The 57,671-nt window shown below is 40.4% G+C and carries 55 protein-coding genes (1 of these 55 only partly in view); 33 read left to right on the forward strand and 22 right to left on the reverse strand.

What is annotated here, in order from left to right:
* The 3 genes from AC27I2_RS16040 to AC27I2_RS16050 form a co-directional block, all read right to left on the reverse strand.
* Window positions 1-635, reverse strand: the 5' end (the start) of a protein-coding gene (locus AC27I2_RS16040) for an AMP-binding protein (RefSeq protein ID WP_487204852.1). 835 nt of this gene lie to the left of the window's left edge; only the first 635 of its 1,470 coding nucleotides appear in the window; it begins with the start codon at window positions 633-635; its stop codon lies beyond the left edge, outside the window.
* Window positions 632-1,285, reverse strand: a complete 654-nt coding sequence (locus tag AC27I2_RS16045; protein WP_058405422.1) for a thermostable hemolysin — start codon at window positions 1,283-1,285, stop codon at window positions 632-634. The genes AC27I2_RS16040 and AC27I2_RS16045 overlap by 4 nt, the downstream gene beginning before the upstream one ends.
* Window positions 1,286-1,435: 150 nt before the next feature.
* Entirely contained in the window at window positions 1,436-3,004 is a 1,569-nt protein-coding gene (locus AC27I2_RS16050; protein ID WP_249310683.1) for a sensor domain-containing diguanylate cyclase, read from the reverse strand.
* Window positions 3,005-3,309: 305 nt separating this feature from the next.
* On the opposite strand from AC27I2_RS16050, the gene AC27I2_RS16055 reads away from it, so the two are divergent.
* The 3 genes from AC27I2_RS16055 (at window position 3,310) to AC27I2_RS16065 (ending at window position 8,033) form a co-directional block, all read left to right on the forward strand.
* A complete protein-coding gene (locus AC27I2_RS16055) occupies window positions 3,310-5,121 on the forward strand; it encodes a glycoside hydrolase family 3 protein (protein ID WP_487204853.1) in 1,812 nt (603 codons plus the stop codon).
* Window position 5,122: 1 nt separating this feature from the next.
* The gene (locus AC27I2_RS16060; protein WP_058405420.1) at window positions 5,123-5,848 is read left to right on the forward strand and encodes a 5-oxoprolinase subunit PxpA; all 726 of its coding nucleotides are present in this window, start codon (window positions 5,123-5,125) and stop codon (window positions 5,846-5,848) included.
* Between the two features lie 160 nt (window positions 5,849-6,008).
* Window positions 6,009-8,033, forward strand: a complete 2,025-nt coding sequence (locus tag AC27I2_RS16065) for a S9 family peptidase (protein ID WP_487204854.1) — start codon at window positions 6,009-6,011, stop codon at window positions 8,031-8,033.
* A 591-nt stretch (window positions 8,034-8,624) separates the two neighbouring features.
* On the opposite strand, the gene AC27I2_RS16070 is transcribed toward AC27I2_RS16065, so the two are convergent.
* A complete protein-coding gene (locus tag AC27I2_RS16070; RefSeq protein WP_138528394.1) occupies window positions 8,625-10,226 on the reverse strand; it encodes an isocitrate lyase in 1,602 nt (533 codons plus the stop codon).
* A 233-nt stretch (window positions 10,227-10,459) separates the two neighbouring features.
* On the opposite strand from AC27I2_RS16070, the gene AC27I2_RS16075 reads away from it, so the two are divergent.
* A complete protein-coding gene (locus AC27I2_RS16075) occupies window positions 10,460-12,640 on the forward strand; it encodes a malate synthase G (RefSeq protein WP_138528392.1) in 2,181 nt (726 codons plus the stop codon).
* A 273-nt stretch (window positions 12,641-12,913) separates the two neighbouring features.
* Here AC27I2_RS16075 and AC27I2_RS16080 read toward each other — a convergent pair whose 3' ends face one another.
* The 4 genes from AC27I2_RS16080 to AC27I2_RS16095 all read right to left on the reverse strand — a co-directional run bounded on the left by AC27I2_RS16080 (window position 12,914) and on the right by AC27I2_RS16095 (window position 17,632).
* Window positions 12,914-13,639: a YebC/PmpR family DNA-binding transcriptional regulator gene (locus AC27I2_RS16080; RefSeq protein ID WP_058405417.1), complete on the reverse strand. Its 726-nt coding sequence runs from the start codon at window positions 13,637-13,639 to the stop codon at window positions 12,914-12,916.
* Between the two features lie 121 nt (window positions 13,640-13,760).
* Window positions 13,761-14,378 carry an HAD family hydrolase gene (locus AC27I2_RS16085; protein ID WP_487204855.1) on the reverse strand — a complete coding sequence of 206 codons (618 nt, stop codon included), beginning with the start codon at window positions 14,376-14,378 and terminating at the stop codon, window positions 13,761-13,763.
* 312 nt (window positions 14,379-14,690) lie between these two features.
* On the reverse strand, window positions 14,691-15,185 hold the full coding sequence (locus AC27I2_RS16090; protein ID WP_487204856.1) for a DUF6702 family protein: 495 nt from the start codon (window positions 15,183-15,185) through the stop codon (window positions 14,691-14,693).
* A complete protein-coding gene (locus AC27I2_RS16095; protein WP_487204857.1) occupies window positions 15,185-17,632 on the reverse strand; it encodes a M1 family metallopeptidase in 2,448 nt (815 codons plus the stop codon). The genes AC27I2_RS16090 and AC27I2_RS16095 overlap by 1 nt, the downstream gene beginning before the upstream one ends.
* Before the next feature lie 558 nt (window positions 17,633-18,190).
* Between AC27I2_RS16095 and AC27I2_RS16100 the strand changes: the two genes are divergently transcribed.
* The 7 genes from AC27I2_RS16100 to AC27I2_RS16130 all read left to right on the forward strand — a co-directional run bounded on the left by AC27I2_RS16100 (window position 18,191) and on the right by AC27I2_RS16130 (window position 25,566).
* A complete protein-coding gene (locus AC27I2_RS16100; protein ID WP_487204858.1) occupies window positions 18,191-18,427 on the forward strand; it encodes a hypothetical protein in 237 nt (78 codons plus the stop codon).
* A 135-nt stretch (window positions 18,428-18,562) separates the two neighbouring features.
* Window positions 18,563-18,799, forward strand: coding sequence for a hypothetical protein (locus AC27I2_RS16105; RefSeq protein WP_058405412.1), 237 nt, complete (start codon window positions 18,563-18,565; stop codon window positions 18,797-18,799).
* A 78-nt stretch (window positions 18,800-18,877) separates the two neighbouring features.
* The gene (locus AC27I2_RS16110) at window positions 18,878-20,125 is read left to right on the forward strand and encodes an exonuclease SbcCD subunit D C-terminal domain-containing protein (RefSeq protein WP_487204859.1); all 1,248 of its coding nucleotides are present in this window, start codon (window positions 18,878-18,880) and stop codon (window positions 20,123-20,125) included.
* Complete coding sequence (locus AC27I2_RS16115; protein WP_219422590.1) at window positions 20,122-23,772, forward strand: AAA family ATPase; 3,651 nt, start codon at window positions 20,122-20,124, stop codon at window positions 23,770-23,772. The genes AC27I2_RS16110 and AC27I2_RS16115 overlap by 4 nt, the downstream gene beginning before the upstream one ends.
* Before the next feature lie 20 nt (window positions 23,773-23,792).
* Window positions 23,793-24,449, forward strand: coding sequence for a class I SAM-dependent methyltransferase (locus tag AC27I2_RS16120; RefSeq protein ID WP_487204860.1), 657 nt, complete (start codon window positions 23,793-23,795; stop codon window positions 24,447-24,449).
* 149 nt (window positions 24,450-24,598) lie between these two features.
* Window positions 24,599-25,045, forward strand: a complete 447-nt coding sequence (locus AC27I2_RS16125; protein ID WP_219422588.1) for a hypothetical protein — start codon at window positions 24,599-24,601, stop codon at window positions 25,043-25,045.
* A gap of 128 nt (window positions 25,046-25,173) precedes the next feature.
* Entirely contained in the window at window positions 25,174-25,566 is a 393-nt protein-coding gene (locus AC27I2_RS16130; protein ID WP_058553291.1) for a tellurite resistance TerB family protein, read from the forward strand.
* A 71-nt stretch (window positions 25,567-25,637) separates the two neighbouring features.
* On the opposite strand, the gene AC27I2_RS16135 is transcribed toward AC27I2_RS16130, so the two are convergent.
* Genes AC27I2_RS16135 through AC27I2_RS16145 form a run of 3 tightly spaced genes read right to left on the reverse strand, consistent with a single transcriptional unit; the run spans window position 25,638 to window position 27,046 of the window.
* The gene (locus tag AC27I2_RS16135) at window positions 25,638-26,030 is read right to left on the reverse strand and encodes an ACT domain-containing protein (protein WP_487204861.1); all 393 of its coding nucleotides are present in this window, start codon (window positions 26,028-26,030) and stop codon (window positions 25,638-25,640) included.
* 17 nt (window positions 26,031-26,047) lie between these two features.
* Window positions 26,048-26,590: a DUF6942 family protein gene (locus AC27I2_RS16140; RefSeq protein WP_219422586.1), complete on the reverse strand. Its 543-nt coding sequence runs from the start codon at window positions 26,588-26,590 to the stop codon at window positions 26,048-26,050.
* Entirely contained in the window at window positions 26,591-27,046 is a 456-nt protein-coding gene (locus AC27I2_RS16145; RefSeq protein WP_058405404.1) for a YaiI/YqxD family protein, read from the reverse strand.
* A gap of 120 nt (window positions 27,047-27,166) precedes the next feature.
* Here AC27I2_RS16145 and AC27I2_RS16150 point away from each other — a divergent pair, with 120 nt between their 5' ends.
* On the forward strand, window positions 27,167-27,697 hold the full coding sequence (locus tag AC27I2_RS16150; RefSeq protein ID WP_487204862.1) for a lipocalin family protein: 531 nt from the start codon (window positions 27,167-27,169) through the stop codon (window positions 27,695-27,697).
* Window positions 27,698-27,906: 209 nt separating this feature from the next.
* Here AC27I2_RS16150 and AC27I2_RS16155 read toward each other — a convergent pair whose 3' ends face one another.
* From AC27I2_RS16155 to AC27I2_RS16165, 3 genes are read right to left on the reverse strand one after another with little or no spacing between them, the layout of a single operon-like run.
* A complete protein-coding gene (locus AC27I2_RS16155) occupies window positions 27,907-28,230 on the reverse strand; it encodes a DUF3325 domain-containing protein (RefSeq protein ID WP_487204863.1) in 324 nt (107 codons plus the stop codon).
* The gene (locus AC27I2_RS16160) at window positions 28,227-29,822 is read right to left on the reverse strand and encodes a PepSY-associated TM helix domain-containing protein (RefSeq protein ID WP_487204864.1); all 1,596 of its coding nucleotides are present in this window, start codon (window positions 29,820-29,822) and stop codon (window positions 28,227-28,229) included. The genes AC27I2_RS16155 and AC27I2_RS16160 overlap by 4 nt, the downstream gene beginning before the upstream one ends.
* The gene (locus tag AC27I2_RS16165) at window positions 29,819-30,160 is read right to left on the reverse strand and encodes a hypothetical protein (protein ID WP_487204865.1); all 342 of its coding nucleotides are present in this window, start codon (window positions 30,158-30,160) and stop codon (window positions 29,819-29,821) included. Before AC27I2_RS16165 ends, AC27I2_RS16160 begins: the two co-directional genes overlap by 4 nt.
* A 257-nt stretch (window positions 30,161-30,417) precedes the next feature.
* Here AC27I2_RS16165 and AC27I2_RS16170 point away from each other — a divergent pair, with 257 nt between their 5' ends.
* From AC27I2_RS16170 to AC27I2_RS16195, 6 genes are all read left to right on the forward strand, one after another.
* The gene (locus AC27I2_RS16170; protein ID WP_058405400.1) at window positions 30,418-30,774 is read left to right on the forward strand and encodes a VOC family protein; all 357 of its coding nucleotides are present in this window, start codon (window positions 30,418-30,420) and stop codon (window positions 30,772-30,774) included.
* Between the two features lie 150 nt (window positions 30,775-30,924).
* Window positions 30,925-31,515 (forward strand): uracil-DNA glycosylase family protein, encoded by a 591-nt coding sequence (locus AC27I2_RS16175; protein WP_487204866.1) that lies wholly within the window; start codon window positions 30,925-30,927, stop codon window positions 31,513-31,515.
* 265 nt (window positions 31,516-31,780) lie between these two features.
* A complete protein-coding gene (locus AC27I2_RS16180) occupies window positions 31,781-32,284 on the forward strand; it encodes a TonB-dependent receptor plug domain-containing protein (protein ID WP_487204867.1) in 504 nt (167 codons plus the stop codon).
* Window position 32,285: 1 nt separating this feature from the next.
* Entirely contained in the window at window positions 32,286-32,948 is a 663-nt protein-coding gene (locus AC27I2_RS16185) for a hypothetical protein (RefSeq protein ID WP_487204868.1), read from the forward strand.
* Between the two features lie 196 nt (window positions 32,949-33,144).
* Window positions 33,145-33,312, forward strand: a complete 168-nt coding sequence (locus AC27I2_RS16190) for a hypothetical protein (protein WP_487204869.1) — start codon at window positions 33,145-33,147, stop codon at window positions 33,310-33,312.
* 1 nt (window position 33,313) lies between these two features.
* Window positions 33,314-34,189, forward strand: coding sequence for a bile acid:sodium symporter family protein (locus AC27I2_RS16195; RefSeq protein WP_487204870.1), 876 nt, complete (start codon window positions 33,314-33,316; stop codon window positions 34,187-34,189).
* A 65-nt stretch (window positions 34,190-34,254) separates the two neighbouring features.
* Here AC27I2_RS16195 and AC27I2_RS16200 read toward each other — a convergent pair whose 3' ends face one another.
* Window positions 34,255-35,163, reverse strand: coding sequence for a LysR family transcriptional regulator (locus AC27I2_RS16200; protein WP_219422579.1), 909 nt, complete (start codon window positions 35,161-35,163; stop codon window positions 34,255-34,257).
* A 115-nt stretch (window positions 35,164-35,278) separates the two neighbouring features.
* Between AC27I2_RS16200 and AC27I2_RS16205 the strand changes: the two genes are divergently transcribed.
* From AC27I2_RS16205 to AC27I2_RS16240, 8 genes are all read left to right on the forward strand, one after another.
* Complete coding sequence (locus AC27I2_RS16205) at window positions 35,279-36,499, forward strand: acyl-CoA dehydrogenase family protein (protein ID WP_487204871.1); 1,221 nt, start codon at window positions 35,279-35,281, stop codon at window positions 36,497-36,499.
* Between the two features lie 9 nt (window positions 36,500-36,508).
* Window positions 36,509-37,330 carry an SDR family oxidoreductase gene (locus AC27I2_RS16210; protein ID WP_487204872.1) on the forward strand — a complete coding sequence of 274 codons (822 nt, stop codon included), beginning with the start codon at window positions 36,509-36,511 and terminating at the stop codon, window positions 37,328-37,330.
* Between the two features lie 12 nt (window positions 37,331-37,342).
* Window positions 37,343-38,416, forward strand: coding sequence for a phosphotransferase family protein (locus AC27I2_RS16215; protein WP_487204873.1), 1,074 nt, complete (start codon window positions 37,343-37,345; stop codon window positions 38,414-38,416).
* Window positions 38,416-39,120, forward strand: a complete 705-nt coding sequence (locus AC27I2_RS16220) for a histidine phosphatase family protein (RefSeq protein WP_487204874.1) — start codon at window positions 38,416-38,418, stop codon at window positions 39,118-39,120. Before AC27I2_RS16215 ends, AC27I2_RS16220 begins: the two co-directional genes overlap by 1 nt.
* A 10-nt stretch (window positions 39,121-39,130) precedes the next feature.
* The gene (locus tag AC27I2_RS16225) at window positions 39,131-39,877 is read left to right on the forward strand and encodes an SDR family oxidoreductase (RefSeq protein ID WP_487204875.1); all 747 of its coding nucleotides are present in this window, start codon (window positions 39,131-39,133) and stop codon (window positions 39,875-39,877) included.
* 344 nt (window positions 39,878-40,221) lie between these two features.
* Complete coding sequence (locus AC27I2_RS16230; RefSeq protein ID WP_058405391.1) at window positions 40,222-40,731, forward strand: hypothetical protein; 510 nt, start codon at window positions 40,222-40,224, stop codon at window positions 40,729-40,731.
* A gap of 95 nt (window positions 40,732-40,826) precedes the next feature.
* Window positions 40,827-41,594: a fimbrial biogenesis chaperone gene (locus tag AC27I2_RS16235; protein WP_058553275.1), complete on the forward strand. Its 768-nt coding sequence runs from the start codon at window positions 40,827-40,829 to the stop codon at window positions 41,592-41,594.
* Window positions 41,595-41,597: 3 nt separating this feature from the next.
* Window positions 41,598-44,810, forward strand: a complete 3,213-nt coding sequence (locus AC27I2_RS16240; RefSeq protein WP_487204876.1) for a hypothetical protein — start codon at window positions 41,598-41,600, stop codon at window positions 44,808-44,810.
* On the opposite strand, the gene AC27I2_RS16245 is transcribed toward AC27I2_RS16240, so the two are convergent.
* Both AC27I2_RS16245 and AC27I2_RS16250 read right to left on the reverse strand, forming a co-directional pair.
* Window positions 44,797-45,132 (reverse strand): hypothetical protein, encoded by a 336-nt coding sequence (locus AC27I2_RS16245; protein WP_058405440.1) that lies wholly within the window; start codon window positions 45,130-45,132, stop codon window positions 44,797-44,799. The genes AC27I2_RS16240 and AC27I2_RS16245 overlap by 14 nt on opposite strands.
* Window positions 45,133-45,263: 131 nt before the next feature.
* Window positions 45,264-45,833, reverse strand: a complete 570-nt coding sequence (locus AC27I2_RS16250; RefSeq protein ID WP_058405389.1) for a hypothetical protein — start codon at window positions 45,831-45,833, stop codon at window positions 45,264-45,266.
* Between the two features lie 210 nt (window positions 45,834-46,043).
* On the opposite strand from AC27I2_RS16250, the gene arfB reads away from it, so the two are divergent.
* Window positions 46,044-46,457 carry an alternative ribosome rescue aminoacyl-tRNA hydrolase ArfB gene (arfB, locus tag AC27I2_RS16255; protein WP_006793276.1) on the forward strand — a complete coding sequence of 138 codons (414 nt, stop codon included), beginning with the start codon at window positions 46,044-46,046 and terminating at the stop codon, window positions 46,455-46,457.
* A gap of 53 nt (window positions 46,458-46,510) precedes the next feature.
* Here the strand turns inward: arfB and AC27I2_RS16260 are convergent, their stop codons facing one another.
* From AC27I2_RS16260 to AC27I2_RS16270, 3 genes are all read right to left on the reverse strand, one after another.
* Window positions 46,511-47,395, reverse strand: coding sequence for a spermidine synthase (locus AC27I2_RS16260; RefSeq protein WP_487204877.1), 885 nt, complete (start codon window positions 47,393-47,395; stop codon window positions 46,511-46,513).
* A complete protein-coding gene (locus AC27I2_RS16265; RefSeq protein ID WP_058405387.1) occupies window positions 47,388-48,011 on the reverse strand; it encodes a fused MFS/spermidine synthase in 624 nt (207 codons plus the stop codon). The genes AC27I2_RS16260 and AC27I2_RS16265 overlap by 8 nt, the downstream gene beginning before the upstream one ends.
* Window positions 48,012-48,489: 478 nt before the next feature.
* Window positions 48,490-49,365 (reverse strand): LysR substrate-binding domain-containing protein, encoded by an 876-nt coding sequence (locus tag AC27I2_RS16270; RefSeq protein ID WP_487204878.1) that lies wholly within the window; start codon window positions 49,363-49,365, stop codon window positions 48,490-48,492.
* Window positions 49,366-49,473: 108 nt separating this feature from the next.
* On the opposite strand from AC27I2_RS16270, the gene AC27I2_RS16275 reads away from it, so the two are divergent.
* Window positions 49,474-50,145: a hypothetical protein gene (locus tag AC27I2_RS16275; RefSeq protein WP_138528327.1), complete on the forward strand. Its 672-nt coding sequence runs from the start codon at window positions 49,474-49,476 to the stop codon at window positions 50,143-50,145.
* Between the two features lie 262 nt (window positions 50,146-50,407).
* Here the strand turns inward: AC27I2_RS16275 and AC27I2_RS16280 are convergent, their stop codons facing one another.
* Window positions 50,408-52,489 (reverse strand): TonB-dependent hemoglobin/transferrin/lactoferrin family receptor, encoded by a 2,082-nt coding sequence (locus AC27I2_RS16280; RefSeq protein ID WP_487204879.1) that lies wholly within the window; start codon window positions 52,487-52,489, stop codon window positions 50,408-50,410.
* Window positions 52,490-52,628: 139 nt separating this feature from the next.
* On the opposite strand from AC27I2_RS16280, the gene AC27I2_RS16285 reads away from it, so the two are divergent.
* The 4 genes from AC27I2_RS16285 to AC27I2_RS16300 are packed head-to-tail and all read left to right on the forward strand — an operon-like array spanning window position 52,629 to window position 55,988.
* Entirely contained in the window at window positions 52,629-53,438 is an 810-nt protein-coding gene (locus AC27I2_RS16285; protein ID WP_138528323.1) for a heme/hemin ABC transporter substrate-binding protein, read from the forward strand.
* Window positions 53,435-54,487 carry a FecCD family ABC transporter permease gene (locus AC27I2_RS16290; RefSeq protein ID WP_138528321.1) on the forward strand — a complete coding sequence of 351 codons (1,053 nt, stop codon included), beginning with the start codon at window positions 53,435-53,437 and terminating at the stop codon, window positions 54,485-54,487. Before AC27I2_RS16285 ends, AC27I2_RS16290 begins: the two co-directional genes overlap by 4 nt.
* Window positions 54,484-55,272: a heme ABC transporter ATP-binding protein gene (locus tag AC27I2_RS16295; RefSeq protein WP_487204880.1), complete on the forward strand. Its 789-nt coding sequence runs from the start codon at window positions 54,484-54,486 to the stop codon at window positions 55,270-55,272. The genes AC27I2_RS16290 and AC27I2_RS16295 overlap by 4 nt, the downstream gene beginning before the upstream one ends.
* Window positions 55,269-55,988, forward strand: a complete 720-nt coding sequence (locus AC27I2_RS16300) for a HugZ family pyridoxamine 5'-phosphate oxidase (RefSeq protein ID WP_487204881.1) — start codon at window positions 55,269-55,271, stop codon at window positions 55,986-55,988. Before AC27I2_RS16295 ends, AC27I2_RS16300 begins: the two co-directional genes overlap by 4 nt.
* A gap of 66 nt (window positions 55,989-56,054) precedes the next feature.
* Here the strand turns inward: AC27I2_RS16300 and AC27I2_RS16305 are convergent, their stop codons facing one another.
* Entirely contained in the window at window positions 56,055-56,996 is a 942-nt protein-coding gene (locus AC27I2_RS16305; protein WP_138528315.1) for a ChaN family lipoprotein, read from the reverse strand.
* 278 nt (window positions 56,997-57,274) lie between these two features.
* On the opposite strand from AC27I2_RS16305, the gene AC27I2_RS16310 reads away from it, so the two are divergent.
* Complete coding sequence (locus AC27I2_RS16310; RefSeq protein WP_138528313.1) at window positions 57,275-57,610, forward strand: hypothetical protein; 336 nt, start codon at window positions 57,275-57,277, stop codon at window positions 57,608-57,610.
* Window positions 57,611-57,671 lie beyond the last annotated feature (61 nt).

Raw genomic sequence — 57,671 nt, forward strand, 5'->3', positions numbered from 1 at the left:
AGTTCGTTCAGTGGTATTAAATGAACTTGACCGCCACTTTTCAAAGGCGCATATACACCTGCTATGTTTTCAAGAAGCACCGCCAGTGGTAATAAACATAAATGCACAGGCTGATTAATATTAATCTTATCGCACAATGATTGCGCCACTTGCATTTGACTGTGAGCAGACAAACACACCCCTTTTGGCTCACCTGTCGAGCCTGATGTAAACGTTACTTTTTGGGTCGTATCGAAGTAGTTAACTGCTTTACTCACTGTTTGTGAGTATATATACAAACAATAGCAATCAAATAACATAACACTCAGCGCTGGATGCTGGTTAGGACCAGGCAGAGTATCTGTAATAAAAATAGCAGCGCCACATTGATTGAGTACATACTGCGTTTGTTGCTCGCTAAAAAATGGAGCGATAGGTATAGCCACTTTATCGATTATTCGAGTTGCAAAATCTAAGGCTAGCCATGCGGGGGTGTTATCAAGCTGAAAAGCAACCACATTTCCTTCAAAAGCCTTTAAAGTATTAGCCAACGTTGTGGTTTGTTGGTCAAACTCTTTTCCACTTATTTCATGGGTTTTATTATTACTGTGTGAAACAACAATAGCTGCATTTGATTGCGTATCATATAAACTCATATTTTCACCAATGCATTCGCTAATGTATCAATTTCATGCTGGTTTTGACGCAATAAGCTATAAAGCTCTGTTGTTTTTACGATTTGTTGGTGAGCTTGCTCTAAACTCACAACACAGACAGTTGGTTGATTAGCGTAATAACTTCCCCAACTTAATGGGTTTTCTACTACAAAGCTGTTAGCAACAGCAATTTCAGTGCAGTTAACACCTAACAGTCGAAGCATAGCTCGTACTTTTTTAGTGGCGCAAAATACTAAATATTTAGCTCCAGTATGGTAAAGCGCCTCGTTAACAACAATAAAATGCCCAAGCGTTGCCTTTCGATGTGTAGAGCATAAATTACCTAGCTCAAAAATTTTACTACGCGGAGTTTGTTCTAATAAAAAGTGCTCGATGGGCTCTGCCGTGTACTGCTCAATAAATAAGGAAGAGGTAGCTTGCCTTAAACCTAACGTACATTGCCCCTCACTTGTTGTGTATTGGCAAAGTAGCGGCATAAATGATTTAAGCGTTGCATTGTAAGCCACTAAAAACCCCTCTTTTACTGCGGCCTCTAGTTCATTTCGATGCTCATCATTCACTCGAGCACTGATATAATGTGTCGGATTAGATGTGTAATTTAGTGGTAAGTTTGACTGTGCTAATTGCATAAACATCGCCCGTTTAAGGAGTATGTTTATAATTTAAAGAGCGAAACTTAAAGAAAACTTAAGGAATAAAAAAGCCCCTAAATAAATTTAAGGGCTTTTAAAGTAAACCTTATTCCAGCTAAAGGTTAATTAAGGTTTAACATGTGTAAATTAACTGGGCTCTGCCACTACACAGCGGTTACGGCCATGCTCTTTAGCATGGTATAGGGCTTTGTCTGCACATTTGTATACTTGGTCTATGTTATTGCTGTGGGTTGGCCAAGTTGCAATTCCGATTGAAACGGTAATGAACCCGATTGTTTCCATTTGAGTTGTTTCCACCGTGGTGCGTAATCGTTCTGCTATTTTTAGGGCGCTTTGGCTGTCCTCATGAGGCAATACAAGTAAAAACTCCTCACCACCAATACGCGAGACAATATCCCCTTTTCGAGAGATATTTTTTATAATGTCAGCTAATATTTTAAGTGCTTCATCGCCTTTATCGTGCCCAAAAGTGTCGTTTACACGCTTAAAAAAATCGATGTCTATTTCTAAAATAGCGAACGGCGTGTTGTTAAGCATAAGCTGGCTGAGCAAACCATTTAAGCTTCTGCGATTATGTGTGTTTGTGAGCGGATCGGTTTGAGCATCGTGTTTTAACTGGCCGATTTGTGTATGCAATATATTTACGCCGTTAAGCATAGCGAGCTTTAGCTTTTGGCTTTCAAAGTACCACGATTTAATGCGTTTTAGTTTATCTATACTATTTGCTTCGTCGAGCCTATTAACGCTATTAGCCAACTGTTTTAATGGCCGGGAAATAAAATGCGAGAAAACACCAATGAGTATAAAAGTCACTAATGCCATGGGAAGTGTTCTTGCAAATACTTCCATAATTAATGTATCTAGAGAAGAAAGCGTTGCTTTTACTGGGCGCTGAGCAACAATCCCCCAATTCGCAGCTGTTACAGGTGCAAACCCTGCAAGCATTTCTACATTTTTACTATTTAATACTGTAACTTGGCCCGACTGCCCTGTTATAACCGCATTGATCACCTTGTTATTGGTAACGCTTGTTCCTATGCGTTTTTTGTCTGGGTGGTATAATATTTGTTTACTCCCGTCGACCACATATATGTGCGAGCCTCCTTCATAAAAATGTTGCTCTAGAAGATCATTTAATATGTTTCTTTCTTTTAGATAGAGCGAACCGCCAACATACCCTAAGTAATTACCGTTTTTATCAAACAAGGGATGCGAAATAAAAATAATTAAATTTTTAGCCGCCGACATATACGGCATACTAATTAATGGTTTTTTTTCTTTCAAAGCTTGTGATGAGCCTGGTGAGGAAATTGATTTCCCTATAATTTCAGGTAAATAAGGAGACGTAACATGTATGATTCCATTTTTATTTATAACAACTGAATTAAAGCTATTTGTTTGCAAATTTAAGCGCGTTACTTCTTCTTGTAATAGTGAAGCATCGTTAATGTTTTGCTCAATTTTATTTGCAGAATAGGCCAGCTGTTGTTTTGCTGACTCTAGGAAATTATCGGTTGCTGAGGCAAGTTTATTAGCATAGGCATAATTACTTTTTAATGTGTGATTTATCAATTGCTCTTTTTGTACTTGGTATGTGGAATAAAAACTACTAATAAGCGTTGCCAACGACGCAGAAAAAGCCAACAGCACAATAAGAAGACGAAGATTAAGCACAGGAAATAATTTATTCAGCAAAAGTAAACTGCCCACAGTACACTGCCATTACAGCAAGTACTTTGTTAAAGAGTATCTACGATTATACCTCGTCACTCATTAATTATCTAATATTTGAGCACATAGTGTATTTTTAATAACCAGCCAAATAACCATCTATTACACTGTGACGTTATATTTCCCCGTAGTAACTAGGCTGCGCTTATTTTGCAGTTATATAAAAAAATAGATAAGCTGCTTTCACTTGTTCATTTTATTTAGCTTTGGAGTGTATTTTGCTAAATAAGTATGTTTTATCGTCAATTATTTTTATATCTGGGTGCTTAATGCCATCACTTACTACGGTTGCAAAACCGGCTCTTTCTCTTGAGCAAAAACTAGGACAAAAGTTAATACTCGACTTTCGTTATTTTTGTGAACAAGGCGCACGTGCACATTGCAGAACACCAATGACAGAGTTACCAAAACCATTGGCACAAGCAATCAGCGACTATAACATTGGTGGCGTTATATTGTTTTCAGAAAACACCCAGTCAATTGAACAAACTATTGCGCTTAATAACCAACTACAAACCGCTGCCAGTAAATCAGCAAGCAAACTGCCGCTATTTATATCAATAGATCAAGAAGGCGGCCGAGTTGCACGGCTGCCGCGTGATGTTGCAACCTCGTTTACGGGTAATATGTCTATTGGTGCAACCTATAAACAGCACGGCGTTGACTTTGCGACTAAATCAGCAACCGTTATTGCCAAGGAGCTAAGCGCACTGGGTATCAACGTCAATTATGCACCCACCATTGATGTAAATATGAACCCAGACAATCCGGTAATAAATGTACGCTCGTTTGGTGAGAACCCACAACGTGTGGGTGAGCTCGGCGCAGCACAAGTTGCTGGCTTTGAAAGTAATGGCATAATTACATCGCTCAAACATTTCCCGGGGCATGGCGATACTCACGTTGATAGCCATACAGGGCTTCCTAATGTTGGCCACTCAAAAAGTATTATTTACGAACAAGATTTAGCCCCCTTTAAACATATTATTGCCGAACAAAACCCCGGTATGATCATGACAGCGCATATACAATATCCGGCGCTTGATAGTTCAACGTTTGTCTCTGTAGAAGGCAAAACAATGGTTAAACCCGCCACTATGTCGCGCACTATCATTACCGATATTTTAAGAGGTGAGCTTAACTATAAAGGTGTGGTAGTTACCGACGCACTCGATATGGCAGGGATCAGTCAGTTTTTTTCACCCACTCAAGCGGTTATAAATACGTTTTTAGCTGGTGTTGATATTGCGCTTATGCCAATAGAAATAAGAACTCCCGATGATATAACAAAGCTTGATGAGCTTATTAAGTCGTTAGTTAACGCTGTTAAATCAAATCAGTTAGATGAGCAAGAAATATCACAATCGGCTGCGCGTATTGTTTCACTTAAAAATGCATTTGAGTTATCCACTGAGTTTGATCCTATCAATGCAGTCGTTCATGCAAAAAGTATAATAGGTAACGAACAGCACAGACAAGTAGAAGCAGAGCTTGCTCTAGCAGCAATAACACAAGTAAAAAACACACAAAATACATTGCCGCTAAATTTAAATGATGGCCAACACATACATATTATTATGCCCGACACACGCAAATGTATGGCTATGCAACAAGCAATTGAATCGGTAAGTTCATCGTCTATTACGTTCAGCTGTAGCAGCTTACAAGGGTTTGACTCTGCGAAAGCAACCCTGAGCATTAAAACCGCTGATGTTGTTATAGCGGGTAACGCCACGCCCAATCAAAGTGCGGTTGAGATTGGCGGTATGGATGACTTAGCCGATAACCCAAGCTTTGCTTTAAATAACGCAGAGCAACCTAAGGCGCTTGAGTCACTGCTTGCCATGGCTAATAAATTTAATAAGTGTACTGTATTTATAAGTTTGAGAGCCCCTTACGATATCGCCAAATTTGGCGACTATGCTCACAGTGTATTGGCCTCTTATGCTTACAATATTGATGTAGACAAGCATGAGCGTGTTTCAGGCCCAGCGTTTACCGCACTCGCTAAAGTAATAGTGGGGCAAGCCACTGCCAATGGCACCTTGCCTGTTACCATTAAACCGCAAAAAGGCCATTAACATGAAACTCAATTGTGATTTAGGCGAAAGCTTTGGTTCATGGAAAATGGGCTTGGATGATCAAGTTATGCCGCATATTAATATGGCTAATATTGCTTGTGGTTTTCATGGCGGTGACCCAGATGTAATAGCAACAACATTAAAGTTAGCTAAACAAAACAACGTAATGGTGGGGGCACACCCAAGTTACCCCGATCTTCAGGGGTTTGGCCGACGCTCTATGGCGTTATCAACAAGCGAACTAACTAATTGTATTCATTATCAGATAGCGGCTCTTGAAGGCATGGCAAAAATACAGGGGCTAACTTTAAGCTATGTAAAACCACATGGTGCGCTTTATAACGATATGATGGCTAATAACGACCTATTAGCAACCGTTATATCTGCTGTCGCGAGCTACCCAAGCAGATTAAAACTGATGATTTTAGCCACCAAAAACGCTGAAAAACACGTTCAGTTAGCTAAACAGTTTAATGTTGAATTAATACTCGAAGCGTTTGCAGACAGGCAGTACACCGATGAAGGCTATTTAGTTTCTCGTAAGCTCGATGGCAGCGTGCTAAATAAGCACGCCTTATTGGCGCAGGTAAAACAGCTATTGCAAAATGGCAGTGTAACCACACGCTCAGGTAAGCAGCTTATGCTTAATGCGCACAGCCTATGTGTTCATGGCGACAATAATGATGCAATTGAACTCATCAAAGAAATAAAAGTACTTTGTGACTAAAGTTTACTAATACGTGAAAGCTGTAAACCCCCTTTACAGCTTTTATAACTCTACTAAATTAATGCAATCATAGAGTTAATTATGAGCTTCATCGCATTGTGCTGTTAATTTAATAATTCCTCACTTATAACTGTACATACGTTAACAACAGGGATTAATAATGAAACAGTTTTTAGCTCTTAGTCTTATATTAAGCGCAAGCCATTTAGCCAGCGCAAAAGACGATACACACACATTGCAACTTCAAGATATATTCGACTTAGAATACGCCAACCAAATAGATATTACCGACAACGGCAAAACCGTTTATTTTGTGCGAAACCGCATGGATATAAAAACAGACCGAAAAGTCGGAAACATTTGGTCTGTTGATTATAAAACCAAACAAATGCAGCCACTAACGTCTGGCGTGCATATGGACTACTCCCCTGTTTTATCGCCCGATGGTGAGCGCTTAGCGTTTATTTCTACCCGCGATGGTAGCAGCCAAATTTATATGAAGTGGCTTAAAACCGGTGCTATTGCCAAAATAAGTAATTTAACCAGTAGCCCTCGCGCTATTAACTGGACTCCCGATTCAAGCCAGCTTGTGTTCAGTATGTTTGTACCAAGCAAAACCGTAACACCTGTCAATTTACCAGGAAAACCTAAAGGGGCTACGTGGGCAGAGCCTGCTAAATTTATTGACGATGTATACTATAGAGCTGATGGCGGCGGCTACTCACAAAAAGGCTTTAATCAGTTATTTATACTTGATGCTAACGGCGGAAATGCTAAGCAACTTACCCGTGATGAATTTGATAGCGCTGGCGATGTCAGCTTTAGTAAAGATGGTAGCTCACTGTATTATTCAGCTAATAGGCATGAAAATAACCAGCTTAAACCCACAAATACTGAAGTATATAAGCTAAACCTTACTACATTAACCATTGAAGCCATCACTGATAGAAATGGCCCAGATCAACAGCCAAAAGTCTCGCCTGATGGTCGTTACCTTGCTTATACTGGCTACGATGACAAGCGCACTAATTACGAGAACACTCAACTTTATATTCGTGATTTAAAAACCGGTGATACCCAAAGCCTAACTAGCGATTTCGATCGCAGCGTTGGCCAAATAAAATGGAACGCAAATTCAAAAGGCCTCTATTTTAGCTATGCCGATGAAGGCCAAACCGCACTCGCCTACCAACCTCGTAGTGGTAAACGTAAGGTGATCACCGAAAAAATTGGCAGTGTGGCATTCGGCCGACCATACTCAGGCGGGGATTTTGATGTAAGCAATAACGGCGATATTGCTTTTACACTTGCCGACACTCAACGCCCTGCAGATATAGCAACTATTAAACGCGGTAAAACTGAGCGTTTAACCACGCTTAATAGCGATGCGCTGGGTGATAAACAACTGGCTAAAGTAGAAGAGATTTGGCTTAAATCAAGCCATGACCAATTACCTATACAGGGCTGGATTGCCTACCCGCCAGGATTTGATAAATCTAAAAAATACCCTCTCGTACTCGAAATTCATGGCGGGCCAGTGGCTAATTACGGCCCTCACTTTAGTGCCGAAGTTCAGCTTTTTGCAGCAAAAGGTAATGTGGTGTTATACATGAACCCGCGCGGAAGTGACTCATATGGGAAAGAGTTTGCACAAACTATTCATCATAATTACCCAAGTAATGACTTTTATGACTTAATGACTGGGGTTGATGCACTTATTGCAAAAGGATTTATTGATGAATCTAAACTATTTGTTACCGGAGGCTCTGGCGGAGGTGTACTAACTGCTTGGATTGTTGGTCACACTGACCGATTTGCTGCTGCCGTTGTTGCAAAACCCGTTATAAATTGGATCAGCTTTGTACTAACTGCTGACTTTTATCCTTTTTTTGCTGATTACTGGTTTCCAGGCAAACCTTGGGACCACATTGAGCATTATATGAAACGCTCGCCAATTAGTTATGTAGGTAATGTGACTACCCCTACAATGCTACTAACAGGTGAAGCTGACTACCGAACACCCATTTCTGAAACAGAGCAATACTACCAAGCGCTAAAACTACAAGGTGTAGACACCGCTATGGTTCGTATACCTGCTGCATCACATGGCATTACAGCGCGCCCGTCTAACTTAATGACTAAAGTGGCTTATATTCAATGGTGGTTTGATAAGCACAGTAAATAACTTTTCATTTGAGTTGATTATTAAAAGCCACTTTTTTAAAGTGGCTTTTGTATATATGCAAAGTGTAAACCCCCTTTACATTTTAATGACACATCTCATATCGGACTTAACCCATTTCTCAGTTAGTAAAATTTCGGTTTATAGCTTTTTTTATAACTTGAGTTAGTAAAAAACCGGTTTGAGTCACTGTTTATAGCCTTTCAGTTAGTAAAAATTTGTTTTGTGGAAGGTAAGCGTTGGTAAAAAATCGGTTTATAAATTAAGTTTAAGCGCTAAAAACAGCAAAAATTAACGCATTTCAATACTTTCATTGCTCTTTTAAGCCCCTTTACAGCAAAATAATACTTACAAAACACTTTAATTAAGCGGTTAGTTAAACTCTGATCTACAAATACGGTTAGCTAGTTAAATCGTGATCTGTGTATCTGTTGTTAGTAAAACTATGATCTACAATACCTAAGTAACCTGATGTAAGCCTTATTCCTCATAAAAAATCGCTTTAAATATGGCTAAAGACCTTGTTATTAAGAAAGACTTTATTGCGCATAAAAAAAGGGCCTTACGGCCCTTGAGTAACACTATCTAGAAATTTTAGAACTGGTTCATGGTGTTATCTTCACCACCGGCTTTTAATGCGTTATCACCAGAGAAGTACTCTTTATGTGTATCACCAATGTTTGAACCTGCTAGGTCTTGGTGTTTAACAGAAGCCTGTTCACGACGAATTTCTTGACGTTGAACATCACGCACATAAGCAAGCATGCCTAGGTCACCAAAGTAGCCCTCTGACAAAATATCTGTGCTAAGTGCTGCTGTGTGGTAAGTAGGCAGCGTAATTAAGTGGTGGAAAATACCTGCTTCACGTGCACCATCACGTTGGAAGTTCTGTACAAGTACGTCAGCAGCAGCGGCAAGCTCTGTTGCATCCATTTCTGGCGCCATCAATGCTTTGTTGTCGCCTAAGCTTGGGTATGCGCTAAGGTCGCGGCCTTCTTCGGCCCACTCTTGATAAACTTGCTCACGGAACTTAAGCGTCCAGTTAAATGAAGGTGAGTTGTTGTAAACTAGTTTAGCGTTTGGTACTTGCTCTTTAACGCGGTTTACAAGTTCAGCAATTTGTTTTACGTGCGGCTTTTCAGTTTCAATCCACAATAAATCTGCGCCCGATTGAAGGCTAGTAACACAATCAAGTACTACGCGGTCTTTCTCCGTTCCTTCACGGAACTGGTACAGACCATTTTCAAGGCGAGTTGGCTTACAAAGCTCACCGTTAATTTTCATCGCCGTATCACCCTCGTTCAAGTCCTCTACGCCATTAATAGGTGTCGTCTCTAAGAAGGCATTATACTGGCTTGCTAAATCACCTGGAGTTTGTGATACCGGTACTTTTTGAGTCAAGCTAGCACCTAATGAGTCAGTACGAGCAACAATAATACCGTTATCGATACCTAGCTCTAAAAATGCATAGCGAACCGCATTAATTTTTGCTAAAAAGTCTTCGTGAGGTACGGTTACTTTACCCGCTTGGTGACCACATTGTTTAGCATCAGATACTTGGTTTTCGATTTGAATAGCACATGCACCGGCTTCAATCATTTTTTTAGCAAGTAAGTAGGTTGCTTCTTCGTTACCAAAACCGGCATCAATATCAGCAATAATTGGAACCACGTGCGTTTCAAAGTTGTCGATTTTATCAAGCACAGCTTGAACGTCGCCGCCATTCGCTTTTGCCTCGTCTAGATCATTAAATAAGTGGTCAAGCTCACGGGCATCGGCCTGCTTTAAAAATGTGTAAATTTCTTCAATAAGCGCTGGTACAGATGTTTTTTCGTGCATACTTTGGTCTGGTAACGGACCAAACGCAGAGCGAAGTGCAGCAACCATCCAACCACTTAAGTAAACATAACTACGTTTAGTTGTTTTTTGGTGGCGTTTAATAGCCATCATCATTTGCTGGGCAGTAAATCCATGCCAACACCCTAAAGACTGTGTGTACTGGCTTGTATCTTTATCGTAAGCGGCCATATCTTCACGCATTACGTCTGCTGTGTATTGAGCAATTTCAATCCCAGTGCGAAAACGATTTTGTAAACGCATGCGAGTTGCATACTCTGGGTTAATTGCCTGCCATGCACTACCTTGAGATTGGCATAAAGTAGAAAGTGTATCGGTTTCGCGTTGATATGTTGTCATAATAAAGTCCTTCGAACGGGTATATAAATAATTTATGTTGTGAGAGTGGCAACGTTGCTAGTGCTCCGTAGCGCTTAGTTCAACATTAGGCTTATTTTTCAGATTTAGTAAATTTATAGTTTTTATTACGACTATATTTTTTGTGAATATCAAAAACACACTCAACATGACTTTTTTACGTTATTGTTGCTCAAACGCACAAATACTATGGCGACCGTTTAAGGAAGGCAATTATGACCCACACTCTCACACATTCAGGACTCAGCGTAGATTTAGAGCTTGCTGACTTTGTTAAAACTCAACTACTACCTGGTACACACTTATCAGAACACCAATTTTGGCAAAGTTTTGCAAAAATTGTTCAAACACTTACGCCAATAAACAAAGCATTACTGGCCAAACGAGAACAACTGCAGCAACAAATTGATCAATACCACAATGAAAATAAAACGTGGAATAGCGAGCAATACCAACGCTTTTTAAGTGACATTGGCTACCTTGTACCAGAGCCTGCTAATTTTAAAATTGAAACACAACAGGTTGAACCCGAAATAGCTGTTACAGCAGGCCCACAGTTAGTTGTTCCAGTAAGTAACGCACGCTTTGCACTCAATGCGGCTAACGCACGCTGGGGCTCTTTATACGACGCCTTGTATGGGACTGACGTATTAAGTGAAGATGACGGAGCCGAAAAAGGCACTACCTATAACCCTGTTCGTGGCTTTAAAGTAATGGCATACGCACGCCAGTTTTTAGACAAAGCACTCCCGCTTGAAAACGGCTCGCATATAGAAAGCACTAACTATTCTGTTGTAAACGGCGCACTGGTTATTACGCTACGTGACAGCTCTCAAACCACGTTAGCTGATCCATCTCAGTTAATTGGCTACCAGGGAGAAGCACAAAATCCAAGCGTTGTATTACTTAAGAACAACGGTTTACATATAGAATTACAGATAGATCATCATCATATTATTGGCCAAGCTGATAAAGCGGGTTTAAAAGATGTGGTACTTGAAGCGGCTCTAACCACTATTATGGATTGTGAAGACTCTGTAGCCGCTGTCGATGCACAAGACAAAGTACAGGTTTATAAAAACTGGCTTGGTTTAATGCAAGGTAATCTGGTTGAATCGTTTAAAAAAGGCGATAAAGTCGTAGAGCGTACGCTGCAGAGCGACAGAACATATACCTCTATTGATGGCACCGCTATAACACTTAAGGGCCGTAGTATGATGTTTGTCAGAAACGTTGGCCATTTAATGACAAACCCAGCTATTACTGACGTTTACGGAGAGCCGGTTTTTGAAGGCATAATGGATGCAATGTTTACTGCCACAGCTGCCCTACATGACTTAAATAAAACGTCTGGTGTAAAAAATAGCAGTGCACAGAGCATTAATATTGTAAAACCTAAGATGCATGGCCCAGAAGAAGTTGCGTTTACAAGTACACTCTTTACCCATGTAGAAGAGGCATTAAACTTACCAAAAAACACCTTAAAAATGGGTATTATGGATGAAGAACGTCGTACATCTGTAAACTTAAAAGCATGCATAAATGAAGCAAAACAACGTGTTGTATTTATTAACACTGGCTTTTTAGACCGTACAGGCGACGAAATTCACACATCAATGCAAGCGGGTGTTGCGCTCCCTAAAGCCGAAATAAAACAACAGCCGTGGATCTGTGCTTACGAAGATCGCAACGTCGATATTGGCCTTGCCTGTGGATTAAGCCAAAAAGCTCAAATAGGCAAAGGTATGTGGCCTATGCCTGATAAAATGGCGCTAATGATGGAGCAAAAGTTAGCACACCCTAAATCGGGTGCTAATACAGCATGGGTGCCCTCGCCTACTGCTGCAACGCTGCATGCTATGCATTACCATGATATAAATGTTTTTAGCGAGCAAGACGCAATCGCTCAGCGTGCCATAGCGAGCCTTGACGACCTGCTTACTCCACCACTGATGCAAGACCCATCGTCACTTTCAAAAGAAGATATACAAAGTGAGCTGGAAAACAATGCGCAAGGTATTTTAGGTTACGTCGTAAGATGGATAGACCAAGGTGTAGGCTGCTCTAAAGTGCCAGATATTAACCATGTCGGACTAATGGAAGACAGAGCAACACTTAGAATTTCAAGCCAACATATGGCTAACTGGTTATTGCATGGTATATGTACACAAGAACAAATTACATCCACAATGGCAAAAATGGCTAAGGTAGTAGACGGCCAAAACGAACACGATAAAGCCTATACCCCAATGGCCAGCAGCCCTGAAACACTAAACAATAGTATTGCGTTTCAAGCTGCCCTCGCCTTAGTACTTGAAGGAACAACACAACCTAGTGGCTATACTGAACCGTTATTACATAGCTACCGTATACAGTATAAGTTACAGCAAAGTTAATACACTCCAAATGTTTAACGCTGTATCTTAATTGTTTATTTCGTGTCAAAACCAGCCTCAGGGCTGGTTTTTTATTATTTAAATTAAATAATAAGCACACCGGTATTCATATCAATGTGTATAAATACAATAAAAAGTGCACATTTTAAAATAGAAACACATAAATCAATAACCTCTATGAATACCTAACATTTCTGTAAATACAAAAAAGCGTGTTTTGTATACACAAAACACGCTTTTTAATTTTATTTGCTATAAATAAACGAAGTTAGGTTATTTTTTTATAATTGCATTGTGATAAACATTTTGTACATCATCACAGTCTTCAAGCATGTTTATAAATTTATCGAAGTTAGCAATAACCTCTTCGTCCTCAATATCAATGTTAACTTGAGGGATAAAAGTAATTTCGTCTACCTCAAAGTTAATACCTTCAAATGCGTCTTCAAGCGCTGTTTTAGCCTTAAAGTATTCTGTAGGCGGTGCAAAAACCGAAATTTTTCCATCTTCAGCCTCTACATCAGCAACGTCAACGTCTGCCATCATTAGCGCTTCTAATACAACTTCATCGTCATCGCCTGCAAAACCCAATACCGCGTAATGATCAAACATGTGCGCTACACAACCAGGTGTACCTATTTTTGAGTCAGTTTTAGTAAACGGCAAACGCACATCTTTAATTGTTCTGTTTGGGTTATCGGTTAAGCAATCAACAATTACCATACAGTTGCCAGGGCCATAACCTTCGTATCGAGCAACAGCATAGTCCTCTCCTGCTCCACCGGCTGCTTTTTCTATTGCTTTGTCGATAACATGTGCAGGAACTTGATCTTTTTTAGCTTTTTCGATTAGACGACGCAAAGTTTGGTTTACTTCAGGATCGGGTTCACCATTTTTAGCCGCAACGTAAATTTCTTTACCGTACTTTGAATTTACTTTTGTTTTTGCATTGGCTGTTTTGATCATAGAACTTTGACGAACTACAAATGCTCTGCCCATTATGTGCCTCTAATAAATACATTACTTTTTAATATTTTAACAATTCAAAGCGAGTTGGGCTAGTAAACCTTACGTGCATTTTATAGGTAATGTATACAACTGAAATTAATCAGCGGCTAATTTAACATAACTCTACTTTTTTAGCGTAGCTTTCAACTAAAGCAACTAAGTCGTAAAAATCATGCAAAACGTAATCGGCTTGATCTGCATAAGACGGCGTTTCATCTGGAGCGTATAAACATGCACGCATTTTAGCATTGTGTGCTGCCTGAATGTCGTACAAATAATCGCCCACATACAGCAGGTTATCAGCACTTATGCTCCAAAGCGTAGCAATGGCATTTAATGCACTCGGATCAGGTTTAGCGGGTGCATCACTTCGTGTAAGCACTGTACTGATAGGAAGGGGGTTATTTTTTAATTTAAGTGCAGCGGCTTTGTCAAAATTGCGCGTCACGATTGCCATCGGAATATTTCGTTCATGTAAAAGTGCAATGGCTTCACTTACGCCAGGTAGTAACGTGGCATGTTGGGCGTCTAGTAATTCATGCTGATGAACAATGTTCATTGCCTCTTCGCGCATGTAAGGAGAAGGAAGTTCCGCTATAAAGTCGAGTAAATCTTCGTTATCGGGACAGCCAATTTGGGCTTTAATAAGTGAAAAGTCGAGCTCTGACGATACTAATGTACCATCTAGATCAAAAATAACACCATGGATAGCCTCTACCTGAGTCGCCATACCAATCCTTGTTTGTGAAAATAATTAGTTAAGCTTTTTTCAAACATAAAATTCTCTGAACTTACACCCTTAAATGGGAACAGTTAATACTAATTATATTTAAATTAATAGTGCGAGGTGTACATTAACTTCAAAGCAACTACCAATGAAAAGAAGCTTAGCAGCTAGTTGTATGTTGCGCAAAACAAGGTAAATATAAACAACCTAGATTTTTACGTATCTCAATATTTTACCGATCAATTATGAACACAGCTTAAACAGCGCATTAAAATGCGCACTTAAACAAAGTGCGCATTGTGTATTAATGATGAGTTAGTTAGTCTCAAAGCGAGCTTCAAGCCAGGTATCGTCTTGAGCAAAGTTGAGGGTTTTAACCCTACCTTTGCCTTCAACATTGACCATATTTACTTGCGATGGCCACAAATCGCGCAGCGCACCGTTACTCATTTTTATCCCTTCAATTCCCTCTGGGATAGGCGCCTCTTGGTAAACCCAAAAAAACTTACCGTCAACCTGCGCGCCAACAAAGCTTAGGGGCACAGCGTCACCATTTAATGTTTGCAAAGCCACATGTGACTCAACATATTTGGCAAAGCGTTGTTGATCAGTTTTATTGCTAATTATGTCTATTTTGCCTTTAAACAAACTACCAACCGCATGCTCTGTATCGTGCAAGTAAAATCGATGCATAAGCTCAACGTTGTGGGTTCTTTTGTTAAAAAGTACGGTTGTAACAGATGACTTTAATTGATGCGCCAAACTTGGCGCAGCAACTAAAAGGCAAACAACAATAAGCAAAAAACGCATTATTGCTGTTCCTCAACGTCATCTTTTTCGTCTTTTTTCTCATCGCTCTTAAGCTCTGTTTTAATATCTTGCATGATATCGCGACTCACTTTAGCTTTGCTCTTACTCTTTTTAAACACTTCAATACGTGAAGGGATAATACGACGCGGGTAGTTATTGTTTTCTATATCGACATCTGCTGTTTCCCATCGCGGATCAACGCTTACTGATACAAGCGGTTTATCTTTATCTGTAACAATAAGCTTTTGCACGTTTTTATGATTACGACGCCAAATTTCAGCAGGTATATAGCGCTCTTCTTTGCTACCATCTTCGTACGTGAGCTCAAGTAAAATAGGCATTACCAAACCACCTAGGTTTGAAAATTCCATTACGTAATAGTTTTGATCGTCACTTAATGCGCGGTCTAGCGTTTTACGCTCCCACGGCTCAAGCCCTTTTAAAAACTTGTTGTAAGCATTACGCTCTTTATTCGTTACCGTAAAACGGTCATTTTCGTCGTAAAAATCGGTAATATCAGGGTTCTGCTCAACCCATGTTTTTTTACCTTTAGCGCGGTTACGCTCAACAAATAACGATGTTGGCTTATCGGCTTCAATATCACGTAGGCGACTGTAGTCAATATCTGGATTTTTAGTATCTAAACGAAGTTGATACACTTTATCCAGCGAAATATCTACATGGTCTGTGGTGTAAAACCAACCACGCCAAAACCAATCTAAATCAACACCTGAAGCTTCTTCCATAGTACGGAAAAAATCAGCAGGAGTAGGGCGCTTATACTTCCAGCGTTGAGCATACTCTTTAAACGCAAAGTCGAATAAATCACGACCTAAAATCACTTCACGTAGAATGTTAAGCGCGGCAGCAGGTTTAGTATACGCATTAGGACCTAAGCGAAGTACGCTATCTGATTGCGTCATAATCGGCACTTGAACTTCAGATTTCATGTACGACACAATATCACGAGGCTCAACACCCCACGGAATAGTAGGGTCCCACTCGCGCCCAGCAACGCCATCTAAAAAGCTATTTAGGCCTTCATCCATCCACGTCCATTGACGTTCATCAGAGTTAACAATCATTGGGAAGTAGATATGACCCACTTCATGAATAACAACGCCAATTAAAAAACGTTTCTCTGATTGAGAATAAGTGCGTGTACCGTCATCTTGTAACTTAGTACGCGGACCGTTGAAAGTGATCATTGGGTATTCCATACCACCTACCGGACCATTTACCGATTGTGCAGTTGGGTATGGGTAATCAAACGAATACTTTGAATACACTTCCATTGTGTGTACTACTGATTCTGTAGAGTATTTTTTCCATAAGTCGCCACCCTCTTTAGGGAAAAACGACATTGCCATTACAAGTGGCTGAACATCGCCACCTTGCTGATACCCTTTTGCATCCCACATAAATTTACGTGAAGACGCCCACGCAAAATCACGAACATTTTCGGCTTTGAAGCGCCACGTTTTAGTTTTATCTGTGCCTTCTTTTTCGTTTTCGAGTGCCTCTTCTTCGGTCACTATAAACACTGGGCGCTTAGCCGTTTCCGATTGCTTTAAACGTTTACGCTGTGTGCTTGTAAGTACCTTACTTGGGTTATCTAACTTACCTGTTGCCGAAACAATGTGATCAGCGGGTACTGTAATTTCTACATCGTAGTCGCCAAACTCAAGGGTAAATTCACCCGACCCTAAAAAGGCTTTGTTTGTCCAAGCTTCGTAATCTGTGTACGCTGCTAAACGCGGAAACCACTGTGCAAGTAAAAATATATCGTTGCCGTCTTTTTCAAAGTGCTCATAACCTGAACGCGCGCCTACAGCATCTTCTTCAACAATATTGAACGCAAAGTCCATGCTGAACTCAACTTCTTTACCTGGCTTTAGCGGCTCATTTAAGTCGATACGCATTAATGTATCTACAATTGTTACACGTAGTGCTTTGCCGTCTTCGTCTTTAACATTGCTAATTGCAAAGCCAAGCTCGTTATCGCTCATAAACTGCTGACGACGCAACTGCCCTAAGCTAAGTTTTGCTGGCTTTTGCGCTGGTAAGCTTTCAAGTGTGCTTTTAAATGTTTTTGTAGTTTCAGCAATTGAATCGCTTTTAAAAATATTTTGATCTAACTGTAACCATAAATATTTTAATGTATGCGGCGAGTTATTTTTATACTCAATACTTTGGCTTGCACTCAAACGACGTTTTTTTTCATCTAATTTCACGTCAATATCGTAATTTACTTTTTGTTGCCAGTAATTTTCACCCGGCTCACCCGCTGCGCTACGATACACATTTGGTGTAGGTAATGCCTCGTCTAATTGACGAAACTTATCAACGAACGACCCTTTTGTTTGTTCAACTGAAGACGCAAAAGCACCGCCCGACATTACCACTGGCAATAAAAGCGCACTTAGCGTAAGACTTATTTTTTTCATTGTTAGTCCTAAATTAATTTTGTGATCATACTGTGTCAAATATAGTCGTTTTCTTCAATTAAATAGCGACCAAACACCCTATTTTTAGGGTGGTATTCACTGATAATTAAAACAATAAAATAAGAATAATATGTTACCTATTTCAGTTCATAAGAAAGTGTAAAGGGGGTTTACAATTTACAAGCCGAATAGGGTATTAAAAAGCAAAGGTATTAACCGCACTAATAGCTTCAGGTCAAGTTCATCAAATTAGGGCGTGTTGATCTTTGATGGTTGAATTTGCAGCAGCATGTTTGGCTTTTAGGCAAGGCAGAGTCTATGTAGTGTGGTTATTCCCCATAAATAGGCGATAACGCAGCATAAATGCCAAACAGGCGCTGCCCTTCGGGTTCTGCCTAGGGGCGATAAACTCTTTGTTACTCGGTTTTTACTTAGCCCACTAGGTTACAAACCTCGCGCCGCGATTTAATCACCCCTAGATTGAACAAATTTCACTCCGCAAAGGTCAACACGCCCTAAATTACAGTAAAATTAAGTGACGTTTTTTAGGTCCTCCATATGAAATTTTACATTGTGAAAAAGGCCCAACAGTTAGAAGCGATCCCTGCCAATAAAGAGCTACTACAGCACTACAAAAACAATCATTATTCGTATGTTAATGTTGTGTCTGCCTGCAATAAAGAAGATGCACTAAAACGCCTTAACACTGAACAAAAACACAGTAAAAAACGGCTAATAATTGGCGCAAATATTGCGGTGATTTCACTAATTTTAATTATTTGTACGATAAATTAAAAATACGGTAGTTTTTGGTTGATCTTTGTAGCCATTTGTATTTAAAATCGCCCACCTTTTTATTTGAGGCAAATAAATTACTAATATTTATCCTCAAATACAGTATCGATTACTAGTAAGAAATGCGGTGGGCTTATGGATTTTTATATCCTAAAAAAACAACAAGAACTAATTGCAATCCCAGCCAACGAAAACAGCTGTAAGCAGTATCTTGATTCAGGTTATTTTTACATTGACAAAGTAGCCGCTTGTAATGAAACGAATGCGCTTAAAAGGCTACAAACAAAGCAAACAAAAACGTTAAAAAAACCTCTGCTACTTGCATTAATTGCTTTGCCGATGATTTTTGGCATTTGGTACAGCTTAAGCTAACAGTTTAGTACTACAGAGGCTTGCATCTTTAACTGCCTTGGGTATATTGGCGCTCTTACTGGTTTTTAAGAGCGCGACATGAAAGTCCTCCACACTTCAGATTGGCACCTTGGCCAACAATTTTACGAACACGACCGCCGTGAAGAGCATCAAGCATTTTTTACCTGGTTACTTGCTACACTTGTTGAGCAGCAAATAGATTTATTATTAGTTGCAGGCGACATTTATCATACGGCAACACCAAGCGCTAGCGCCGAAAACCAACTTTATCAGTTTATAAAAGACGCCAAAAAACAGTGCCCACATTTACATGTTGTTATTATTGCGGGCAACCATGACTCTGCTAACCGTATATTGGCGGCTCAACCTTTACTTGCTCAGTTTGATACTCACGTAGTAGGTCGTTTTGATGTATCAGCGCCTAGCGATATTATTTTAGAAATAAATACTAATAATAAACGCGCTGTAATCGCCGCTATGCCTTTTTTACGCTCAAGCGATATAAGTTCACTAAGCCAAACAGAAAACGGCCCTAGCTACGCACAAGGCGTTGCAAAAGCATACGAACTTGCCTTAAATCATGCTTATAAAATTAACAAGCAAAACGCACCACTCATAGTTATGGGCCACTTACACGCTAAAGGAGGCGACATATCAAGTGATTCAGAGCGTAACTTAGTGATAGGTGGTGAAGAGTCTATTTCGGCCAATGTATTTGGCAGTAAAGCGAATTATGTCGCTTTGGGCCATTTACACAAAGCGCAACAAGTTGCTAAAAATGACGCTATTCGCTACAGCGGCACGCCTATTCCTATGTCGTTTTCAGAGCGTAATTATACTCACCAAGTTAATATTATTGAATTTATAAGCGATGAAAAAAAGAACATTAGTACAACTGTAAACCCCCTTTACATTCCGCGCTCAGCCGACGTTATTATTTTACCAAAAGGGGAGTGTGTACCATTAGATGAACTGTGCAAACAAATTAAAACCCTCGATACATCGCAAAATACCGTAGTACCTTATTTACGCGTAAAGCTTAAATCAAGTGATACCGACACCACATTCAGAGAACAAATAGAACAGGCACTGGAAGGCAAAAATGTAAAATTTTGCGGTATCGAACGCGTACGCGAACAATCAGATAACAACGGCAGCGACGCTGTATTTGAAGATTTAGGTGAGGTTGAAATGCTCAACCCACAAAATTTATTAGAGCAAGCTTTTGCAAACGATAAAGACATGGCAGGGCAAAGTGTACCCGATGAACTAAAAGCCCTTTTAAACGAAGTAATAAGTGAACTAGCGGAGCAAGAGCAACTATGAAAATAACCGCAGTACGCATACATAACTTAGCGTCGATAGTTGACGCCGAAATCGACTTTACACAAGCCCCACTTAAAGATGCAGGTTTATTTGCTATAACCGGCGACACCGGCGCGGGTAAAAGTACCTTTTTAGATGCCATTTGTTTATCACTTTACACAAAAACAGCACGACTAAAGGGCGATAAAGGTAACCTGATTGATTTTAATGGCGACAGCATAAAATTAAACGATGCCCGTAACTTATTGCGCCGAGGAAAATGGGAAGGCTTCGCAGAAGTTGACTTTGTAGGGCAAGACAAAGAGCTTTACCGCGCCCGTTATTCAATCCAGCGCACCCATAAAAAAGCCACAGGTAAATTAAAAGTAGCCGAGCATACGTTAGTTACCTTGCCAGATGAAACCCTCATAGCTGACAAAAGCCAAACACTAAAACAAATAGAAAGCAAAATAGGGCTAAGCTTTGAGCAATTCTCCCGTGCAGTATTACTAGCGCAGCACGAATTTGCTGCATTTTTAAAAGCCACAGGCGATGAACGCGCGCAATTATTAGAGTGCCTGACGGGCACCGATAAATTTAGCCTGATTGGTAAGCGTATATTTGAGCGCAACAAAGAACTAAAAGATGAGTTTGATTTATTACAAGCAAGCCTCGCAAGCTATACCTTATTGAGTGAAGATGAATTAGCACTAAAGCACACCACGCTTAATGAGCTAAAACAGCAAATAGAACACACTAAAAAAGTGCTAACAAGCGCAGAGCAAAATTTAAATTGGTACAAGCAAGCCAATACCCTTGAGCAAGCTCTTGAAGAAGCCACAAAAAATCAGCAGCATGCAAACAACGAACTTGCAGCAATTGCACAGCAAAGTGAGCAAGCAAAACAAGCACAAAGCGCGCTTGAAATAAAAGATAACCGTAAGCGGCATGCGTATTTAACGGCGCAAAATAACGCCCTTAATACACAAATACGTGACTTAAAAATTATTAACCATGCAGCGCTTATTGAAGAGCAAACCGCAACACTTAATACAAAGCAAAGCGAGTTAAAAATAGCGCAAGAGCAAAAGCAATCTGCTGAGCCAATTATTGCAAAAGCCCGCGTTCTCGACAGCCAGCTTGCTATACACGCACAAAATATTACTAGCCTTACTCAGCAACGCAACAAAGAACAACAGCAATTAAGTGATTTACACGCGCAACATAAACAAAGCCAAACCGCGCTTGATGAAGCAACTAAGCTAAACACGCAGCATCAGCAATGGCTTGCTGAGCATACGCAGCTTATGCCATTAGCCAATGATTGGAATTATTATCAACATAGCTTTAATCAGTATCTAAGCGCTAATGAGCAACTTAATGCAGCTGCAACTCAAAACCAGCAGTTACAAGCAGAGCAAAGCAAACAGGCCGAGCTTTTAACATCGCAAAATAAAAAAGTAGAGCAGCAAGAGCAGCAACTAAGCCATGATCAAAAAAACCTAAACGAGCTGAATGAGCAACAGCGCCAATTTAATATTGAGCAATGCGACAGCGAGCTTAAAAATATTGATTACTTAAAAGAACAGCGAATACGCTACACACAATTTACCCAAGAGCTTAAGCAAAGCACACAAACGCAAAATAACATTGCAGCTAAACTTAGCCAAAGTGAGCAACAGCAGCAGTTGCTTTTACAAAACTTAGCAACGTGCAAGCAAGCACTTAAACATAACGAATACGCGCTAAACCAAGCTCGCCTTCGTGCCAGCGAAAACGTAGAGCATTTGCGCGCGCAGCTTAACCCTAACGAGCCCTGCGTAGTGTGCGGTGCAACTGAGCACCCCTATGCTACTAACCAAAACCCGCAATTAAACAGCTTAATAGCCGATTTTGAAGCCAGCTATACTAATGCCAAAAAGCAGCACGATAGTGCCCAAACGCAGTTACACACGCATCAAACCCAGCATGCCGTACTCGTTAACGAACACGCTCAGCACGGCCAAACCATTCAAGCGCTCAATGCTAAACGAAATGAAATAAAAACCACCATGGAGGCTGCGCGTACTCACTTAAATGCCCTTACAGCAGAACAGCTAGAAGAAACCTATAAACAGCTTAATGAGCAAAAAGCGCAGTATTTTGAATCGCAAAAACAGCAAAATGCCCTGCAAGAAAAAGTAAACCAACAACAAAACTCACTAAAAGCAGAGCAACAAACACAGCAGCAATTGCATCATTTAAATAGTGAATTAACCAATAAACTAAGCCAAATAAATACAAAGCACGCTGAGCTATCGTCGCAAATTAGTGAGCTAACTACAGCGCTTAATGCACAATTTAAACACAGCAACTTTTGGCAGCAGCTACAAGCTGGCTCACTTAACTTAAGCGATTTAAACCAGCAGGTTGAGCAGTATCAACAAACACATGCGCAACTCGAGCAAAGTCAAAAACAAATAGACACTGCTAATCAGCAATTGCAGCAACTTACGCCGCTAATTACTAAAAGCGAAAGTGCACTAAAAACACTAAAAGATGATTTAGCCAGTGCTCAGCAGTTACAAAATACAACACAAAGTGAGCGCCTTGCCTTATTTAATAACGAGCAAATAAGCGCAAACGACTATCAAGCAAAAATAAATGCCCAGCTTGAGCAATGCCAAACACAGTTAAACGCGAATCAGCAAGCTTATGATAGTGCAGTTAAAAAACGAGACGAGCATGCAATTGAGCTTAAAAACGCAGAGCTTCGCTTAGCCGAGCAAAGCACAGAGCTTACAACCCTTGAGGAACGTTATAACAAGTGGTTTAGCGACTTTAAAGCCCAGTACAGTGAGGCAACGCATGAGCAGATCACAATTTTACTAGCTTTAAGTAGTGAGCAAATTAAAGCCCATTTAACCCAGTTTGAGCAGCTAAAAGCTGCACTTACTGATGCAAATGCAGCGCTTAAACAGCAACAAAGTGCGCATACAGATCACCAAAATACTAACAAGCCATCACAAAACCACGCTGAACTTAGCGAGCAATTAGCGGCATTAAATACAAAGCAAACTGAGCAGCAAAATAGTTTACTTACCATTAATACCGCCATAGAGCAGCATAATCAAAATACCAAAGCGCTTGAGGGTAAACAAACTGAGCTAGCTGCCCTTAAAAAGCAGGTAGAGCAGTGGCACTTGCTTAATAAAGTATTAGGCGATGCAACCGGTAAAACCATGCGTAATTTAGCGCAAACACAAACGCTAAAAATATTACTGCATTATGCAAATAGCCATTTAAAAACCCTTAACAAACGCTACGAGCTCACAGCCATTGCGCAATCGCTTGATATTGCCATTATTGACCGCGACATGGCCGACGAACAACGCTCGGTTAATACACTCTCTGGTGGTGAATCATTTTTAGTCTCACTGGCACTGGCGTTAGGGCTTGCGTCGCTTTCGTCGAATAAAGTGCAAATCAACTCTTTGTTTATTGACGAAGGGTTTGGTACGTTAGATAGCGAAACACTCAGCGTTGCTATGGACGCGCTCGATTCATTACAAGCACAAGGGCGCAAAGTTGGGGTTATATCGCATGTGAGTGAAATGAGCGAACGTGTAGCCACGCAAGTACATGTAAGTAAACAAAGTGGTGGATACTCCACTGTTGAAGTTTTATAAGCTGATTAAAGGAGTTAAAAATGCCAACATTTACAGGCGAGCAAGCAACCCATTACAACAGCCGCATAACGCGTTTAGTACCTGGTTATGAGCTATTGCACCAACTTACCACTGCACAACTTAAAGCATCACTTAACGATAACGCACATATTTTAGTTGTGGGCGCAGGCACAGGCAAAGAAATACTCGCCCTTGCCGCGCTTAACCCTACTTGGCAATTTACCGCGCAAGATACCTCAAGTGATATGCTTGCAATTGCTAAACAAGCGTTTGAAGAGCACGGCATAGCAAAGCGCGTTAACGTTACTGAAGGCGAACTTGATAAACTTTCTACCAAGGCAGATGCCGCACTATGCCTACTCGTAATGCACTTTTTAGAAGACGACGGCAGTAAAAAACAGCTACTTAAAAACATTAAAGCTAATTTAAATAAAGGCGCGCATTTATATATTAGCGATTTAATGAAACCCGAAACCGAGTTTGAGCGCGAAGCACAAATTACTGTGTGTGCCGATTTAGGCCTAAGTGATGCAGGGCAAGCCTACACAGCTCAAAACTTAGAAAGTGAATTTTATCCACTTGATAGAATGCGCTTTAGCGAGTTACTTAACGAGTGTAAATACGGTATTCCTAAGCTGTATTTTAAAGCGCTTGGTTTTAGCGGATACGTTGTTTAATCGCCTTAATTTAAACATCGGCTTATCCTGAGTCGATGTTTTCCTCTGAACACATTCTTACAACTTCTAACAGCTACAAACAAAGCTCTCACAGTTTTATTACGAATTAGCGATTATGATTGTACTCATTATCAACACAGAGAATAATCATGAAAAAAAGTTTAATTGCCCTTTTATTACTGTCTGGCTGTGCTTCTCAAGGCGTTGACCGTGACGACCAAGGTCATATCATTAAGCATTACTATGCAACAGTCGAATCGATTGAAAAGGTAAAGCTGTCATCTGAAGTAGGGACCGGAATCATGGTTGGTGCCGGCGTTGGTTTAGCCGAAGATTTAGATGGTAACACCGAAGACATGATCAGCGGCGCCATTGCGGGAGCATTGGTTGGCGGACTCTTTACGGCTTTGTTTGAAGGCGGAAACACAGCATATCAATACACACTTAACGATGCAGAGAACGGCGATTTTATAGTTATTCAAAAGAAAAAACTGCCTAATACCACTCGCTGTGTAAGAGTTAAAACTGGAAATAAAGTACAGCTAGAAGCGGCTAATAACAGCTTTTGCATAAACAATAAAAGTACCGAAAGCTAAGCTAGCGAAAAAAGTTGTATTATTTATTACTTACAAAATGTTGCAATTAAACCAACCCATTAAAATTACTTTTTGGTGTGCTTTGTTATAAGCTCTTTAGCAGTATATTTATCCATCAAGGAAGCACTATGAAGTTTGAACAGTTATTAAATAATTTTGATATGGGCGTTTGTGTTGAGCAACTTCAAAAAGAATCGCTATTAGATCTTGCTTTACTTTTTGTTACCGTTGATGGCTCTATCGCTGACGAAGAGCTAAATGTAGTGAGTGCTTGGGCACAAAAAATTGAATGGAACTCAGCAATAGAAATAGACAATTATATTATAGAAATGACTAAAAAATGTGTTTCAGCTGTGCAGGCAAACGAAATAGAGTCATTTATTCAACACCGTATGTCGCACATAATTGACCAACCAATGAGGGTGTTTGTTTTAGAGCTACTTAAGCAAGTAATTGAAGCTGATGGCATAACCCATGAAAACGAAATTAAAGCATTAAATATAGTTGAATCGATTGTGTAATTACAAAAAGTAAAAACTCGGTTAGGGCAGTAAACAACCCATAACCGAGTGATTTTATAGTTAAGTTTAATTTAACCAATCTCCTTAAGTGCTCGCAATGCTGCCTGTGCCTTATCGGTTTGTACAAAAATATGGTCGTGATAAAACGCAGCCACTACATTAGCGCTAATATTATGCTCGGTTAATTTAGCCGATACCGCAGCAGTTAGCCCTACAGCCTCTAAGCTTGAATGCACATTAAGGGTAATTAAATTATATTTACCCTCATAAGTAATACCGGCTTTGTCGGCAGTATCTACATTTAAAATAAGGGTTAACCCCTCTTCTTCAACATAGCTGGCAAGTGGATTTAAGTGAACGTAGTCGGCAAGGCTACCTGCTAAACAGCAAAATATGTATTCACCTTGCTTAAGCTCAGGGTTCATTGTTTTAAGCAAGGTGTTCAGTTCTAAAATTCCCGCCATGTGGATTCCTTACATTTTCAATTAGCTGTTTTAAGCTTAGCTACAAGCTCGCTTAATCGAGCTATTTTAATATTACTTAACTGCCTGTAATCAAAATATGGACACACAATAATGTGGTTGGTTGTATCAATTGCAAACTCATCGTCGAGCCAATTAAATTGCGCATTAAGCTTACCTTGTTGAAGTAAGTTTTTAGCGTGTGTACGCCCAGCAATTATATGTAGCTGGTTTTTGTTAGTGCCGTTAATAATAGGCGCACTAAATAAAAGGGCTGTTTTACTGTTATTTTGCAGTAAAAATTTATCGCGATACGCTTGCCAGCTATCGGCTTGTTTAGCAAAGCTGTAATGCTCGCTCGGGAGAGCAAACAACACTTTAGCGTATACGTTAAACACCTTGCGCCAACCATTTCCACAGTGCTGGTTTATGGTATTTATTTGCTCGTTGATTACAGGCTCAACACTTTGCAGGGTTTCAAAGTAGGGCATAGGCGGTGCTTTTGCGACATACACAGCTACATTAAAATCATGCTCGCCTAAGCCAACAGCTTGCTCTGTCACTTACTTGGCCTTGTTTTGAGCTAAAATGCGGTCAAGGTTATTAGCAAAGTTTTGGCGGTCAGTTTGGCTAAGTGGTGGTGGCCCGCCACTCATTTCAACGCCGCTTGAACGCATAGTATCCATAAAGTCGCGCACGTTTAGTAACGAGCGAATGTTTTCTGGCGTGTAAAGCTCGCCACGCGGGTTAAGTGCTTGGCCACCGTTGTCTATAACTTCGCTGGCAAGGGGTATGTCGCCCGTGATAACTAAATCACCTTTTTCTACACGTTTTACTATTTCGTCATCGGCCACATCAAACCCGCTCGAAACCTGCACGCGGCTAATAAATTTTGAAGGCGGAATGCGCATTGCATGGTTAGCCACTAAAATGGTTGGTGTTTGTGTGCGCTCTGCGGCTCTAAAAAGAATTTCTTTTATAACCACGGGGCACGCGTCGGCATCTACCCATATTTTCATGCTTTAATCTTTTAATTGCTCTAGTATTTAGCTGATCCTATAGCAATTTATTTTAATCGGCTAGCAAACTTTATTGGCTTATAGCCGTACAAACAGCATCATATTTAAAAAGGAGCTTTCATGAAGGCCATTACAACTATTTTACTTATTACAGGGTTATTTTTACTCACTGCCTGCACAAGTGCACCTGAAGGTATTACCCCTGTTAAAAACTTTGACCTTGAGCAATACAAATGTAAGTGGTACGAAATTGCCCGCCTTAATCACTCATTTGAAGAAGGTATGGAGCAAGTAACCGCGACTTACACAGTAAACGACGACGGCACAGTAAAGGTGCTTAACAAAGGGTATATTACTAAAGAGCAAAAGTGGGATGAAGCGGAAGGTTTAGCTAAATTTGTAGAAAGCAGTGACACGGGCCATTTTAAAGTGTCGTTTTTTGGCCCATTTTATGGTGCTTACGTAATTTTTGAGCTCGACCAAGCCGATTACCAATACGCGTTTATAACGAGCTATAACCGCGACTTTTTATGGTTTTTATCGCGTACGCCTAAAGTTAGCGACGAGCTTAAACAACATTTTATAGCTAAAGCTAAAAAACTTGGTTTTGCTACAGAGCAAATAATATGGGTAGAACAAAAAGGTGTGTAAAGCCCCTTTACAGCTGTAATAAAAGTATAATGTCATTGTAAATTAACTTAAATATTAATTGGCTATACTGCTTGTACTTGCCGTGAGACAGCGAGTGTTGGACATACTGAATATCCCCCCTATTTTTGGCAAGCCTAATGGCTTGCCATTTTTTTGCCTAAAATTTATAGTTACGGATCACGGTTTTACTAACTAAAGCTAATTTAACGCTAAAATAGCCCACTCACTGTAATTAATACCGCATTTAAAACACTAAATACTTTTACAAGCCTAGTTAGTAAATTATAAAAAATCGTTATAATTAAAACACTTAAACTCATAAAACCACAAAACAGCAGTCCGCCATAGCCACTTTGTGTTTCTACACAAATCGCTAAACTTAGTAAAATACTGATCCAAGCAATAGTTAGAAGCTGTTTGCGTTGTAATTCGGTAAGGCGTTTTTTTAAAACATCTTTAAAGTGGTTAAATTTAGCCAACGCAAAGCAATTAAAACTAAACAAACATAGGCTAAAACTAAGTAGATCAATCATAATTTTGACCTTACAGGCTTCGCCACTGGCTTAGATTTAGTTTTCCTTTGGGCATTTTCCGCAGTACGTAATTTTTCGGTTTGTACAAAAAACAATATGCTAAAAAGTAAAAACACTGCATCAAATATAAATAACGCCCACTGTTTATGCATTAAATAACTAACAATATTGCCATTAGTTGTAAGCGCATTAACTAAAGGTACACTTAAACATGCAAGTGCATTAATAGCAGCCATTATCCGCCATTGCAGTTTATCGCGTTTAGTTAGGGCAATAACCCCCGCCACTAACCAAGCTAAAAAGAACGCTGTTACTTCTTTATCGTCGCGCCCAGAAAGGGTAGGGCTAAGTAACCTATTGGCAATAAAGAATGAGCAAGTAGCAAGCGGTAAACCCATAATAGTGGCAAGGTTTAAACCTTCTACTAATTGTAAGCCAAACGATGCCTTACCTTTACTGCGCTCGCGTATACGTTTAGCCCACATTATGCAGCCAGTAGCTATCATCACACAGCCTGCAATACCGCCTAATACATACAACCAGCGTAATAACGGTGTGGCAAAACGCCCTGTGTGCATAGAGTTAAGTGACTCGTAAAGCGCCTTACTGTTAGTGAGTTCATCATCGCTTTGTGCAACTAACTCACCTGTAGCGCCACTAAATAAAAGCCTTGGCGTTTGATCGCGCAGCGCCTTACCTGAGTCTACCAAAACAGTAACCGTTGAGGCCGCCATATTAGGCTCGCTAACTCTTACACTGCGTATATCTGCATCAGGCCACTTAGTATAAACCTGATCCAAAATGGTATTAATAGGCAACATTGCCGCGCTACCTTGCGCTTTATTCGTCACGTTATTGCTAGGTGATACATCGTTAAAAAAGCCACGCATGCCATTGTCGTAGGTAGTTAGCGCAGGGTAGGGGAACAACATAAATATAAGCGTAATAATGCCTGTGTAGGTAATCATTAAATGAAATGGCAAAGCAAGCACCGAGCTTAAGTTGTGCGCATCTAACCAGCTACGCATTCCTTTATTACGCCTAAAACTAAACATATCTTTAAAAATACGTTTATGAATAACTACACCCGATATAATCGCAAGCAACATAAAAAAGCTGGCAAAACACACCACCCAACGCCCTGTTATGGCATCTAGATAATAAAGCTGGTAATGCAGCCGATAAAAAAAGTTACCGCCTTTGGTTTCTACAAAAGGTGGTAGTTCTTGCATCGTATTAGGATTTATTTGGGTATTTACAAATTTGCTACGCCGCTGCCCTGGCTCTTTTGGTTTGGCATAGCCATACACTAAATAGGGAATACGCTGCTCTGGTAGCGTTACTCGCCAACTGTTAGAGCCTGCACCATAGTGGCTTAAATAATCAAAGCCTTTAACAATTTGCATACGCTGTGCGGCCACTCTGTCGGTTTGCGCTTGCACATTATGAATTGCGGGCTGGTTCCACAGGTTTATTTCGTCTCTAAAAAAACTCACCGTGCCTGCAAAAAATACTACGTAAATAATCCAGCAAGTAAGTAAGCCTACCCAGGTGTGTAGCCAGGTCATCGACCTAAAAAAACTGTCTTTCATAGCCAATCCTTTAATACTGCAAGTATGGCTAAAAACACTCCACTACTTAGTAAAATACTGATCCATACTGTTGTTAACGATTTAACCCAAAAGGCACATATAAACACAACCGCGTAAATTAAAATGCTAAGCGAAACGCAAAGTAATACGGCGTCTTGTTTAGCCATAGGCAATACAACGCTCAGTAATGCAATTAGGGTAGAGGTAAACACATACCCGCCAACAATAGCGATAAAAAAACGTAAAAATACTAATAGCTGATAACGGCTTAGCCGTTTATTTAAAAGACTAAATGAGCTCAGCTTGGTTAGTAATGCGTTGAAAGACGCTGCACGCATAGCATTGTTTCTCTTTAAGCATGAAGAATAAATTTAGGACGCTATTATACATTTGAAAGATGCAAAAGATAGTAGTTATCATTTAGATTAATGTATTGTAATTTCAAACTCAACCTAGCGTGCAATTAAATGGATTCACTAGTAAATAACGTATATTACTTAGTAAAATACTGATCTATGTTTTGAAGTAACCGTTGCACAACGAGTTACTAAAGACTAAGGTGTAAAATCAAACAATAAAAAAAGTTCAAATTATAATGAGCAACCACGAAAAACTAAATTATGTTGAGTTTCCAGCGTGCGATTTAACAGCCACAAAAAGCTTTTTTACTAACGTGTTTAATTGGCAGTTTACCGACTACGGCCCAGAGTACACGGCGTTTAGCGGCCAAGGGCTTGATGGCGGATTTTTTAATGCGCCGCTTAAATCGCTTACTCAAAATGGGGCTGCTTTGCTGGTTTTTTACAGTAACGATATTCACGCAACTTATAAAAAAGTCGTGCAGTTTGGCGGTGAAATAGTAAAACCTATTTTTGATTTTCCGGGTGGGTGCCGGTTTCATTTTACAGAGCCCAGTGGTAACGAATTTGCAGTTTGGTCTGAAAAACACTAAGTATTACAAGGGCTACAGCGCTGTTTTAAACAGAGATCACGATTTTACCAACTACGGTCCGTTTTAATTAAAATAAACCGATTTTTTACCAACTCATTGGGTCAAAATGGCCATTTAGAACAAAATTCAAGCATTTAAGGCCAAATTTATATGGTTCCCATCAATTTAATTGAGCAAGTTAGTAAATGCGTGATCTGCGAACCTCATTTACCTTTGGGCGCTCGCCCAGTAATACAATTTAACCCTAACGCCCGCATTTTAATTGCCGGCCAAGCGCCGGGCATAAAAGTACATGAAACTGGCAAGCCCTTTAACGATGCCAGCGGAAACCGCCTGCGCGAATGGCTTGGGCTAAGTGTTGATGAGTTTTATGATCCACAAAAAATAGCTATTTTACCTATGGGCTTTTGTTATCCTGGTAAAGGTAAATCGGGCGATTTACCACCTCGTAAAGAATGCGCGCCCGCATGGAGAGCGCAATTACTGGCCGCTCTGCCAAATTTAGAACTGACAATAGTGCTTGGTAAATACGCGCAGGCGTATCATTTACCGCATACTAAAAATAGGCCTTTAACCGAGTTAGTAAAATCGTGGCGTGAGTATTGGCCACAATATTTAGTGTTACCGCACCCAAGCCCACGCAATAATATTTGGCTTAAAAAAAACCCGTGGTTTGAGCAAACAGTATTACCAGAGCTAAGCGTCCGTGTAGCTAAAATATTAAACAAAGAGCCACAATGAAAAGTTACAAAACAAATGGTTATATGCTTGTAAAGGGGCTTTACAGCAACAACGAGCTAAATAAAATTGCTAATCCACAGGTATTTTTTAATCCGCTCTAACTCCGCACTAACCCCGTTTAACACTAAGCTTTTTTAGCTCAACTATAAATATTACTAATAGTGCTGAATAAATAAACATCACTGTTATTTATTTTAAGACTCGTCAGTATGAAATAGACGCAAAAATATCCAATAAAAATAACCTCTATAATGGAGTTGCAGCTATGACAACTGAACACACACAGTCACACACACGTTTAAATCATGCTTTTTTAAAGCAAAAAGCACTTACTTTATTTACTCTAAGCGCACTCAGTGTGGGCATGGCACAAGCTGCCGAGAATAAGGTAAATAAAAGCGAGCTTGAAACCATCACCGTGACCTCGCAAAAGCGGGTACAATCACTGCAAGATATTCCTACTTCTATCCAAGCGCTTTCGGGTGACTACCTCGAGCAAAACAGCGTTGACGATTTACTCGCCCTAAGTGAAAGCCTACCCAACGTACACATTACCGAAACCTCAAGTAGTAAGCGTATTTTTGTACGCGGTATTGGCTCGGGCACTAACTCCGGTTTTGAACAATCGGTTGCTATGGTTAAAAATGGCGTTTATTTAGGGCGCGGCCATCAGGCTAAATTTCCATTTTTAGATATGCAGCGCCTTGAGCTTGTTAAAGGCCCGCAGTCGGTTATGTTTGGTAAAAAATGCCACGGCAGGCGCATTTAGTATGGTTTCAAATTCGCCTACCGATGTACTTGAAGGCAATGTATCGGCAGAGTTTGGATCAAATAACGAAAAGCGCTTCACCTGCGTTATAAATATTCCTATAAATGATGATTTAGCCATTCGTATTGCTGCGTTTGATCATTCTGTTGATGGCTTTTTATATAACCAAGCGCGCCAAAGCAATGAGCAATCTAACGATTCATCAGGCGCGCGTTTGTCTATTGATTGGCAAGTAAACGATGATATAAACGCATTGTTTAAGTGGGAACACGGTGAGTTTGAATCGCATGGCTCGCGCTATCAATACATTATTGATACTCCCAACCGCGACTTACAAATAGCAAGCGATTCAACAAACCCGGGCAACGTGGGCTATCGCTCACTTTTATTAAGTGATAACTCAGGCCTTGATTATACAAGTTCGGTATCGGGAGGTTGCCACCCCGGTGGGCTAAATGAGCAAAGTAAAACCACGCTTGAATACGTAGCGGGCATTTTTTATATGCGCAGCGAGCTTGAGCACCCAAACAATATATTATTTGGCGCTTCGTTACTTATTCCTGATTTAGTGGGTACATCACTGAGCGTAAATGCCCTGTTTGATCAAGACCAAAAAAGCTACTCAGCATTTACAGCTCTTACGTGGAATGTAAAGGCGCAATAGCGCGCTTAACCTTGATGAGCTCACCACGTATGTTAGTACCCACATACCTGAACGAGCTTCAATTCCTGAGGCTATTCATATAATTGATGAAATACCGCTAACTGCTGTAGGTAAAATTTATAAACCCGAACTGGTTTGCCTCGAAATAAAACAAACCATTACAGAGGCACTTAACGAGCATTTAAACAACAAAACCGTGCAAATAAATGTTTTTGCTGATAAAAAGTTAGGCATCAAAGCGAATATTTTAGTAAATGAAGACGAGTTAAACGTACTACACGAGCAAATAAAAACGTTGCTAACGCCTTATTCATTTAACTACGAAGTACTCGCTATAAAAACAAAAATATACGAGGTTGCCTAATTTGAATGCATCATTTTTAACAGAAATCATACTCCCCCTAGCCTTAGCGCTCATTATGTTTGGCATGGGACTTGGGCTTACACTTGGCGACTTTACTCGGCTTTTTAAAAAGCCCGTAGCAATAGCTATGGGCTTGGTGGGTCAAATTATTGCCATGCCGCTACTGGCTTTAGGCTTATGCTATTTACTTAATTTACCCACACCAATTGCAATAGGGTTAATGATTTTAGCCGCGTGCCCAGGCGGTACTATGTCAAATGTGGTGAGCCAACTGGCAAAGGCTAATTTAGCGCTTTCGGTAAGCTTAACCGCGGCCTCAACCGCTATTAGCATTATTACCACACCGTTTATTATTGGTTTTGCCATGCACCAATTTGCCCCGCAAACTGATGCCAGTTTTTCTATATTAACCACATCACTTGGGCTATTTTTAATTACCTTAGTACCGGTAGCAATAGGCATAAGCCTGCGCCATTTTAAAAGCGAATTTGCGATTAAAAGCGAGCCGTTTTTTAGGCGTTTTTCGTTATTTTTTATGCTCGCCATGATAGCCGCACTTGTAATAAAAGAGCGCGCATTACTGGTAAACTCGTTTAACGATGTATTTTGGGCGTGTATAGCGCTTAATATTGGCTCAATGATTATTGGTTTGCTCATAGCAAAACTTTCAAACCTTAACCTTACCGATTCGCTTACACTAGGTATTGAAGTAGGCATTCAAAACGCATCGCTGGCTATTTTAATTGCTATAAGCTTTTTAAATAAGCCCGAATACGCAGTAACAGGCGGCGTATATGGCCTTGCCATGTTTATAGGCCCACTGTTATTAATTGCTGCGCTAAAAATTAAAAACAAACGCGCACTAATTACGTTATAACCCCTTAGATAATGCTTACAAAGCGCCAAACTTAGCCTGCTAAGTTTGGCGCTTTTTTGTATAAATTAACGCTTAAATATATTTTCTACTTGGCTACGTAGCCACATTAGGGCGTCGTCTTTATCGGTATTTTGGTGCCAATATAAATGCTGATAAATAGCAGGCATAGTGGTCGGTACGGGGCGCGCTATTAGCGTGTCGTCTAGCAATTGGCTTGCAACCATTGAGGGCAGGGTGAGTAAAAATGGCGAGTTTTTTATTACCTCTTTTGCGGCAAAATACGTTTGGCAGCGCATGGCTACCTCGCGGTTAAAGCTTAGCTGCAATAAGGCTATGTCTTCAATTACGGTGCCGGTGGCTCTGTTTGAAACCGCTACATGCTTAGCGCTTAAGTAATTTTCTATATTTAACTTATTTTTTAGCGGGTGATTTTTTTTTAGTAATACACAAAAGTGATCGCTTGAAAGCACAGCATGGCTAATAGGCGCTTTTATTGGCCGCGCTACATCTATGGCCATATCAATTTGATGATTAGCCAATTGCTTGTGCATGTCGTCACGGTTTAGCTTAACGCTTGCAAGGCTTGCGTTAGGGGCGTGTTTTGCAATTATTAACTGCAACTTTGGCAGCACTATGGGCTCAATGGCATCGTGCAGGGCAATTTTAAAGGTTTGCGCTGTGGTGGCTAGGTCAAAATCGCCACAGGCTTGCAGCACCTGGCGTAACTTTTCGAGCAAATCTATTAGCGCTGGTGCCATGCGCTGACACGCTGGGGTGGGCAGCATTAATTGCCCTTGGCGCTCAAATAACGGATCGTTTAATACACTGCGCAGGCGTTTTATAGCATGGCTTACCGCTGAAGGCGTTATGTAAAGCACCTTTGCGGTTTCACTCATGTTTTTTTCACGGTAGAGACACTCAAAAATTTTAAGTAAATTTAAGTCTAACTGCTGAATATTTTTAGCTTCAATCACTATTACCCGCCCACACTATGAATACAATTCACATTTAATTGGTAATATATTTCATTTAATTCATTAGGGCGAATGTTTTATGCTGGGTTAACTAAAAAATAAACAGGCAACCCTAATGAACTTTGAGCCAAGCCAAAAAAGCCAAGACTACCTAACGCGTGTTACCGCCTTTATGGATGAACACGTATTGCCTATTGAGCAGGCGGTAGTTGCGCATAATCACGCAAAAAATAATTCAAACGATTGGACCACTTGGCAACTAAGTGAGCACATTGAGCCATTAAAAGCGAAAGCAAAAGCCGCTGGCCTGTGGAACTTATTTTTACCCGATGCAGCGCTAGCACAAGGCTTAACCTGCCTAGAGTACGCCCCTATTGCAGAGCAAATGGGTAAATGTTTATTTGCATCAGAAATATTTAACTGTAACGCCCCCGACACCGGCAATATGGAAGTGCTGTATCACTTTGCAAATGATGAGCAAAAACAGCAATGGCTAACACCTTTATTAAATGGCGAAATACGCTCTGTATTTGCCATGACCGAGCCCGATGTAGCCTCATCAGATGCCACAAACATGCAAGCAACTATAGATGTTGATGGCGACGAACTCATTTTAAATGGCAAAAAATGGTGGACCACAGGCCTTGGCCACCCCAATGCGCAGGTAGCTATTTTTATGGGGCTTTCTAACCCCGAAAACGATAAACACAGCCAGCACTCCATGGTACTTGTGCCGCTAAATACACCCGGCGTAAATATTAAACGCATGCTAAGTGCCTGCGGCGATTTTGATGCCCCCTACGGCCATGGCGAAATGGAATTTAATAACGTGCGTGTACCAAAACAAAACCTTATTTTAGGGTTAGGCAAAGGCTTTGCTATTGCACAAGGGCGTTTAGGGCCTGGGCGAATTCATCACTGTATGCGCGCAATTGGCGCTGCAGAGCGCTGTTTAGAGCTAATGATTAAACGCGGGCTTTCGCGCAGCGCCTTTGGTAAATCGTTACTTAAATTAGGCGGCAATTTAGAACGCGTAGCGCAAGCGCGTATAGCAATAGATCAAGCCCGTTTATTAACACTGCACGCCGCATGGAAAATAGACATCCAAGGCGTTAAACACGCCATGACCGAAATATCGAGCATAAAAGTAGTGGTGCCCAATATGCTACAAATGGTGTCTGATATGGCCATACAGGTATTTGGTGGCGCGGGGGTGTCGAGCGACTTCCCTATTGCCTCGTTTAATGCAATGGGGCGAATTTTACGCCTTGCCGATGGCCCAGACGAAGTACACATGGGCATGGTTTCGCGCCTCGAACTTAACAAATACCGCTAAGGTAACACCATGAAAACAAAATTAATAATAACAGGTGGAGCCACAGGGCTTGGCAAAGCATTAGCACTTAGTTACGCGAGTAATTTGGGCGCAAACTTACAAATTTGTATTGCCGATATAAACGCCGAACGCGCAGCCGTAACTATTAACGAGCTACAAGCATTAAAAGCCGATGCCTTTTTTTACGCCTGCGATGTAACAAAACAAGCCGATGTAAAGGGGCTTTACGATTTAATTCAAACCAAGTGGCAAGGCGTGGATATTGTTATAAATAATGCAGGCGTTGCAACCGGCGGCTCGCTTGAGGGCGAATCGCTTGAGCAATGGCAGTGGATTATGGATATTAATTTGCTCTCTATGGTGCGGGTGTGCCAAACGTTTTATCCGCTATTTAAGCAACAAGGCAGTGGCTACTTTATTAATGTAGCGTCGCAAGCGGGGCTTACACCTATTCCGTTTATGAGCAGTTATAACGCCGTAAAAGCCGCCGTAATTGGCTTTAGCGAAACCCTAAAACTCGAGCTTGCTTACGATAATATAGATGTAAGCGTAGTGTGCCCCAGCTTTTTTAAAACCAACCTTGATGAATCTATGCGCACCAGCGAACCGGCTATGAAAACTATGTTAAACCGCGCCTTTGAGCGCTCTCCCATTAATGCCCAACAAGTTGCAGATATTATTTATAAGCAGTCACTTAAACGCCCATTTTTAATTTTGACCCATAAATTAGGTAAACAGGCCTTTTTAATGAAAAAACTACTCCCCGTTGAGTGGTACATTAAAAACATGCTTAAAAAAACACGCTCTATGCAACGTTTAAAATCAAAATAATAAAGGCTAACAATGAACACACAATTATTAGATCAAGCCAAAAGCGTGCGCCAAGGCGAAGAGCTCGACACCCAAAAAGTAGATGTCTGGCTTAAACAACACATTACACAGTTAACTGGCGATCCAAACGTTACACAATACGCAGGGGGCGCGTCAAACTGGACCTACTGCCTAGACTACCCAGAGCAATCACTTATTTTGCGCCGTGCCCCAAAAGGTACAAAAGCCAAAGGCGCTCACGATATGGGCCGCGAGTTTAAATTACAGCAGGCGCTAAAGCCGGTTTACAGTTACGTACCTACTATGCAGGCGTTTTGCGATGATGAAAGCATACTTGGCACCGACTTTTACGTTATGGAAAAGCTTACGGGGATTATTCCGCGTAAAAACTTACCGCGCGGATTAATGCCCACGCCCGAGCGCACCAAACAGCTGTGCGAAAACGTACTCGACTGCCTGGTAGAGCTACACAAAGTAGATTACAAACAGGCCAATTTAAGCCATTTAGGTAAAGGCGAAGGGTACACGCAGCGCCAAATTAGCGGCTGGAGCGAACGCTTTACTAAAGCTAAAACGTGGAACGTACCAAGCGGTAAAAAAGTAATTAAATGGCTTGAAAACAACATGCCAAGCCACGAGCGCATTTGTATAACGCATAACGACTTTAGGTTTGATAACGTCGTACTTGATGCAACCGACTACACCAAAGTGCTGGGTATTTTAGATTGGGAGCTTGCCACCCTTGGCGACCCACTCATGGATTTAGGCAACACATTGGCTTACTGGGTAGAACCCGGCGATGACTTTTTAGCCCAAGCCACGCGCCGCCAACCTACCCATTTAGAGGGCATGCTAACGCGCAAAGAAGTAGTGGCCTACTACTGTAAAAAAATGGATATAACCGTAGACGATTTTACCTTTTACGAAGTGTACGGGCTATTTAGGCTTGCAGGCATAGTGCAGCAAATTTATTACCGCTATCACCACGGGCAAACTAAAAACCCCGCCTTTAAAAACTTTTGGGTGTTTGTACATTACCTTTTGTGGCGCTGCAATAAAGCCATTAAAAATCAAGGAAAAGCCTAATGTGTATTTTATATTTAGTACGCCATGGGCAGGCTAGTTTTTCGGCTGATAATTACGATATGCTCTCACAAAAAGGGCAGCAGCAAGCCACATTATTGGGTGAGTATTTAGCACAAAAGCAGCTAACGCCCGATGTGGTATTTGCAGGGAGTATGCTACGCCATAATCAAACTGCAAAGCTAAGTTTAGCCAGTGTTAATAATGCGCCAGTGGTAATAAACGATGCGCGTTTAAACGAGTACGATCACGAACACATTTTAGCGGTTTATAACCCAGAGCTTGCCACCGCAAGCCAAGTGCGTGCTGCACTTAGCAAACAAGCCGACCCAATGGAATATTTTAAAACGGTATTTATTAGCGCTATTGAGCAGTGGGTGCTCAACCCCGATAGCACGCTATACAACGAAAGCTTTAATGCATTTACTGCGCGTGTACTAGGTGCACTTGAGCAAATAGCCAATGAAAACCACGGTAAAAAAGTACTTATTTATACCTCTGGCGGACCTATTAGCATTATTACCAGCCATTTAATGGGGCTAAAACTCGAGCACTTTATTGATATAAATTGGAGCCTAGTAAACGCAGGCGTAACCAAAGTAGTGGCGCGCGGCAAAGGATCAAACCGTAAATTAGGCATTAGCAGTTTAAACGAGCATCACTTTTTAGAGTGCCACCCACAACAAAAATTAATTACATACACCTAAGGAATTAATTATGCGCAAAAATATACTAATAACAGGTGCAAGTTCAGGCTTAGGCAAAGGCATGGCAAAAGAGTTTGCAAAACAAGGCTGTAACCTTGCTTTATGTGCTCGGCGCTTTGAGCTACTAGAGCAACTAAAAAGTGAGCTTGAACAGGTAAACCCTAATATAACCATTAGCATAAAAGTGCTTGATGTAAACGATCACGAGCAAGTGTTTAGCGTATTTAACGCCTTTAAAGAAGAACTAAACGGCCTTGATAGAGTCATTATAAATGCAGGTATGGGCAAAGGAGCCTCTGTTGGTACGGGTTACTTTAATGCCAACAAACAAACCGCACAAACCAATTTTGTAGCCGCCCTTGCCCAGGCTGAGGCCGCAATGGAAATTTTTAGAGCGCAAAACCATGGCCACTTAGTGACTATTTCGTCTATTAGTGCGGTGCGAGGTTTTAGGCGCGCCATGACCGTTTACGCTGCTACAAAAGCGGCCATTACCTCATTAAGCGAAGGCATACGCATAGATGTAATGCACACACCTATAAAAGTAAGCTGTGTACACCCAGGTTTTATAAGAAGCGAAATAAACGAAAAAGTAAAAACAGTGCCCTTTATAGTCGATACCGAAACCGGCTGTAAAGCGCTTGTAAAAGCCATAAATAAAGAAAAAGCCAACAGCTTTGTGCCAACCTGGCCGTGGGCGTTTTTACATTGGGTTTTACGCATAGTGCCTTTAAGTACACTTCGTAAAATATCATAGCGCTAGTTGATAGAATAATGTAATAGTTTAATGGCCTAAAAAATAATGTTTAGGTCATTCCAGTATTGCAATTACTAAATTAAAAAGTTAACAAAATAGTTTGCATCCTTCATCCTAAACTCAACAAACAACTTATAACCGCTTAATTTTCATACCAAATATAAATTAAAGCCCCAAAAACCAATACTTTTTAATCATTTATTGTTTCTAAAAGCACAATATGTTAATTATTTATTTCAAACAGGTACATACTATGTTTAAATTGCCGCAATGGAATAAAATACTTACAAATAAGACCGCACACGGAGGTAAATAAAATAATAAACATTTAAAATGGTAAAATTATGAATAAAAAAATCCTTGCAGCTTCAGCCTTATTAGCTATTTCATCTACTTCTTTATTAGCATCTAACCAAACATTTCAAGCAAGTGTAAATGGTTGGAGCGAGCCAACGTTTGCAGAAAATAGCGCATTACACTTTGGTAAAATTCGTTTAGCAACAGGCTCTACGTGTACAATGGATAATGCTGGCGCAATTACGGGTGACTGTGATGCATCAGATGCAAACATTCAACTAGGTGCATTAACTGTTTCAGGATTAGCACCAAATTCTGCGATGAACATCACTGTTTCAGGTAGCTCAAGCAGCAATCTAACATTTGCTCCAGTAACAACTGCAACCGATAGTACAACAACTGTAACAACTGCTGACGGCGTAGCATCAGCATTTACAACAGATGCCAGTGCAACAGATATTGGTATTAACGTATACGGCGCTATGAACGTAGATACAGCACTTACAGCTGGTGCAAGCTACACAGTAGATTACACTGTAGATGTATCTTTTCAGTAATAAGCACTATGTAGTTAGTAAATAATAACTAACTACACGCATAATGTGGGGGTATTACCCCACATGTTATATGTTTTATGAATTAGTTGACTCCCATGACTTTTAAATTTTTTTGTTGGGCCGCTCTGTGCTTAACATTACTACTTCCCCAAATTTGTAGTGCCAACCTTGCTTTGTCTGAATACCGTTTATACTTTGATGGACGTACAAAAAACAATTCTTTAATGATCAGAAATACGTCTGACAAAAATCTCGACTTTAAACTAGAGATCACCCACAAAGACATGACTGAAGAAGGCGCATTAATAGATGTTTCGCCCAAACAAGTTGAAGGTCGCTCAGCTAAAGACATGTTGAGGTTCTCGCCCAGACGCGGAAAAATTGCTCCTAAAGGCATGCAAGCAATAAGAATGACGGTGCGAAAAAAAGCACAACTCCCTGCGGGAGAGTACCGAGCTGTTTTAAGAATTATCGCTTCTGAATCTCAAAACCCTAATTCAACAGGTATCAGCATACGCCCTAAAGTTGCTTACAGCGTGCCTGTTATTGTTCGCCACGGGCAATTAGAAGCCGATTCGAAGTTAATAAACCCGCAGCTAATAACTCAAAATGGGCATCCAACCCTTACATTTTGGCAAACATTAACCGGTAATCGTTCTGTGTATGGTAATTTTGAACTCGTTAATAGCGACAACTTACCTGTTGGTGAATTAACAAACGTCGCTGTTTACACCCCTTTGTCGCGTCGTAAAGTGTATATAACACTTCAAGAACCTATATCAGGGCCGCTCACTTTAAAATATAAAGAAAACGCTTTATATGGCGGAAATATTGAGTTGGCTATCCCTGTAAATATTCAATAAAACGTGTTTAAACCACGCGCATATTGTTGTAGCGCTTTAATTAGCTTACTGATTATTTTATTTTTTATAGTACCTACAACAACACATGCAACACAATTATTGCCTCTTTATCAATGGCCTATTGATGATGAGGCATTTGTGATCGTCAATGTAAGAGTTAATGGCCGTTCTGTTGTATCTGACTTAGAGGCCTACTACACGCAAACAAATAAACTTTTGCTGCCTGTTAGTGCATTAAAATCAACGATGGGAATTAGTTTTAAAATTACCCAAAGCGAATTAATAGCCACCCTTGACGATTCAAAGCACACTTTAAATATCCCAATTAACGAAGCAAATACCTCGCAATTAAACGACACATTGTGGGCGCGTGATGATTACGATCATTATGTTGAGCTGTCGGTTATTAATACACTTTTAAAAACCGAGGCTGTTTTTGATTACTCACTCATGCAGGTGTCTTTTGTAAGTTCATTAGTCAGCGAACAAAGCAATAAAGCGGCACCTTACTCAAGCAAAAAACAAGTTTTAAAACCCGCGTACGAACACGTTATTGACGATGAGTATCAAACACTCACTTACCCTGTATCTGAATACGCGCTTTCTGCTAGCTATCGCAACAAACAAAACCGCTACAAGGGCTTAATAAGGCTTAATAGTTACTTTGATTTATTTCATCATAAAGCGGAGATCCGATTTAATAAAAACGAGAACACTGCCAATACCTTTTTTAAAGTGAGTAAAGACTTTAACCTAACTTCGCAAGATCACTCTCTTGAGCGTATACACTATCAAATAGGTGACATTCAATCGCAATCAGATCCACTTATTGCAGGTGCAAGCCAAGGTATGGGGTTTTATATTTCTAATGCCAATCCACACTCTACACAAAACTTTTCAGCTATTACCATTGAAGAACCGGCCTTACCAGGCTGGCAAGCCGAGCTGTACCGAAACGGTCAATTTATAGCAACCACACAAGCAAACGATAATAACTTGGTGACCTTTACCGATATTGAAACGTTTTACGGAAACAACATTTTTGAAATTAAACTTTTCGGTCCGCAAGGGGAGCAAATAACACGGACCCAAAAATATACCATAGGCTTAGACGCCCTATCGCCAGGAAAAATAAGTTATCAGGTTGAGTTAATAGATTCAGATAAAAGCGTATTTGGTCAAGCGGCATCTAACAACTCCCCCTTTAGCAACTCTTTTAAAAGTATTGTTTCCTATGGGGTTAACGATAACGTCACGTTTGACGCGCAACTAACCCACTTAAATGGTGATAAAAATAGCAATGGTTATATCTCTTCTGGGCTTAATATACTGTCTGAACATGGCAGCTATCGCTTATTAGCAACTAATCAACTTGAGGCGGGGCATGCTCTTTTTGCAGGCTTTAGGGGCCTACTTTCAAACGATTTATACAACGACATAAACGTAAATATTGAGTACAGCCTATTAAATAATTTTTCGAGCGCGTTACATTTACCACAAAGTACTATTCTTAAAAATAAGCTACTTCTGAGCTTAAATGGTAAAACGAGTATGTTTGACTCGTTAAATTGGACTATGAGGTGGCAAAACGAAAAGCGCCAAAACACTGCTGCTAAAAATACGTACTCGTTTGGTATTAATAATAATTTTGTAGGCGGCACTTGGGCAAGCCGACTTTTTTATAACGATGAGAATAACGAACTAACCAATCAGCTTTACGCATCAATCGATATTGACTCCTGGAAGTTAACAAACACACTAGACTGGATGCCCGCAAATGGGAACGATATTGTTAGCTTAAGCAGTAATTTACGTTGGCCTCAAACTCAAGACACTTTTAACCAAACACAAATTTCATATAACCCAAGCTTGGCAGCAAGTACCAAACTGAGTCATCAATATACTTATCGACACGACGCGTTTAACGTGCAACTTTCGGGGCAATATGACAGTCATGGCGATTGGCTTTTATCGTTTGGCTTAAATGGTACATTTAGCTTTGATCACCTAAAAACAGATTTTGTATTTGATACTCCTAGGTCGCTGAGTGCAGGGCAAATAGAAGCCTCTTCGTTTATTGATTGGAACGAAAATCAACTATTTGATGACGGCGATGAGCCACTCCAAGATGTAAAGTTTACGGGTAACTACAAATGGCGAGATAAATATACAAATAGAGATGGAAAAATTTTGTTACCCAGTAGCCATGGCGGACAAATTTTAGATGTGGATTTACGCTCTTTACCTAATCCTTATTTACAGCCAACACGCAGAAAAATTAAAACAAACGCCCACAGGGGAGGGCAAACTAAAGTTAGCATACCTATGGTGATATTTAATGAGGTGGAAGGGACCGTTTATATTTCAGTTAATGGAATGAGCAAACCTGCTGCAGGTATTACTGTTAAATTACACGACATAGATTCAGATAAAACATACAGCACAGTGACCGAATACGATGGTTACTATTATTTTGCCAATATAACGCAGGGTGAATACACTCTTTCTGTTCAAAACACAAACACTGACACCTCTCAACTGAGTGTTAAAAACTTACCAGAGCATATCATTACCTCTAAAACCGGTGACACCATAATATTACAAGACATTGTACTGTACACTCAAAGCTCTTCGATGCTTGCCAGCACACCTAAAGCGCCAGTAATAAACGCAAATAACACTGCGTATTTTGTTCAATTAGGCGTGTTTAAGCAGTTTGAATCAGCCCTTATTGTTGCTAATAAAGTAGATTGGGATAAATACCCATTGAGGTTATACAAACATCAAAATCGAGATAACTACTATTTAGTAGCTGGCCCCTATTCAAATGCTAAAAAGGCGCAAACAACCATTAATGCGGTTTATTCAACTCCAGCTCTTTATGGAAGTTTTATGGTTGATGCGAGGCGCTATGCCTCTTTAGATTGGCAGCTAATGGGCTTATGGGAAACTGAAAAAGCGAACAAAGCAACGCTATACTTTTGCCAATATGCAGCTTACACCTCTAAAAAGTCGCTAAAAACTCATGTGCTAAACGCAAACCCATCCTTGTTTGTGCTTGATAAAAATATAAAAGGTAAAAAACACTTGTTAATGCTTTCTGGCCCACATAAACCGCAACAACAAGATGCATGCGATACAAACATCAGTAAGCAAATAAAAGAACTGGCCACACCAATAAAAAAATCGTGGGAAAGTATTGTTACTTTAAGGTAGTGAAGTAATGCTCGCTAATATTTCCATTACTATCGGCATAAGATTCGCATTTTATTTCACAGCGCGCGCCCGCCGACTCTGCAATCCAATTTGATTTTTGTTCACGCTTTAAATAACAAGCAGAATAAAAAGCATCTTCTTTTTGAGCTGAAATAACGGTGCAACGCGCATAGTTACCCAGCTTTAATTCTTTTATAGGGAAGTGCTGCTCTTGAGCTATAACGCCTGCGCTAAATGTTTTGCTTGATTTAGCAAGCGCAAACACCGAAAAGTAGGCACTGCAAAATAACAATATACTTACAACTACATACCACGTTTTCATAAAGTCATACCCAAATAAAACATACCTAAATTGTAGAACTAAATAAGCTTTATGCACTTATTTTAGGCATTAAAAAAGGTGGCAAATGCCACCTTAAAGTGTTTATTAACTTAACGAGAACTCTGGTTAACTTATAAAAGTGCAAACAACTTTTTAAGCTGTGGCATGTATTCACTTACTAATGCCAAGTTGCTCTCGCTAACAAGAGGTTCGTTTGTATCAGCAGCGCTTGACGCATTACCTAACGACCCCATTAACGATGTAGCGCCTTTATCTTTAGCGCTTTTCATGCTTTGAAAGCCACCCATTAGTGAATTTGCTGTTGCTTTATTTTCATCAGACAAACCCGATTTAAGATTTTCTATGTACGCCATAGACACTTCTGAACCAACAGTAATTAACTGCTCAGGCGTAAACCCGTAGCGAGTAGTGACACTCGCAAAACTTTTATACAAAGATTGCTCTTTAATCATGTTAAGGGCTGTATTTGCAAGCGCACCTTGTTCTGCTGTAGTTTGATCTGCGGTTGCGCCTAGCATGCTACCTAAGTCAACGTTTTTTAACGCATCTTGCGAGCTCGCCCAGCTTGTAACAGCAGGTAGAGCTTTCATGTAGCTTTGTAAGTCACCCTCGGTGATATCTTTAGCAAAACCAGAAAAGCTCATCGCTAACAAGCTCAGTGATACAAGTAATTTTTTCATGCAGGTACTTCCTATTATCGAAAATCGATTATTATATTAGGCCCGTATAAGGGCTGCGCAATTAAAAACTAAATAATTGCATATGCCAATCTAAACTTGTCTCTTGGCGTCATTGTTTACTCAACTTAACATTACTGCCCATTAGGCTTATTCACCCTAAGTCAATGTACAAATGGTACAATGCATTTTTAACAACGGAAACTGAACGCAATGTTAACAATTTCAAATACAGTCACTATTGATGAGTGGGAATTAGAGCTCACCGCTATTCGTTCTCAGGGTGCCGGTGGCCAAAACGTTAACAAAGTAGCCAGCGCCATTCATTTACGTTTTGATATTAATCGCTCTAAATTACCTGACTTTTACAAAGAACGTTTACTTGCTTTAAACGATTCGAGGATCACCAAAGAGGGGGTTCTCATCATTAAAGCACAAAGCCACCGTACTCAAGAGCTCAACCGCGAAGACGCGTTAAAACGTTTAAAAGATCTCATATTAAGCGCAACAAAGGTTAACAAAGCCCGCCGCGCAACCAAGCCAAGCCGTAACTCGCAGCGTAAACGCATGGATAAAAAAACCAAACACGGCCAAACTAAAGCACTGCGCGGTAATATTAAGTTTTAACAACAAACCTAAATGGCTGCGCCTAACAACACAATGGTTAGGCACATTGCATATTAAAAGTTAAGTAGGTTAGCAGGGGAGTATTGATCGGTCAGTATTTTGGTATTTTTAGGCCAATCTTGACTGTTTTTTGTGTACTGCATGTAATTGCTTATGGCGTTTATATCTACATCATATTTTTTAAGCTTTGACTCAAGCGCTTTAGCACGTTCGTTAAGTTGCGCCTGTGTTGGCATAATTTTAATGCCCGCTAAAATAATACGGTTGCTCCGATTAGCGCGGCTTACATTAATAAAATCGCCAAATACGCTGTGGTACGTTGCCGACTCATGCTCGTATAACTTGCTGCTCGAAAACGTATTAGCAGCAATCACGCCCCCATCAGCCAGTACGCTTTGTACTTCTTCAAAAAACTCTTTGGTAAGCAAATGCTCAGGAATGTAATCGCCATTGAATGCATCAAGAATGATCCAATCATATTTTTGCTTTTTAATAGCCGCGCGTTTTATAAATATACGGCCGTCTTGCACGCTTGATGTCACGTTATCGGTTTCTATAAAATTAAAGTAATCGCGGGCTACTTTTAATACTGCCGGATCTATTTCAACATTATGAATTTTAGCGCCAGGGTAAAGCTCATGAATAACATTAGACAGTGTGCCCCCGCCAAGCCCAATAATTAACACGTTTTTAGGATTTTCGGTTACTAACAAGCTCGCAAAAGTAAGCTTGGTGTAGTTAAATACGAGCTTGTCGGGGTCGTTTTTGTACATGCAACTTTGACTTGTTTGGCTACTTTTAGTGTTAAATTTTAGGCAACGTAAGTCGCGAGTTTCATCAACAATTATATTTCGATACAAAGAGCGTTCTTCATGAATGACCTCGCTCATTGCTGCACCCGAAAAGACGCTGGCAGCTAACAATAAATATTTAAGCATGAGCCAACTCCTTATTACCAGCAAAGCTATTAACACCAATAGCGAGTACGCCAAGTGAGCCAAGCGTTAAAGCAAAGGCGCTAATAATGGTGTTTACATCAAACGCGAGTACAAAGTAAAACGAAGTAATAATAGTACCAAGGGCACTCCCTAGCGTGCTTACAAAATATAAAATACCTGCAACTTGGCCGCTTTTTTCGCTGTCGGTAACCAATAACCTTACTGAGTAAGGCGAAATCATGCCTAAAATAATGGTTGGAATAAAAAATAAAGCCGTAGAGGCGAGTAACGAGCCATAACGGCTGTCTTCAATATGAGTAAAAATAAATTCCATTATAGGCTCAGCAAACAATGTAATAGGCACAACCATAATACTCGCCACTAAAAATATTAATCCGTATTTTGTTAGCGACGCATTTTTTGTACTCAGCTTACCGCCAAGCAAGTAGCCAAACGACAAGCTAAGCATAAATACAGTAATAATACTGCCCCAAATATGCACACTACTGCCAAAATAAGGCGCTAAAATACGCCCTCCTAAAAGCTCAATCCCCATAATGCAAAAGCCACTGCAAAAGGCTAAAAAGTAAATCAAAGCGTTTGTTTTTAAAGTCATGTTTTTATCGTTATGTAACTATAAGTAGATCACCATACTAACGTGATGCCACCAGAGTCGCCAGTGTAATAATTAGCCGTTTCCAGGAATAAAAAAGAGTATTGCTTATTAATTTGTTATGCTATTATTTTTGTTACAATATAACATAATTTATTTTGTTGTGTTGTCGGTTAATTGTAGTTGTATATTTTCGCTTAATTACGTGACCTACTTTGATGCTAAAAAAATGTGTTGATAGCTAGCTAAAAAATTTACTATTTAATTGTTCTAGGCAATTGCTCCTGCATTGCTGTACCTTCTGCATCCTGCAGTCGTAAATGAAAATTTTTAACGCAAGTAGCGCCACCTTTAGCCCGCAAAGTGATGAAGTATTATTGCGAATTACTATTTTTAACCACCTTACTTATTTTGTAATGTAGTTTTCATCCTAAAGCGCTTTAGTGTAGTGGCTAAAGCGCTTTATTTATTAGGCTTCATTTTATAAAGAGTGCATAAGTTTATTAAGCCAACCATCGGCCTTTGATGGCTTATATATCATTACAATGCTTTCACTGTAGTGACTGTTAACCCCCTTTACAGTTAATTTTGTAAGCCCTAAATCGTCAATCACAAAGTTAGGTAAATACGCCAACGCCAAGCCACTTTGCACTACCTCTATTAATGCACTGTAGTCGCTGCATCTAAATACAATATTGCGCGGGGCCATATGATCTTGCCAGCCGTCGGAGCCTATTCCTTGCTCTAAGCCGCATAACGGCGAAAACAAAGGGCATGCAAAAGCCGCCTGCAGTAATTGATTTTTATTAAGCGTTAATGCACCTTGTTGTACTAGCTGATGCGAAGCATGCGCAGCCACACTAAACTCAGTATTAAATACATCAACCGCCACTAAATTAGTATGAGAGCTATTATTTAGTGCCTCGCGAGTTACTAGCGCAATATGCGCCGAGCCAGACGCAACTTGGTTTATGGCTTCACCTTCAAACACATTATTAATACGCACCGAGCAGGGCAGTTGGCTAAGAGGTGTAAGTAGCTTTCTAAGGCCACTTTTAAGTAAAATGGCAGGCCCTGAAATAACCGCATTAAATTTATGATTTTCACTTTTAAAGCGGCTAGTAAGCTGCTGGTAATTATGAACTAAATCGCTACTGTGCTTAACAAACTCTTTGCCTTTATCATTAAGTACTAAGGTTTTACCCACACGGTTAAACAGCTCCGTGGCTAAGTTTGCCTCAACCTTTTTTAGCGTTTTAGACAGCGCACCTGGGGTAATATTAAAGTGCTTAGCGGTTGTATGCAGATTTTGCGAACCCGCCATATGAATTACTTTTTCAATGTCATCTAAATGCATAGCGCCAAACCGTATTAACCAAAAGGAAACAACTAATCACTTATTATCGATTATTTGTATATAAAAATCAGCTTATAGTGGCGCTATATATATTTTTTGAGCACTAACATGAAACACATACTGCTATTTTTTATTTTATTATCGAGTGCAGCGCACGCAAATACACCTCAACACAATTCACACAAAACCCAAAGCTATAATGGCTTCCATGGTATGGCGCTTATTTTAGCCGGCGATAAAGTACTTGCCAGCCACATGCCTTTATACGCCCCTCCACACAACTACCAAATAGTGTATGAAGTAACTACGGATGACACCCACTTAAAAACAATCAAAAATATTTTAAATAAAGCAGCAGACGAGCAAGAAAAGATCACTATTTTACCAACCAAGTTTGACCTAAATTTATTAATAAATAAAAAGACACCCACCTTAAATGTAACTGTATTTAACGGCCATTTTGAACGCGGTGGCAACGCACTTTTTACTACAAAGCTAACCTTTAAAAACCCGCTATATGTTGAAAAAATAACGACTAATCAAGCACAAAAAAATGTGTTTGCATTAATAAAGCTAACAGAGCAGCAAGGTTTAGTAATTCATAAAATACAAAGCAAGCCAAGCTATGACTCGTTAAGCTTAGTACCGCTTACTATGAGTAAATATAACGGGAAATTGAAGTGTGATGCTTCGATAAGCACTGCACTTAAAAGCAAACTAGAGGCATGTTTTAAAACTGTACCAAGCTATTTAGAAACCAAAGACTTTGCAGTTAATTAATTTATAAAACCAGTAATTTTGGCTTTAAATCGCTGGTTTTATGAAGTGTTGCTTCGTTTTTAGTAAATTTTAAGATGAAATTTTGAGATGACACCCACCGTTAATTTTGTACTTTAGCCATAATGAATTAGGTGGTGCACTTCCAATTAGAATCTAGGAATCAATAAATAAAAAATTAGGTTGGGTGTCATCATAAAAATAAACTCAACAAACGCTGCAGCTTCATGCACCGTTTGTTGCTATTTAATTTTCTAGGAGCTAATTAAAACTCATAGCTTATTTTGACTGAAAAGTTACGCCCAGGTTGGGTGTATTGGCTAAAATCAGCACCTTGTGATTGACCTGCAATCAATTCAAAAGGTACATATTCTTTATCGAGCAAGTTAAGTACACCTACATTTAGCTGCCACGCTTGCCATTCGGAGTTTGCGTATAAATCAACAACGCCGTAGCCATGTCCTTGCGTAGTTTTATTACCGTTTGTATCAAGTACTACATCCGATTGCGATTTAGCCAAACGCAACGCGGCGGTCCAGTTAATATTACCCTGTTCTGTACTTAACAATACTGAGCCATTTAACGGGCTAATGCTGGTAAGTGGCTGATCGGTTTCTTTATTTTCACCATCAACGTAGGCTACGTTTGCCTCTAGTAGTATATTTTCAGCTACATACATGGCAATTCCGGCTTCCACACCGCTTATTTGTGTTTCGCTAATATTTTGGTACTGATACAGCGTTTTGTTTACGCCAGGAATGTACGTTGGCTCAACACCCACTACGGCGGTTTCTATAAAGTCATCGTATGCTGCATAAAAAGCACTTAAATTTACGCTAATATCGCTGCTGGCGTATCTTAGCCCAAGCTCAAACGAATCACTGCTTTCAGGGTCTAAATCGGCGTTTGGTAATATTTGATAAAACGGTTCAACGCCGTGGCTTTGATAGGCTTGGTCGTGTGGTGGTATTTTAAAGCCTCGTACGTATTGCCCGTACAACGACAAGTTATCATCCACTTGGTATATAGCACCTAGCTTAGGCGAAAAAGCAGATTCGGTAATATCACCAAGCTGCGCATCGGCGTATAGCTCATCATTTTTAGCCTCTAGGGTGTAGTAATCATATCGCACACCCGCAATAACCGACCACGCGCTATTATTAAACGAGATACTGTCTTGTACATAAGCGCCAATTAAAGAGGTATCAGCCCCCGGGAATGCTTTTTGTTTTTGGTCTGTAAAATCAACAGTGCCATCGGCTAAAATACGGGTTTTAAAACGTGGGCGGGTGGTGTCGTATAAGTCTATATCAATCCCGTATACCACTTCATGATCGGCACCCTCTGCGTTAAACCCTTTATTAAATACCGCTTTTAAACCTAAAATATTTTGCTCAAAACGATAGTCGTTATAATCGGTGTAGGTGCTTGCGCCACTAATTTGATCGCTTTGTTGCTCGTAACTACTATAAGACACTTGCCCGTACCATTTATCAAACGCAGCGGTTGCTACTTCTGAATGGTAATCGAGCGCCAGTGACCAACTCGTGTCATCTTCTTCGGTTTCTTGAACAGCGGGGGTTATTACTTGCTCAGTTGTTTGATTAAAGTAATCAAGGGTGTATTTAAGTGTGCGTTTTTCATCAAGCTGTTGCTCAAATTTAACTAATAAAGCATCCGACTTAGCATCATAACCGGGTAAGTTTTCGTCATAGTTTTGTACTTCTTCGCTATCGCGGTGGCTATACACGGCACTTACTGCAAAGTCGCCTAAGTCTTTTGCCGCAGTAATATCGGCGGCAACTTGATTACTTTGACCTTGATACCCAAGCGCCATTTTTACAAAGCTGCTGTTATTTTTTAAATAATCACTAGGATCTTTAGTGGTTATAACCACAATGCCACCAAGTGCATCAGAGCCATATAATGACGATACAGCCCCTTTGGCTACTTCTACTTGTTTTACACCTGCTACGTCAAAATAATTACGGCCAACTAAATAGCCCCCTCCACCTGCATAACCATCGTTGGTGCGTCGGCCATCTTTTATAAATACAACCCGGTTACCACCAACACCACGTACTGTAAGTGTTTGCGCGCCTGCGCCACTGCCTGTCGTTGCAATGCTTGGGTCGTACTTAAACATGGTTTGTAAATCTACAGCTAGCTGACGCTCTATGTCTTGCTCGGTAATAACAGTGACTGAGCCTGTTACATCTTTAAGCTTTTGCTCAAAGCGCGAGCCACTTACAACAATATGATCGTCAATTATGTTTTCGGCAATGGCAGTGCCCGAGCCGAGTAGTAAGGTTGCTATAGCAGTAAATCTAAACGCAGAGGGATTCATTTTAACTCCAAATGATAATAGTTATTATTTATGGCGGAGATGTTACAACTAAGTCAAAATAAGATCAAATAATTATGATAATCATTTTCATTTAGATTTAATTGGTTATAATAGCCAAAAAATAAAACCGGAGTGTGTAATGAAATACCTATTTATATTGTTTGCTTTAATGGCCCAATCTGCACTTGCACAAGAGCGCGTTATTAGCGCTGGCGGCACCCTTACTGAAATAATTTATGCGCTAGACAAACAAAATACCCTTGTAGCTGTGGATCAATCGAGCATGTACCCGCACCAAGCCACGCAATTACCCCAGGTGGGTTATTATCGCGATTTAGCAGCAGAAGGCGTGCTTTCTATGCGCCCAACCACTTTATTAGCGCTTGAAGGCGCAGGGCGAAGCCAAGCACTTAAGCAAATTGAGGCAACTGGGGTTAAGCTCATTCATTATAAAAAGCCTACTTCAGTTAACGAGCTACTTGCGCTAATTAAACGCCTTGGTGACGATTTAAACGCCAAGCAAAAAGCACAAACACTTATTACACACATTACAAAATCGTTACCTGAAAAAGCAAAAGCGCAAACACACAGCGCGCTATTTTTACTCTCAGCTAATGAGCGCGGGCTTGTTGCTGCCGGGCAGGAAACCGTGCCTAATTTATTATTTAGCTATGCAGGCATTACCAATATAGGCGCTACGCATTCAGGCTTTAAAGCAATTAACACTGAGGTGCTGGCTGTAAATCAACCCGATTTTTTAGTCGCCCCAGCCCATGTTGTACACAGCCTTGGCGGTAAGCAGGCCTTTTGTGAGCAGCCTACACTACGTTTATTAAAAGCGGCGCAAACCTGTAACTTACTTGTAATGGATAGCCTACTTTCGCTTGGCATGTCGCCGCGTATTGCCACAGCAATTAATGAGCTTAGCGAGTATAAAACCCGCTTATGAACACCCTAACATTGAGCCGTTTTAACCCTGTAACACTTAGCCAACCCTATAAATGGATGCTATTAGCCTCAGTTTTTATTTTTGCTTTGGCGCTACTAAGCATAGGGTACGGGCCTGCCGGATGGGATTGGCGTTTAGCCATTGCTTGGCTTGCGCCTGAGCGCTTTAATCAGTTTGATGCGCTGCAAATTAATGTGGTTATGCAAATACGTTTGCCACGTTTTATGCTTGCTGTGCTTGTAGGGTTGGTACTTGCCCAAACAGGCGCGTCAACGCAAGCGCTTTGTCGCAACCCATTGGCCGACCCATCCATTATTGGCATTAGTGCAGGTGCAGCCATGGTTGCTGTGGCGTTTATAGCACTTAGCGCGCAGTTTAATTTTAACGCGCAGCTGTATTTACCTTATGCCTCGTTTTTAGGGGCGCTTGGTGTTACCTCGCTGGTATATTTTATTGCCAAGCAACAAGGGCAAATAAATATCACCACACTTATATTAGTGGGGGTGGCTATTAACGCGTTAGCCTTTGCGGTTATTGGGCTATTGAGCTTTTTTGCCGACGACAGCGCACTGCGATTAATAAATTACTGGACCATGGGCTCATTAGGCGGAGCAAGCTGGGGCACTATTATTCAAGCTTTACCGTTACTGCTTATTAGCCTTATTGGCCTGTGGCGGTTAAAAGAGCCCATGAACTTGCTCCTTATTGGCGAATCACAAGCTCAGTACCTAGGAGTAGACACCAGCAAACTCAAACTATATGTAATTATACTTGTTGCATTAGGCGTGGGTGCGGTTGTGGCACTTACTGGTTTAATAGGGTTTGTTGGTTTAGTAGTCCCGCATATTGCCCGCTTAATGGTGGGGCCGCATTTACGTAATATGCTGCCGCTTTGTATGTTAATTGGCGTAGTGGTATTGCTACTTTCTGACTGGTTAGCACGTATTATTATTATGCCAGCAGAGCTACCTATTGGCATTATTACCGCACTTTTGGGTGCGCCATTGTTTATTTATTTAATCGTTAAAAATAAGCGAGGCTGGTCATGATCGCGTTTAACAACCTAAGTGTTGGCTTTGGCAACCATAACGTTTTAAACACCATTAATGGCAGTGCTAAACAAGGCCAACTTGTTGCACTACTTGGTGAAAATGGCGCGGGTAAGTCTACTTTACTGCATACCTTAGCTGGTATGCATGCCTTTACAGGTAATGTACTTTTTAATAATAAGCCGCTGGCCGCTCACGATAAAAAGAGCCTAGCCACACAGCGCGCAGTAATGATGCAAGCTAACCACGTCGGGTTTGATTTTACAGTATTTGAGCTTATTGCCATGGGCCGCTACCCGTATGTAGAGTCATTAAAAATGCAAAGCGAAAAAGTACATAAATACGCCGCCATTATGGATTTAAGTAATTACTTAACTCGCCGCATAAGTGCGCTTTCGGGCGGCGAGCAACAACGTGTGCATATGGCGCGTACTTTGGCGCAGCTAAACGCCTTTACACAATCGGCTGAGCCAAAAATCATGCTGCTCGACGAGCCTACATCAGCACTAGATATGCGCCATCAGCATGCTTTGCTCAGCTGTGTTAAAGCGTTTGTAGAGCAAGGTAACAGCGCTATTATAGCAATACACGATCTAAATTTGGCCAGCCTGTATTCAACCGATGCTATTTTACTGCACAACAAAAAAGTGCTGCAAAGCGGGCCTATAAACACCGTATTAACTGAACAAAACTTACAACAAATGTATGCCATGAAACTGCACGTAAACCCTCATCCTTATAACGATGCACCCATGGTTTTTTCTCAACGTCAGGAGTTTTTATGAGAGAGCAAGCGTTAAAAGATGCACGTACCTTGGTTTACAAAACCAATGCCGGTGTCATGTCGACCATTTCTAATAATTTACGCGGCTACCCGTTTGGCTCAGTAACCCCCTATATGTGCGACGAACAAGGCCGAATATACTTTTTTATTAGCGATATAGCCCAGCACACTAAAAATTTAAAGCACGACTCGCGTATGAGCCTTACTGTATTTGACGCCGCCGACAGTGGCGATCAAAACGAGCACGGCCGCGTAACACTCGTAGGTGATGGCTCTATTGTGACAAAGGAGCGAAGCGAAGTGCTACTTGATAAATATATAGCTTTGTATCCTGAGGCTGCAAGCTATCGCAATGCGCATGATTTTCAGCTTTGGCAATTAGATGTAGTACGGGTGCGTTATATTGGCGGTTTTGGAAAAATATTTTGGCTTGAGCAAAACGAATGGCAAGCTCAGCCTAAAAAGTGGGACGAAAGCCAACAGCAAAGCATGATTAACCATATGAATGAAGATCACCAAGATGCTATGTCGCTCATATTAATGCAGCACTATAACGTTGCCGACAACACACCAATAATGAGCGGCTTATTACCCACAGGCTTTTATATTCAAAGCCAAAAGCGTAATTACTTTATTAATTTTAAAACCCAGTGCAACAGCCCGCTAGAGGTACGTAAAGCGCTGGTTGAGCTAACCAACCAAGCCCGAAATAACTAAACTAAATACATGGCGACATAGTTAACCTGAGCCTTGGTTAAGAGATTTACTAACTATGTCGTTATTTTATAAGCAAGCTGTTTGCTCGCCTCGCTCACTTCGCTTGCCTAACGCTTTAAAAGCGGCTTGCTGATGCTGTTTTTGTACATAACGGGGTGGCAAAGGGTTAACCTGCAACTGATATCCATTTTGATTAGCTTGCACATTCGTTACCGGCGATATCCACACAACATTTAGCTCTGGCGCTAAACGCTTAATAACGCGCGCTATACCTTCGCCATTTTTCACATGAAAATCGCCCGCTATATGCATTACCTGCGCATCTTTATGATTATTTAAATAGTTAACGATAGACTCCCCCATGGTTTCATCCCATGTAACTTGCGCAGCATAATAATTCTCGTTTTGACTGGGCGAGCCGTGGTGCATTGAGGTCATAAAACGTTGTTTATAATCACTGGGAGACGTATCAATAGCGGCTGCAATATAGCTCTGCTGTGTTTCATCAAGTTTACTTAAATAACTTACCCCTTGCCTGCCAATACAGGTGACTATATTTTTAGGGGCATTTGCAGCTATTACATCGCGATTGTTCGTTTTTGCCAGCTCTACCAGCGCACGGTAACCACTTTTGTAATTTGGCCACGCTTGGGTGTTGTCAATTAAGTATTGCTCACCAATTTCACCTTTAACATACTGGTTTAAAGTAAGCTGATCGGCGCGGCTAAATTGTTCAAGCGAAAGGGCAGTGCGTTTATTGCTTTTGCTTAATTGCTCAAATAACTCAGCCTGAAATAAATGCACACCCGGGTGCGTATGCCATTCTCCTACTAAAACCACATCGGCATTTAATAGCTTGGGCTCTAATAATACAGAGCTAACAGGCTTTGCTTGTGCATTATAAAGCGCTGAGTAATATAATGATGAGCTTTTATCAGGCACCGTGGCTGTTGTGCTACAACCACTCAAACCCGCAACTAACGCCAGAGTTAACATAGACTTTTTCATACACACCTTTTAAAATCCGTTAATGCAAATAATTATCAATATCATATATTTATAATGCGTACTAAGCCAGCCAAACTGCAGCTTACTTACATAATCAAGGAAATGAGCGAAACGTGTATTTATATGTCTTAACTTTGCTTGTAAATATTAAATAGCATTTGATAGCAATGCCTTAGGTAATTTGTTAAAACTGTATAAAGTAGAAACATGAGCGTGACATCGGCAGAAGTATGCTCGATTCGCGGTCTATAAAATTGTTAGATGTTAAATGGAGTTCTATGAAGCATCCACTTTTTAGTGAAAACATGGAAGATGGTTTTAGCCTATTCTTACTAAAATCTTCTGAATCAAGAAGCTGTCTCTTATTTGGTACCTCAGCTCTTTTATTATTTATATTTGCAAGTCAAAACACCAGTTTTATGAGTTTCCTTAATGAACACTGGTTTGGTAACATTCTTCAGATTTTATGTGTAATTGGAGTTTTGTTAAGTTGGTTTTCAGCACAAGCACATTCATATAAAAATGGACACTTTAAACTAGTAGCTTCCATATTCTTACTTTGGTCCATTAGCTATATGCACCTGTTTTATATACAGTTAACTGAAAAAACCTAACGTAAATATCAAATGAAAAAATTATAGTTGGCTGTTTTTTGTTCCTAAAACCATTTTTGTC

The sequence above is a fragment of the Pseudoalteromonas sp. NH0006-46 genome (genome assembly GCF_057547735.1).

Coding starts and splice junctions, on each gene's coding strand:
- AC27I2_RS16045 (WP_058405422.1), bottom strand. CDS start 1,285: ATGCAATTAGCACAGTCAAACTTACCACTAAATTACACATCTAATCCG.
- AC27I2_RS16055 (WP_487204853.1), top strand. CDS start 3,310: ATGCCATCACTTACTACGGTTGCAAAACCGGCTCTTTCTCTTGAGCAA.
- AC27I2_RS16060 (WP_058405420.1), top strand. CDS start 5,123: ATGAAACTCAATTGTGATTTAGGCGAAAGCTTTGGTTCATGGAAAATG.
- AC27I2_RS16065 (WP_487204854.1), top strand. CDS start 6,009: ATGAAACAGTTTTTAGCTCTTAGTCTTATATTAAGCGCAAGCCATTTA.
- AC27I2_RS16070 (WP_138528394.1), bottom strand. CDS start 10,226: ATGACAACATATCAACGCGAAACCGATACACTTTCTACTTTATGCCAA.
- AC27I2_RS16075 (WP_138528392.1), top strand. CDS start 10,460: ATGACCCACACTCTCACACATTCAGGACTCAGCGTAGATTTAGAGCTT.
- AC27I2_RS16080 (WP_058405417.1), bottom strand. CDS start 13,639: ATGGGCAGAGCATTTGTAGTTCGTCAAAGTTCTATGATCAAAACAGCC.
- AC27I2_RS16085 (WP_487204855.1), bottom strand. CDS start 14,378: ATGGCGACTCAGGTAGAGGCTATCCATGGTGTTATTTTTGATCTAGAT.
- AC27I2_RS16090 (WP_487204856.1), bottom strand. CDS start 15,185: ATGCGTTTTTTGCTTATTGTTGTTTGCCTTTTAGTTGCTGCGCCAAGT.
- AC27I2_RS16095 (WP_487204857.1), bottom strand. CDS start 17,632: ATGAAAAAAATAAGTCTTACGCTAAGTGCGCTTTTATTGCCAGTGGTA.
- AC27I2_RS16100 (WP_487204858.1), top strand. CDS start 18,191: ATGAAATTTTACATTGTGAAAAAGGCCCAACAGTTAGAAGCGATCCCT.
- AC27I2_RS16105 (WP_058405412.1), top strand. CDS start 18,563: ATGGATTTTTATATCCTAAAAAAACAACAAGAACTAATTGCAATCCCA.
- AC27I2_RS16110 (WP_487204859.1), top strand. CDS start 18,878: ATGAAAGTCCTCCACACTTCAGATTGGCACCTTGGCCAACAATTTTAC.
- AC27I2_RS16115 (WP_219422590.1), top strand. CDS start 20,122: ATGAAAATAACCGCAGTACGCATACATAACTTAGCGTCGATAGTTGAC.
- AC27I2_RS16120 (WP_487204860.1), top strand. CDS start 23,793: ATGCCAACATTTACAGGCGAGCAAGCAACCCATTACAACAGCCGCATA.
- AC27I2_RS16125 (WP_219422588.1), top strand. CDS start 24,599: ATGAAAAAAAGTTTAATTGCCCTTTTATTACTGTCTGGCTGTGCTTCT.
- AC27I2_RS16130 (WP_058553291.1), top strand. CDS start 25,174: ATGAAGTTTGAACAGTTATTAAATAATTTTGATATGGGCGTTTGTGTT.
- AC27I2_RS16135 (WP_487204861.1), bottom strand. CDS start 26,030: ATGGCGGGAATTTTAGAACTGAACACCTTGCTTAAAACAATGAACCCT.
- AC27I2_RS16145 (WP_058405404.1), bottom strand. CDS start 27,046: ATGAAAATATGGGTAGATGCCGACGCGTGCCCCGTGGTTATAAAAGAA.
- AC27I2_RS16150 (WP_487204862.1), top strand. CDS start 27,167: ATGAAGGCCATTACAACTATTTTACTTATTACAGGGTTATTTTTACTC.
- AC27I2_RS16155 (WP_487204863.1), bottom strand. CDS start 28,230: ATGATTGATCTACTTAGTTTTAGCCTATGTTTGTTTAGTTTTAATTGC.
- AC27I2_RS16160 (WP_487204864.1), bottom strand. CDS start 29,822: ATGAAAGACAGTTTTTTTAGGTCGATGACCTGGCTACACACCTGGGTA.
- AC27I2_RS16165 (WP_487204865.1), bottom strand. CDS start 30,160: ATGCGTGCAGCGTCTTTCAACGCATTACTAACCAAGCTGAGCTCATTT.
- AC27I2_RS16170 (WP_058405400.1), top strand. CDS start 30,418: ATGAGCAACCACGAAAAACTAAATTATGTTGAGTTTCCAGCGTGCGAT.
- AC27I2_RS16175 (WP_487204866.1), top strand. CDS start 30,925: ATGGTTCCCATCAATTTAATTGAGCAAGTTAGTAAATGCGTGATCTGC.
- AC27I2_RS16180 (WP_487204867.1), top strand. CDS start 31,781: ATGACAACTGAACACACACAGTCACACACACGTTTAAATCATGCTTTT.
- AC27I2_RS16185 (WP_487204868.1), top strand. CDS start 32,286: ATGGTTTCAAATTCGCCTACCGATGTACTTGAAGGCAATGTATCGGCA.
- AC27I2_RS16205 (WP_487204871.1), top strand. CDS start 35,279: ATGAACTTTGAGCCAAGCCAAAAAAGCCAAGACTACCTAACGCGTGTT.
- AC27I2_RS16210 (WP_487204872.1), top strand. CDS start 36,509: ATGAAAACAAAATTAATAATAACAGGTGGAGCCACAGGGCTTGGCAAA.
- AC27I2_RS16215 (WP_487204873.1), top strand. CDS start 37,343: ATGAACACACAATTATTAGATCAAGCCAAAAGCGTGCGCCAAGGCGAA.
- AC27I2_RS16220 (WP_487204874.1), top strand. CDS start 38,416: ATGTGTATTTTATATTTAGTACGCCATGGGCAGGCTAGTTTTTCGGCT.
- AC27I2_RS16225 (WP_487204875.1), top strand. CDS start 39,131: ATGCGCAAAAATATACTAATAACAGGTGCAAGTTCAGGCTTAGGCAAA.
- AC27I2_RS16230 (WP_058405391.1), top strand. CDS start 40,222: ATGAATAAAAAAATCCTTGCAGCTTCAGCCTTATTAGCTATTTCATCT.
- AC27I2_RS16235 (WP_058553275.1), top strand. CDS start 40,827: ATGACTTTTAAATTTTTTTGTTGGGCCGCTCTGTGCTTAACATTACTA.
- AC27I2_RS16245 (WP_058405440.1), bottom strand. CDS start 45,132: ATGAAAACGTGGTATGTAGTTGTAAGTATATTGTTATTTTGCAGTGCC.
- AC27I2_RS16250 (WP_058405389.1), bottom strand. CDS start 45,833: ATGAAAAAATTACTTGTATCACTGAGCTTGTTAGCGATGAGCTTTTCT.
- arfB (WP_006793276.1), top strand. CDS start 46,044: ATGTTAACAATTTCAAATACAGTCACTATTGATGAGTGGGAATTAGAG.
- AC27I2_RS16260 (WP_487204877.1), bottom strand. CDS start 47,395: ATGCTTAAATATTTATTGTTAGCTGCCAGCGTCTTTTCGGGTGCAGCA.
- AC27I2_RS16265 (WP_058405387.1), bottom strand. CDS start 48,011: ATGACTTTAAAAACAAACGCTTTGATTTACTTTTTAGCCTTTTGCAGT.
- AC27I2_RS16270 (WP_487204878.1), bottom strand. CDS start 49,365: ATGCATTTAGATGACATTGAAAAAGTAATTCATATGGCGGGTTCGCAA.
- AC27I2_RS16275 (WP_138528327.1), top strand. CDS start 49,474: ATGAAACACATACTGCTATTTTTTATTTTATTATCGAGTGCAGCGCAC.
- AC27I2_RS16280 (WP_487204879.1), bottom strand. CDS start 52,489: ATGAATCCCTCTGCGTTTAGATTTACTGCTATAGCAACCTTACTACTC.
- AC27I2_RS16285 (WP_138528323.1), top strand. CDS start 52,629: ATGAAATACCTATTTATATTGTTTGCTTTAATGGCCCAATCTGCACTT.
- AC27I2_RS16290 (WP_138528321.1), top strand. CDS start 53,435: ATGAACACCCTAACATTGAGCCGTTTTAACCCTGTAACACTTAGCCAA.
- AC27I2_RS16295 (WP_487204880.1), top strand. CDS start 54,484: ATGATCGCGTTTAACAACCTAAGTGTTGGCTTTGGCAACCATAACGTT.
- AC27I2_RS16300 (WP_487204881.1), top strand. CDS start 55,269: ATGAGAGAGCAAGCGTTAAAAGATGCACGTACCTTGGTTTACAAAACC.
- AC27I2_RS16305 (WP_138528315.1), bottom strand. CDS start 56,996: ATGAAAAAGTCTATGTTAACTCTGGCGTTAGTTGCGGGTTTGAGTGGT.
- AC27I2_RS16310 (WP_138528313.1), top strand. CDS start 57,275: ATGAAGCATCCACTTTTTAGTGAAAACATGGAAGATGGTTTTAGCCTA.